The following is a 57,671-nucleotide window of genomic DNA, read 5'->3' on the forward strand; positions in this document are numbered from 1 at the left end:
AAATAATTTTTTAACATAGTTTTTTCAAAATTAAATGTGGGGAGGACAGGCTGTGGAATGGCAATAGCAAATGAAGCTTACTATGATTTGTATCATAATAAGCCCATTTTACAGCATTTTAACGTTTATTAACTCGTCTTATTCCCGACAGGTAGTCAGGAAATATCTTTACACTATACGTGGAAATTCTCTGTTACTACCTTACCATCGAAGAGGTTGATAATTCTGTGAGAGAATCCTGCATCATAAGGTGAGTGGGTAACCATGATAATAGTAGTGCCTTCATTGTTCAGCTCCTGAAGCAATTTCATTACTTCTTCGCCGTTGGTAGAGTCTAAGTTACCAGTAGGCTCATCGGCAAGAATTAATTTTGGTTTAGCTACCACCGCACGTGCAATAGCTACACGTTGTTGCTGACCACCCGATAATTGTTGCGGAAAGTGATTGCGACGGTGCATGATATTCATTCTCTCTAATACTTCTTCTACCTTTTTCTTACGTTCGGTAGCAGGTGTTTTTAAGTATAAAAGAGGAAGTTCTACGTTTTCGAAAACTGTTAATTCGTCAATCAGATTAAAGCTCTGGAAAATGAAACCAATATTCCCCTTGCGGTGTGAAGCGCGTTCTCTCTCAGTCAATTTGGCTACTTCAACGCCATAGAAATCATAGCTTCCTTCAGATGGGTTATCTAACAAGCCCATGATATTGAGCAGGGTTGATTTACCACATCCTGATGGACCCATGATGGCAACGAATTCACCATCTTTGATATTCATGTCAATACCATTCAGGGCGGTAGTTTCTACCTCTTCGGTAGTGAACACTTTTTGAAGATTAGATACTTTTATCATAATTTTTGTTTTTTATTTCTTGAATATCAAGGGTATTTGTTTATAAGTTTATACAGATTATTTTAGATCAAGAACTTCATTATCCCCAAAGTTTTCATAAGAAGAAGTGATTACTTTATCACCTACTTCAAGTCCTTCTAATACTTCAAAGTATTCAGGATTTTTGCGACCTAAGGTGATTTTGCGTTTTACTGCTTTGCCACCTGATTTATCTAATACATACACCCAGTTTCCACCTGTATCAGAGAAGAATCCACCTACTGGTAAAAGTACGGCTTTCGTAGCTTTACCCAATTCTAAACGAATAGGAGAAGATTGCCCTCTTTTAATACCCTCAGGTACAGTTTTTGAGAAAATCATATCCACCTGGAAACGACCGTTACGAATTTCAGGATAAATTTTGGTAATTTCCAGTGGATAGTCTTTTCCGCCAAATTCAAAAGTACCACTCAAGCCTGCGAAAATTCTTCCGTTGTAGTGCTCATCAATATCAACACGTAGTTTGAAACCATTCAAGTCGTCAATTTGACCAATGTTTTGTCCCTGGCTTATATTAGAACCTACCTCTACATCGATTGATGATAATAAACCTGCAACAGGTGCTTTTACCACAAGGTTTTCAAGTGTTTCACGCCATAATTGTACGTTTTTCTGTGTGCGTTCCAAAGTACCTTCCAGTTGTTTAATCTGCATGGCAGCATTTTCTTCCTGGTATCTTTGTGACTCTACATCAATTTCTTTCTGGCTTACCAACTTTTCGTAATCACGTTTCGCTTTCAGATAGTCAGCCTCGGGAATTACCTTGTCGTTATACAATTTCTTGTTTCTCTCGTATAAATCTTTAGCCTGATCTGTCAAAAAATCTAAGTCTGACATATTCTTACGAATCGTAAATTTCTCTACTTTCAAGCGTTGGCGTGTATTCTGTAAGTCGTTCACCAATCGGCTTGCTTCTGTTTCTGACTGTAAGAAATTAAGCTTTAAATTCTGATTCTCTAATTTTAATATTACCTGACCTTGTTTCACTATATTACCGCCATCTACTACTTTCTCCTTTACGTATCCTCCTACGATGGCATCCAAGCGAATAATTCTCAAAGGCAATACCACTCCCGTAACCACGATAAACTCATCGAATGTACCATTAGTTACCTGTGAAATAGTCATTTTATCTTTTTCCGCATTCAGTGTTGAGCGTCTGTCTGCAAAAAGCAAGCTATAAGCTGCAAATGAGGCAAATAATACGCCACCAAGGGTTAATAAGATTCGCTGTCTACTCCAGAATTTCTTTTTTATCTGCTTGTCCATTGTAATTTTTTAATTGCTATACAATTCGTGTTTAGGCAAATTGTTGTCTGTTACTGATTGTTAATTAAGTCTAAAAATAAGATTTAAATCTAATCATTCATAATTCACAATGTGTGCCAATTATTTTAAATGACTGATTATCAGTAGTTTAAGAAATAAATACACTTTAAAATTGTCCGATTTCGGACAATGCTTGTACGCTCACGGACGAATACCTAAAGATAGCTATTTTATATAAAAAAAATTAATCAATTTATTATCAAATAGTTATCTTCGCTTTCGGATATTTGCTTTTTGAAAGGAAGATTTTTTATCGTAAAATGCGAAAAAAACGCCTTAAAACACAATTTTACTAATCTGAACCTGAATTATGTCAAAGCTTTTAATCATAGATGATGATGTAGATGTATTAAGTGCAGCTAAATTATTTTTAAAAAGACATTTTGGACAAGTCGATATTGAAAAAAATCCTGAGCGGATTCCTTTTCTGGTTTCTAACGGAAATTATGATGTCATATTACTTGATATGAATTTCACGCGTGATGTAAATACCGGTAAGGAAGGCTTCGAATGGCTTGATCGTATACTAGATATAGACCCACAGGCTTCTGTTGTATTGTTTACAGCCTATGGCGATGTAGAAATGGCCGTGCGTGCCATTAAAGTAGGTGCATCAGACTTTGTATTGAAGCCTTGGGAGAACGAAAAACTGTTGGCTACCATGCAGTCGGCCTTAGAAATAAGGGAATTACGAACTGGCAAAACACCAACGGTAAAACGCAAAACAGAGAGTAAAGTCGAGATTATCGGCAAAAGCCCTGCCATGCAAAAAATCTTTGAGACTATCGATAGAGTAGCTGCTACCGATGCCAATATTCTGATATTAGGAGAAAACGGAACCGGAAAAGACCTGATAGCCAGAGCTATCCACGAGAAATCTGACCGCTCAGAGAAACCATTTGTACATGCAGATTTGGGTTCTATCTCTGAAACCTTATTTGAAAGTGAACTTTTCGGACACGTTAAAGGCGCCTTCACCGATGCCAGGGAAGACCGTGTCGGTCGTTTTGAAGAGGCTAATGAAGGCACTATCTTCCTGGATGAAATAGGAAATATCCCATTGCCGTTGCAAGCGAAATTGTTGACAGTATTACAGAATAGAAGTGTAACCAAGGTAGGATCAAGCAAACCTAAGAATATTGATGTTCGTCTGATTTGTGCTACTAACGAGCCAATTCATGCCCGTGTAGCGCAACGTACTTTCCGTCAGGATTTATTGTATCGTATCAATACCATCGAAGTCAAATTACCACCATTGCGTGAGCGTATTGAAGATATTGTGACGTTGGCCGAGCATTTTCTGAAGATGTATCGCAAGAAATATAATCGTCCGGTTAGTACAATCAGTGCGGCATTGATCAAGCAATTGCAACGCTACAACTGGCCTGGGAACGTGCGTGAGTTGCAACATGCCATTGAGCGCGCTGTGATTTTATGTCAGGGCAATGTGCTACAACCTGAAGACTTCTTTGAAGGACAGGCTTTTGAAAAGCAGCAGGATTCAGCCCCATCATTCGACCAGACATTCCAATTGGAAGAAATGGAAAAAATGCTGATTATCAAGACCTTAAAGAAATTTAACGGCAATATCACCGAAGCCGCTCGTGAAATGGGTCTGACAAGACAGGCATTGTATCGGAGGGTGGAGAAATATGGGATATAAAAAATGGAGGGGTTGGTCTAAGGCCAACCCCTCCATTTTTATTTACCCTTATCCAAAGCCATTTTAATGGCTAAGCCTGATAAAACACTTGCCATAAACCATTTCTGGATTCTTACCCAGAATGGATTTTTAGCAAACCACTCTGCCACTTTTGCAGCAGTAAGCACTATCAACAGATTGATTGAAAAGCTTACCAGCATTTGAGTAAAACCTAGTTCAAGGCTTTGTGTAAGCACCGACCCATTTTCGATTTTAATAAACTGTGGAAAAAATGACAGATAGAAAACGGCAATTTTAGGATTAAGTGCGCTTGTTAAAAATCCCATACTTAATAATTTGCCTGGCTTATCTGCTTTTAAATCTTCTCTTATTTCAAAAATCCCCCTGCCTCTTGGTAAAACTGATTGTACTGCTAAATACAACAGATAACATACACCCAGGCTTTTAAGGATTAAATAGGCATAAGGTATAGTAAATAAAACGGCCGTCAAGCCAAAAGAAACCAGTAAAATATGCACCAGAAATCCCACAACAACGCCTGCCAAAGAAATAAAGCCTGCCCATCGCCCTTGTGTGATTGAACACGAAATGAGGTAAATCATATTAGGGCCGGGTGTAATAACCAAGCCGAAAGCTGCCAAGGCAAAAATCAATAGCTCTTTTATAGGTATCATAATGTTTGTTGCGCTGTTTCTTTGTAATTTGTTACATATGCTGGCACTGGCGTGTCATGCAACATCTTAGGGTCGGTGATGGGTGTTTGTGGTTGCAATTTTAATGGCAATACGCCTGCCCATACGGGTAATTGATAATCTTCTTCGTCATCATTTGCATTCCCTGCTCTTACCTTTGCCGAAACTTCTTCTATTTCAAATGAAATCACCATAGTTCCTTTCATTTCTTTGGCGTTTGGTTGTCTGATTTCCTCCCAACGTCCCGGAATAATCTGGTTAGTGAAGGCTTCCAAAGCATCCCAGCGTTCCTGTTCATCGGTAACTACTGTGGCAGCACTAAAAAGCACTACTGAGCGATAATTGACTGAATGGTGAAAAGCTGAACGCGCTAATACCAAACCGTCAATAAAAGAAACTGTCAGACATACCCTTCGCCCATCCGCCAGATTTCTCATAAAATGGCTACCCACAGAGCCGTGTATATAGATCTTACTACCAACACGGCAATACCCTGTTGGTATCATCATAGGCTGACCATCCTGCACATAAGCAATATGGCAGAAAAGCCCCTCGTCTAAAATCTGATGGATAGTCTCTTCATCATAAGCCGCTCTTTTGGCGCTTCGACTTATTTTGGTGTTAGGAGTAACCGGATACATATGGCAAAAATGTTAAAAGATAAATAGCTAATACTGAAGCAAAACTATATCTTTACTGGATTACTACTCTCATCCATTTTTACTCTATCAGGTAGTCCAGATGAAAATTCCTTTTAAGAGCCTCATTGTTTTTGATAAAGAATCTTCTATTCCACTGTATATACAGATTACTAATGCTATCATTAAGCATATACAAAGTGGTATTCTGCCAACTAATACACGTTTACCCGGCACAAGGGAGCTCGCAGAATTGATTGAAGTACACCGCAAAACTGTGATAGCTGCGTATGATGAATTGCTCTCACAAAACTGGGTAGAGACTGTCCCGCAAAAGGGAACCTTTGTGGCTACAAAACTACCTACTATAAAACCCACTATTTTAGCTGAAAATAGCTCAAAAGAAGATTGGAATACTCGGGTAAAAACGCGCATCAACGATAATTCCGTAATTTACCAACCGCCACATATTCAACACAAACTGGCATTTAATGATGGTCTACCTGACGTAAGACTAGCACCACGAGAAGAATTAGCAAGACTTTATGCACACTATATTCGTTATGCTGATCCTCTTAGCCTGGGTTATACTAATCCCCAAGGCGATATCAGGTTTCGTACGCTTTTTGCCAAGTATCTTAACGAAACCAGAGGTATACAAGCTGCTACCAATCAGCTTATAACCACCAGAGGCAGTCAGATGGGTATTTATCTGGCCGGGTTAACTATTCTGCAAAAAGGTGATACGGCCATAGTAGGTGAGCTGAGTTATAGAGCAGCCAATCTTACTTTTAAGCAATTACGTGCTGATTTAGTTACTATTCCTGTGGATGAGGAGGGTTTACAAGTGGATGCCATTGAAGAGATTTGTCAACATAAAAAAGTAAAGCTCATTTATGTAACCTCACATCATTACCACCCTACAACCGTTACTTTAAAGCCGGAAAGAAGGCTTAAATTACTGGCTTTGGCCGAAAAATATCAGTTTTTTATCATTGAAGACGATTACGATTACGCTTATCATTATGCCAATACACCTATTTTACCCTTAGCAAGTGCAGACCGCTACGGTTGGGTAATTTATGTAGGGTCTTTCAGTAAACAGATTGCGCCTGCTTTCAGGGTAGGCTATGTGGTTGCTCACGAAGCAATTATTGAAGAAATGACCAAACTCCGCCGTATCATTGATCGACAGAACGATAGCATTTTAGAATATTGCCTGGCTGATATGCTGGAAAACGGAGACCTGAAACGTTACGCCACCAAAGCCATGAAAGTGTATCGGGAAAGACGGGATTTTACCAGTTCATTATTGAAAGAGGCCTTGGGCGATAAAATAGACTTTAAAGTGCCTGATGGCGGTATGGCTATCTGGGCTAAATTTGCTGCTGATATTCAGTTACTGACACTTTCTGAAAAAGTAGCAAAAAATGGCTTATATCTGGCTAATGGCCAAAATTATAAAGCAGAAAATCCCACGCTTAATGCCTGCCGCATGGGATTTGCTAGTATGAATCAACAAGAAACAGAAGATGCCGTGAGAATTCTTAAAAAAGCTATATAGGATGCTTATTGCGCATCAGGTGTAAATATGACTTTGAACTGGTCGGCTTTGAAACCAACGACCATTAATTTACCATTATCATCAACTATTGGTCGCTTAATAATGCTTGTGCTCTCCATCATCGCCTTAATAGCTGATTCTTCATCAACAATCGCGTTTTTTACTTCCTCAGGTAATTCCTTATAGGTAGTGCTGTTTTTATTAAATACTTTATCTAGGGGTGCCTGTGATATCCATTCTTTCAATTTTTCGGCACTTATGCCCTCTTTTCTATAGTCATGAAACTGATAGACTATGTTGTTGGCTTTAAACCAATCCATAGTCTTTTTTATCATATCGCAATTCGGGATTCCGTAAATAGTAATCATATGAGGCTTTTTTAAAATTATACTTCCAGACGCAAAGTTAGTTTTTTCAACAAGACAATATCTAACTAGATTCTTAAAACATAAAAAATGAGGAATGCGTACATTCCTCATTTCAAGAGACATCTTATAATATTTTACAAATTTTCTTTGATTCTATGAGACTTCTGCCCTGCGGCAAAAAGCGGATACTGGTCAAAAATATTTCGTACAATACTCTTAAAATAATTCTTCTTAGAAGAAGCCTTATTAAAAATGCCTGTGGCATAGCCTCTCCAGACCACTTCACTTGTTTCAGCTTCTATTAATGAAATCATTAGTGTTCCTTTGCCTAAATCATATTTGACAGGTCGATATTCAGTATTATCATCTTCTGTTACTAACCAGTTAGTCAACGAGGGTTGTTCGTAGCCCTTATATCTTATCTGGTCATAATAGATAGTAAAGTTAACAAATACATTAGGAGCTTGAGCATTGAACTCATACCCCCGTGCTCTCATCTGATATTGTATGGCTTGCTGCACGTCTTCACAAATGATAGTTGTGTCACGTTCACAATCTACAAAAGCGTATGAGCGATATTTACCGAGATGATTGGAGTAACGATAATCATTTTCTACAAAAACCTTGGCACAGCTTCCCAATAAGACCGTCAGGCCTAGCAGAAGCATTAACCTTTTCATGATAAAGTCGATTAATATTCGTCTATCCTACGAGGTTTCTCTCCTGCCGCAAAAAGCGGATACTGGTCGAAAATATTTCGCACGACACTGCGGTAATAATTGATAGGCTTATTCACATTTTTATTAAAAACTCCGGAAGCATATCCACGCCATATGAGTCTGCTACTTTCTGCATCTAATAATGAGACTAAAATCATTCCGCCACCAAAGTGGAAGTTCTGTGCTTTATAGGTATCGTCTTCATCAAAATGATTCACCCAACGGTCTAAAGCAGGCTGAAAATATCCTTTATAATCCACACGGTCGCGGATGATACTATAACTTACCAGCAAACCTGGTTCTTTATCAGTTACTTTGTATCCACGGGCTTTCATTTGTCGGCGAATGGCATCCTGAATCTCAGTACAAACAAACGAAGTATCAATTTCACAATTCAGAAAGTTGTAAGTTTTGTACTTGGTAAAGTCAGTTTCATAACTATAATCGTTATCTACTAACAATTTGAGACGATTACAACTAATACTAGCGAAACCTAGGGCAAGAAGAGCAGAAAATAAATACAATTTTTTCATACGGCATACAGATTATTTTTGGTTAAATACAGCTTATTCAAACTCATTTATCAACAATCTCACGTATTCATTGCACGGCGGGCGTCAAGTCAAATATAGTAAGTGTTTTCTAAAAAGTCAAGATAAGTTTATTGATTGATTTTACTTGTTTTTACTCAAATAATATACGTTTCAATTGCTCCTTTGTGCCGTATTGCCAAAAATCTGTTCCATTAGTTCACATAATACTCCAAAGCTCGTTTCATTTCTCCTTTTGATACTGCAATATCGTACAAACAACTACCTGCACCATTGATTAGCGAAAAACGTATTTCTTTTCCTTTATTCTTTTTGTCCTGTTGGGTATGTCTAATAATTGCCTCGAAATCATCGGCTGTCATGGACGCTTTTCCATATACCGAGAATATAAACTCCTCAATCTGAGCTAATGTTTGCTCATTGATGAGTTTTCTTTCAAAAGATATATACGACTCACAGAGCATTCCGGTTGCAATTGCTTCGCCATGAAGCAATCTTTTTTTTCCTTTATCTAAAAAATAGGTCTCAATGGCGTGCCCGAGGGTATGTCCGAAGTTAAGAATCTTGCGCAAACCCTTCTCTGTTGGGTCTTGCTCCACCACTTTTTTCTTAATTTCAACCGAGTGAGCAATCAAATCAGGGAAGTCTTGTTGATTTAAATCTTTTCTTCTGATTTCATCCCATTTTGCACCGTCCTGAATCAGGCAATGCTTGATAATCTCTGCAAAACCCGAGCGTTTTTCTCTTCCCGAAAGTGTTCCCAGAAAATTAGGGTCTATCAATACAGCTTTTGGTAAAGTAAAAACTCCCAGATGGTTTTTTAACCCCTGAAAATCAATACCCAGCTTCCCTCCTACGCTGGCATCTACCTGCGCCAGAAGTGTAGTCGGAATCTGAATAAAATCTATTCCTCGTTTATAAGTGGCTGCACAAAAACCGCCCATATCGCCAATTACTCCACCTCCCAGATTAATCATCAGGGCATGGCGGTCTAGTTCATCAGCAGTCATAGCCGACCAGATTTGTTCGCACGTAGTCAGGTTTTTGTACTCTTCGCCGTCTTTAACTGTTATAAGCGTGTGCTTAGGCAAAGAATCTTTGATGAAAGGATAACAGAATTTTTTGGTGTTGGTATCTGCCAGAACAACGATTTTGGAATAGTCTTTCTGACCCAGAAAATTTTGCAGACTTTCGGTAATTGGAGATATAATAACAGACATTTTACCTTTGATTGGTTAAAGAACCAAAGGTAATGAATCATTTAAAGAATTACCAATTTGCCTTCCTGTCATTTCGGTGTTAAACTGAAATGACAGGAAAACAAAAAGCCCAAAAATTAATTTTTGGGCTGGTAATTTCTTGAGAAATTTAAAATCTTGTCGATAGCCTTATCTGAAGGCGAGAGTTGAATCTGGTCTAATCCTAATTTGATATCTGCACAATCAAGGTAGAAGTCAAGTAATTCACCATCATGAAGTAAAGCTCCTTCAATCAGTTCGTTTTCTTGATTCGATGTCTCGTTATACAAATAGCGAATTACATCATCTTGCGTATTGGTAAAGGTTTGTATCATAAGCATATGCGGTTTTACTCATCATTTTTCTAAGGTTGATGAGAGCATAACGCATTCTACCTAACGCTGTGTTGATACTGACCCCAGTAGCATCTGCTATTTCCTGAAAACTCATGTCGTCGTAATGACGCATCACAAGCACTTCGCGCTGCTGGTCAGGAAGACGTTTAATCAAATCTCTTAAATGCTCGTGAGACTCTCTTTTGATCTGCATTGATTCAATCGAGTCTTCAGCAAACTCAAGTGTGTTAAACACGCTGCTTCCGTCTTCAAACACTACGCTAGGGTAGCGTTTCTCTCTACGAAAAAAGTCAATGGCTAAATTGTGAGCTATTCTTAGTACCCAAGGAAGAAACTTACCTTCTTCGTTGTATTTACCTTCACGTAAAACTTCTACAGCTTTTATAAAGGTATCTTGCAGCAAATCTTCTGCTACATATTGATCTTTCACAACAAGGTATATGGTGGTATAGACTTTCGACTTATAACGTTGTACAAGGGTGGCAAAAGCCTTTTCATTACCGCGGATATACAATGATACTAGCTCACTATCGCTAACTTGGATTTTTCCCATTTTTGTATTTCAATTTAGTTAACGTAGAGCTTTATATCATATTGTACATTTTGGTTTTAAATTTCGAAGATTTTTTTTGAATGTTTAAAGATAGTAAATAAATCCGATTCCTGTCAAGTCTTTAATACAAATATTTTAGTTAATAATTTGTTAATAAACCAAATGATATTTCGGGTTTAGCGTTATATACGAAACAAAACCAAAAATTATACCGTTATATTTTGCTCACTTTTATTACAATAAATACCTGAATATCAATACCTTATGCATGCATAATATTGCATTGCTCTTTTTCGGTATAGTTTTTGTACTCACTTCATCATATCTATCAAAAAGTATAAATACACAATGTTACGATTGACTAACAACTTTTCCTTAAAGTTTCCTGAGTTCTTAAAACCAGAAAATAAGGTTGTACAAGAGGTTATTTCCGTACAGTCAGAAGCGTTTGGTATAGGGTCTAAAAAAATCCCGTTTCTAAGCAAATTTACAATTGTACTTTTCTTAGTTTTAGCCTTTTCAACCGGCAAGTCATTCGGACAAAGAGACCAGATAACTACTCAGGCCGGAGAGAAAATCAGATGCCGGATTCTGGATGAAACGCCTACACGCTTTATTTACGCTTATGTAGCCCCAAACGGAAAGGTATTAAGAAATGAAATTTTTAAGAACTTAGTCACCGATTTTAAATATAATGTTTATGAAGAAGATCTTGTAACTAAAGGGAATAAAGTTGTAACGAAACCAAGCCCTGTCAAGGAGTCTGCTGCTAATACTAATTCACCTAAAACTACTGATACTCAAAAGACTACTACTGAAAAAGCCAACAGTACTATAACAAAAAAACCGGATGAAAAAGTTGCAGAAAGTAAGCAAAATTCGCAGAAAGAGGCAGTAGAGAATAAAGAAAAAGAACAGGCGAAGACCGAAAGTACAATACCAAAAAGTAGTCCTAAAAAGGAAGAGAAAAAAGAAGTAGTCAAAAAAGAAGAAAAAACTGAAACGCCGATGGCTACCAAAAAAGCCAAAAGTGAATATGACGATTATCTGAAATTCAGGGTTGGTGTAAGAGGCGGTTTTGGAAATATGCTGTCGAAACTCAATACAGAAGATCAATTTGGACTATATCAAGAAAAATTACTACGTGGCTGGACATGGGGTGCCGACTTTGCCTACTTTCCAAAAGATAATTTTGGTTTTGGTATTATGTTCAATAATTTTCAGAGTAAAAACAGCGCCGATAATATGATATTCAAGTACATAGAAGATGGCCAGTTGAAAGCAGATACAGGCAGTATTGCCAATAAGCGTTCAACCAAATTTGTTGGACCTGTGTTGTATTTCCGTAAAAATATTGACTTCAAGACTATGGTTATTCTAGGCCTAGCACCCGGTGCCTATTTTTACAACGATAAAGGTACATATAATGGCGTCACAATTCCTTACAAAGGTTGGGATTTTGGCGGTGCTGCTACGCTGGGAATAGATTTCCTGCTGGGAAATGATATTACAGGTAGAGACATTATTTTAAGTCTGGAAGCAGGCTATAATTATGGTAAAATCAAATCAATGAATTTTAGTGATGGCAAAGGTGTCGTGAGTCTGGCGAATCCGATAGATTTGAGTAGAGTTGATTTTACAGTAGGTTTACGCTTTACCCGTTATCCGAGGTATTTCCGTAACTAAATGAGATATAATATAGCTTAACAAAAAATGCCTGACTCACATCAGGCTTTTTTGCTTTATCATAGAATTTCTTTCAATTCAATTAGTTTCTTAATCTCAAAAGTAGGTTTCTGAGTAGCTTCAAAATTATCAGGATTGTAAAAAACCGAATCCATCTGTGCATTGATAGCTCCCAGAATATCTGCCTCAAAATTATCACCAATCATAATACTTTCAGAAAGTTTTGCATTGGTAACCTGAATGGCATAATCAAAAATCTTTTTATCTGGCTTGCGTGCCTCTGCCCTCTCGATGGTAATCACTTCTTTGAAGTAATGTGCTATATTAGAGCTACTTATTTTTCTTGCCTGCACGTGTTGCCAACCATTGCTGAGAATATGCAACTCATAATTAGGCGCAAAAAAATCTAAGATCTCAATGGCACCCTCTATCAGATGTGATTTTTGCGGAAGTAACTCCAAAAAGGCTTCATTTAATTGCAACCCGAAGGTTTCATCGGCATCTACTCCTAAATTAACAAGCGTATCTCTGAATCGTCGGCGGCGCAATTCTTCATGTGTAATCTCATTTCTCTCAAGCAAAGACCAGTAACGTTTGTTGACAACTGAAAATTCTTGCTGAAATGCACTCAATTCAGATATATTTGATGTGTGAAGGCTGAAAGCCTGATACAAATCTGCCAAAGATTCTCTGGCGTTTTTCTCAAAATCCCAAAGCGTATGGTCAAGGTCAAAAAAGAGGTGCTTATACATACTGAAAATTCTCCCTCTATTAGGCTCTAGCCGGGAATTCAAGTTTTAATCTATCAACAGGTTGGTCATTCACTAAGTGGCTTTCTACAATTTCTTCAACATCTGATACCTGCACTTTGCCATACCAGACTCCCTCAGGGTATACCACTACCGATGGGCCAAACGCACAAGTATCCAAACAGCCTGATTTCTGTGCTCTGATGTCAAATTGTAATCCGCGTTCTTTAATAGATGCTTTGAACGCCTCTACCAATTCCATACCGTGTACGCTACCACAAGATTTCTTTGGCGCTTCTTTATCGTTTGTACAAATAAATACGTGTTTCTTAAACTTCATAATCTGTCGTTAAAAATAATAAACGCCATAAAGGTACGAAAACTTTGTGGCGTCTACTGCATTATGTATATGTTCTTTCTGTTATCAGAACCAACCGAATGGATTCCATAGACCTCCTACACTCCAAAGTATAGTAGCAATGATACAACCCCAAAGGGCTTGGCGCACCTGATCTTTGTCATTGTCGGTAATGAAATATACTAAGCCTAAACCTACAATACCTAAACAACAACCCCACCAGAAACCACCTACGATGGGCATTTCTTTGGTTGGAGAAAAATTCGTTTCAGTTGTTTCAATCAAGTCAAATCCCTTTAATAATTCGGGATTCGTTTTCTTTACGGTCTCTAATGTAGCTTCTGGATGTGCTGCCAGATATTGCTCGAGCTTCTCAACCTTGGCAAATTTATCATCAATCGTTTGCTCCTTATACTCTAAATCAGCCGAGGCAGCAGTAGAGGCAAAACCTGAAACGGTAATACCTAAAAGAAAGATTAACAGGAGGTTTAGCTTTGTTTTCATTACAGAGGAAGGCTAATATCAATAAACTAATTTACTATAAGATGCTCATCCCCACCAAAAGGTTGCTTACAAATTCCAGATTTCCCAGGCTTTTTCGGCTTGCAGGTGTAGCATTTTCAAGCCATTATGTGTTTTGGCACCTTGTACTTCTCCTTTTTGTAAAAAGAGCGTCTGAACAGGATTATACACTAAATCGTATAGATAATGATTAGATGTCAGTTGCTCATACGGAATATCAGGACAAATATCTGCTTTAGGGTAAGTGCCTACAGGCGAAGAATTAATAATCAACTGATAATTACCGATTTCAGTAGTTAAATCTTCATAACCAAGAGCATCGGCAGATTTAGTACGCGAAACTATTTTGTAGGGAATTGATAAATCGCTAAGTGCGGCTATAACCGCTTTAGCAGCCCCGCCATTTCCCAGTATAAGAGCTTTTAGTGCAGCATCGGCAGGAATAAACTCTTCTAATGAAGTCTTGAAGCCATAATAATCAGAATTATAACCAATCAGTTTGCCTCCCTCTCCTATCTTAATCACATTTACAGCCCCTACTTTTTCAGCAGAAGCATCCAAACCATCCAGAAAAGGCATCACTGCCTGTTTGTGTGGGATAGTCACATTTAAGCCTTTTAGGTTAGGCCGGCTTTCAATTAATTGCGGAAAAGCCTGAATATCAGGCAACTCAAATAACTCATAGGCATTGTTATCAGCAATGCCCATCTGCGCGAATTTTTCCGTAAAATATTTTTTTGAAAACGAATGACCCAGAGGATAGCCAATCAGTCCGTAGATATTCATTTATTTAGTCAAAAATTTAGCTTTAATAACTGCCCATATCATCGGAGCAATCGAAATAAAGACTATACCCAAAACTACTTTTTCGAAGTTCTGTTTTACCCATTGGTTGGAACCTAAGAAATAGCCCAGAAGCGTAATACTTGTTACCCAAAGAATAGCACCTAAGATGCAGAACATAATATATTTAGGGTATTTCATGCTACCTGCACCCGCTACAAATGGAGCAATGGTACGAACAATAGGCATAAAACGGGCTAAAATGACAGTTTTACCACCATTTTTTTCATAAAACTCTTCTGTTTGGGTAATATAAGAACGCTTCAGGAAAAGTATTTTGTCTCTTGATTTGATGTAGTTACTAAAATTCTTCCCGATAAAATAATTCACGTTATCGCCTAATAAAGCAGCCAGAATCAACAAAGGAATTATTAAAGTAATGTCTAGTTTCCCGGTAGAAGAAGCTAATAAACCAGTAGCAAAAAGTAGTGAATCGCCGGGCAATAAGGGCATAACAATCAATCCTGTTTCAACAAAGATTATCAGGAATAATATGCCGTAAGTCAATGTATCGTATTTATCAAGAAAGCCCTGTAGTGTTAGCAAAGGGTCTTTGAGTAAGTCTATGAGAAAATGTATGATTTCCATAAAAGTTTGTTTCCTTAGCGGATTGTATGAAGAGTATAGTGTCAGTTTGAGATTTAAAAAGCTTTATTCGTCCTGAGTAATTCTTCTATCGTTGCTATACTTACCCAATTTGAAGCGTTTTTTTGTTTTTTCTGTCAGGAAAGTACCAAAAGTATCTCCTCTTAGCCCCAGACGAATAGTTTCTAATGGAATTACCTCGTTGGGGGCTATATTCCCTACATTCACATTCGGGCCTACCAGTTTTACGAAATATACCTGTTGTGATTTTTGAGGTGCTTCCCAGATAATTTTCTCAGCCGGAATGGCATGGATAATCTCATCTACCAATCCTTGTCGTACCTCTCCACTACTACGGAATAGCCCAACATTACCACCCTCACGTGCTTCACCGATTACTTTCCACGCACCAGCGTCCAGTTCGGCCTGCATCATTTCAATCCATTTATAAGGAGCAAAAATCTTTTCTGCGTCTTTTGAACCTACTTCCGAAAGTACCTTTGCACGGGTAGCTAAACGAGTAATATAACCACATTTTTCATCATGTGGAATCTCAATAGAACCATCTGATACCTCGCAATGCTCTAAGTCAAACTGGTCTAAAACCCGCAGATAATCTTCAAACTGGTCTCTCGCTACAAAAGCTTCAAAGAGGGTACCACCGAAATAAACAGGAATACCGGCATCTTTATAAACTTTCAGCTTATCTTTCAGATTTGGAGTTACGAAGGAAGTTGCCCAGCCCAGTTTTACGATGTCGATGTGTGGCGCAGCAATAGATAACATATCTTCTACCTCTCTGATACTCAGCCCTTTATCCATTACCATCGTTAGACCTGACTCTCTGGGTTTACCTGTACGTTTAGGGACTTGACTTAGGTTATAATTCATTCTTTGCAAATACTTTTTTGCAAATGTAATAATTTTTAGATAATCGTTGTCATTAATCTACTAAACTGGTATTAAATAAAAAGTGCCATAACAGGTTGTTATGGCACTTATCTGAAAGCTATTAAATCATGTATTTTAATCTGATTACCTCTTTCTCTGTCAGGAATCTCCACTTACCACGTGGCAGGTCTTTTTTGTTCAAGCCTGCATAGGTAGTGCGGTCAAGTTTCATGACTTCATAGCCGAAATGCTCGAAAATACGACGTACAATACGGTTTTTACCGCTATGAATCTCAATGCCTACTACTTCAGCATCAGGAGTTACCAGTCCTAAATCATCGGCTTTAATCAAACCATCTTCTAACTCAACTCCAGCTTTAATAGCTTCAAAATGTTCGGTCGTGATAGGCTTATCTAATTCTACCTGATAAATCTTTCTTATTTCGTTTGATGGGTGAGATAGTTTTTCAGCCAGTTCACCATCATTGGTTAATAGTAATAAACCAGTAGTGTTTCTATCCAGACGTCCAACCGGATATACTCTTTCTTCGCAGGCATTAGCTACCAGATCCATCACAGTTTTGCGCTCGTTCGGGTCTTCAGTAGTTGTGATGAAATCTTTTGGTTTATTAAGCAGAAGATATACCAGTTTCTCACGATTCAATATCTTTTTACCATATTTTACTACATCACCCTGCTTTACTTTATAACCCATTTCGGTTATTTCTTTCCCATTCACTGTAATCTGACCTGAAGCAATTAGCTCATCAGCATCACGACGGGAAGCAATACCGGCATTAGAAATATATCGGTTTAGTCTTATCAACCCATCAGAATCCTTATCCCTTTCCTCTCTTTCTACCTTTTTTTGTATTCTTGGCGGCAGCGAACTTTTCATTTTATCTAAATTATAGTTCGGTGCTGATACCTGAGAAGAATTAGCCTGATTTTCTCTCTTTTCTACTTTTGCGTTTCTACCAAAACCTCTTTCTTCACGTTTATCATCTCTTCTATCAAAACGAGGTTTGTCTTTTCCATAAGGACGTTTTTCTTCAAAACCATCATTGTCTCTTTTCTCAAATGAGTGTTCTGATCTGCCAGCTGAGAAAGTTTTTTTATTACCGTAAGGACGTTTTTCAAAATTATCTCCGTCTCTTTTTTGAAATGGACGTTCCGGACGGTCACCTGAAAAAGGTTTTTTATCACCGTAAGGACGTTTTTCAAAATTATCTCCATCTCTCTTTTGGAACGGACGAGCAGGGCGGTCGCCAGAGAATGGTTTTTTGTCACCATAAGGGCGTTTTTCAAAACTATCTCCGTCTCTCTTTTGAAATGGGCGTTCCGGGCGATCGCCAGAGAATGGTTTCTTGTCACCATAAGGGCGTTTTTCAAAACTATCTCCGTCTCTCTTTTGGAATGGGCGTTCCGGGCGATTGCTAAAGAATGATTTCTTGTCTCCATAAGGACGCTTTTTGTCAAAGCCGCCCTCCTCTTTTTTACCATACGGACGTGCTGGACGGTCGCTTGAAAACGATTTCTTTTCGCCGTAAGGACGTTTACTATCTGAGCCTTTATCTGCTCTCTTTTCGAATGGGCGTTCTGATGGTTCGTTAGTAAATGGTTTTTTATCTCCAAACGGGCGTCTTTCACCGAAACGAGGTTCGCTGAAGCTTCTTTCAAAACCATCTTTTTTAGGAAAATTACCTTTCGGTCTGGCTACTGAAGAGGATTTTTTTTCGCCGTAAGGACGTTTATCGTCCGAAAAACTTTTTTTGTCTGAGCGCTTGTCGGCTCCTGAAGTGAAAGATTTATCTTTCGTGTCTTTCCTCGGTCTTTGAGGTCTGTCTGTATTTTTCATTGAGTTTGCAGCATCACTGCTGTAATTAATTGATAATCAAGGCGCAAAAGTACGATAATAAAATGATATTTCTATCACTTACCTGCTAATTGCACGAATAAGATAACATAAGATAATACTTTTATCGTTCCATCTATATACAAAAAGAGGCATAACTCTTTTAAAGTTATACCTCTTCGGTTTGATAAATTCTAATACTTATATCGGTTTAAAAATCAAATCGCGGTAATCCATCATTGATTTTCTGATTACTTCGTGTGCACCTTCTCTGCCATATACATTCGAGATTTCGATGGCATTCTTCTCATCCGGCAAACTCTTATAAGTCAGGAAATAGTGTTTTAATCTCGCCAGAATAGCCTCAGGCAATTCGCTGATATCATGATATTTCTGATAAATCGGGTCAGCTACTAATACGGCAATGATTTTGTCATCGGCCTCACCTTTATCTAATAAACATAAACCACCAATCGGAATAGCCTGTAAAAGAATATCACCATGTGGAATATGGTGGCTTGATAGTACACAAATATCCAATGGGTCACCATCGCCTTCTGTTACTTTTTCTGAGCCACGTTCGCGGGCCAGTTTGGCTACTTCTTCGCCACAATACGTTTGTGGAATAAAACCATACAAAGAAGGAATAATATTAGAATACTTTTGTGGACGATCTATCTTCAAATAACCAGATTCTTTGTCTATTTCATATTTAATAGTATCCGATGGTACAATTTCAATAAATGTTGTGACTGTTTCAGGGGCTTTTTCTCCAATCGGAATACCATGCCAAGGGTGTGCTTTGTAAACTGGCTTCATAAAAATGTTTTTTTGGCAAAATAAACACAATTCTGGCAGAATTGCACATTGATTTTTACACAATCCTAATTTACCATAGGCTTTATTTCAACAAGCTGGTCGTTATTTCCACCATTGCTGGTGCATATATATACCTTACCATCAGGCGATATAGCAATGTCTCGCAAACGCCCGAACTGACCATTATAATACAAGGTTGGTTGTCCGACAATACTGTTTCCATCATTGCTTAATTGAAAACTATAAAAGGTCTGGTTTTTCAGAGAGACCATCAGCAGATTATTTTGCCATGCCGGATAAGCACTATGATTATAGTAATCTAAGCCGCAGAAAGCCCATGTTACCCCACCAGAAGAGAAAATTGGAAGAATGACATTATTATTATTACAGAATGTTATTTCCGCAGGAGTATCACAAGGACCCTCTACATTAACCCAGCCATAATTACCTCTTTTCTGAATCAGATTTATCTCATCTTCTCTTGATGCTCCATGCGAGCTTACATACAATTTACTATTTGCATATACCATTCCTTGTGGATTACGGTGCCCGATACTCCACACCGGACTACCCGCATAAGGATTATCCGCCGGAATAGTCCCGTCAAGGTTTATTCTTAGAATTTTCCCGTTTATGGAAGTAGTATCCTGTGGCAGGCTTGTATTTTCAGCATCCCCAGTAGTAATAAATAATTTCAAATCAGGCGTAATGACGAGGCGGCTGCCATTATGATTACGGCTTCCGAGTATATTGTCTAATATAATCAGCGGGCTTATTAATGTGGCACCATTATAAGTATATCTGACCACTTTCTCTTCTGGTGCTGAGGTCGTACCGTAGTTATATACTATATATACATAAGGATTGTTGCTGAAATCAGGGTGAAGTACCATGCCTAATAAGCCACCCTCACCATAAACCAGCACATCCGGAATTGTGAGCAAAGAGGTTATCTGTCCGGTTTGTGGATTAACGCGACTAACTTTCCCTCCTCTTTCTGTCATCCAGATAAAGTTATCAGGCCCCCATAAAATCTCCCAGGGGAAATTAAGTTTATTAGCTACCCGACGGGTAGCTAAATATGAAGTATCATTACAAGGTTCAATCGTTGCCTTAAAAATACTACCCGGTTTTGCTTCAAAACCTGTGTTCAAGGCTACCCCTTTGCCTGCCTTAAAATGTACATTTGTATTGGCATTAATAAAGCTGGTTCCTGTTACACTATTCTTAGCTTCGAAAACGTGTGTACCTCCTGAAAGCCCACTGTTTACCGTAATATTCTCCGGAGTGCTTCCCGAACAATACCTTACTTCTACAATTACTTCATTATTTGACTGACCTACACCACTTGTGCTACAGTTAGCCGAAATCTTGGTTGTAACCGTTGGAAAAACTGTAATGCTTGTACCTATCTGGCCTGTTGACCAGCTAACACTACCAGCGCATCCGGTAGCTGCCAGGTTAACACTTTGCCCGGGATTAATAACAGGATTGGACGGAGATAAGTAAAAAGTGTTGTACTGACCAAACGCAAAAGTCGTACTTAAAAAAAGTAGAATGGAGAGGTTTTTCATGGTCGTTTTTGTTAGAAAATACGAAACTATAACTACTAAACTTTTGTTTTTGTTTGATAGGCTTATTACAAAGACTCTTACCATATGCAATACAAACTCACTTCGAATTATAAACCTACTGGCGACCAACCGCAAGCTATTGAAAAACTGGTACAGGGAATTAAAAATGGAGATGAAACCCAGGTTTTACTGGGTGTTACAGGTTCGGGTAAAACCTTTACGGTTGCCAATGTAATTGCTCAATTGGATCGGCCCGTTCTGATACTAAGCCACAACAAAACTTTAGCTGCCCAATTATATGGAGAATTCAAGCAGTTCTTTCCTGAAAATGCGGTGGAATATTTTATCAGTTATTACGATTACTATCAGCCGGAAGCATACATCGCTACCACTAATACTTATATTGAAAAAGACCTTTTGATTAATGAGGAGATTGATAAGCTTAGACTTTCAACCGTTTCTTCTTTGTTATCAGGTCGTCGGGATGTAATTGTGGTGGCTTCGGTTTCCTGTATTTATGGTGCGGGAAATCCGCATGAAATGCAGCAAAGCATTATTCAGGTGAAAGTGGGGCAGAATTTTAGCCGAAATCAGTTCCTTTATAAACTGGTTGAGATTTTATATTCACGTACCGAAGCTGAATTTACCCGTGGTAATTTCAGAGTGAAAGGCGATACGGTTGATTTATATCCAAGCTATGCCGACTTTGCCTATCGCTTTATCTTCTTCGGTGATGAAATAGAAGAGATTCAACGGATTGACCCGAACAACGGAAAGAAATTATCGTCTGAAAAGCAGATTGCTATTTTCCCCGCCAACTTATTTGTAACGGGTCGGGATGTAATGCATAATGCCATTCATGAAATACAGGACGAACTGGTGAAACAGATTAAATATTTTGAGTCTGATGGCCGCGTGATGGAAGCGCAACGTATACAGGAACGTACGGAGTTTGATCTGGAAATGATGCGCGAGTTAGGCTATTGCTCAGGCATTGAGAACTATTCAAGATATTTTGACAGACGATTACCCGGCCAACGTCCATTCTGTTTATTAGATTATTTTCCACAGGATTTTCTGTTGGTGGTTGATGAAAGCCATGCTTCTATGCCTCAGATTCGGGCCATGTGGGGCGGTGACCGATCTCGTAAAGAATCATTAGTGGAGTATGGTTTCCGATTACCATCAGCGATGGATAACCGCCCATTGAAATTTCAGGAGTTTGAAGAATTGGTGGGCCAAACTATTTTTGTAAGTGCCACCCCTGCCGACTACGAAATCAGAAGAACAGAAGGTGTAGTAGTGGAACAGATTATCCGCCCGACGGGATTACTTGACCCTGAAATTGAGGTAAGACCAAGTATCAATCAGATTGATGATTTATTGGAGGAAATTCATATTCGGGTAGAGCGTAAGGAACGTGTACTGGTCACAACCCTTACGAAGAGAATGGCGGAGGAACTTAGCAAATTTTTAGATAAAGTCGGTATCAAAGGTCGTTATATACATTCAGAAGTAAAAACCTTTGAACGTGTCGAAATTCTGCGGGAGTTAAGGCTTGGGGTATTTGATGTATTAGTAGGTGTTAACTTATTAAGAGAGGGGCTCGACTTGCCTGAGGTATCATTAGTGGCCATTATGGATGCCGATAAAGAAGGTTTCTTGCGTGATATTCGTTCTTTGATTCAAACCATTGGTCGTGCGGCTCGGAATGAAAATGGTAAGGTTTTGATGTATGCGGATACGATTACGGGCTCGATGGTTAAAGCAATTGAAGAAACGAATCGCCGTCGTGGAATACAAATGGCTTATAACGAAGCCAACGGAATTACACCTAAGACTGTATTCAAAAGCAAAGAGGCTATTATGGAACAAACTTCTATTGCGGATAGTAAGCCAAGTACTAAAACCTATTATCTGGAACCACAGGAAGTTAATATTGCTGCAGATCCGGTAGTTGGTTATATGAACAAAGGGCAATTGGAAAAACTAATGGAAGAAACTCAGAGAAAAATGGAACGCGCCGCCAAAGAGCTTGATTTCTTAGAGGCTGCCAGATTCAGAGACGAGATGATGCAATTGAAAGAGAAGATTGAGCGGGTATAAATGTTGTATAAAAAGTGTAGGGGTTCAGAATTCTGAACCCCTACACTTTTTAATATATCAAATCTATCAAAAAGGCAAATCATCGCCACTGTTTCCGGCCATTTCAATGGGCGGAGGGGTTGGAACCGGTGCTGATTTTGGTGCGTAGCCACCCCCGCTGCTATTGTTACCATAAGATGAAACCGATTCGTTTTCTTCTACTGCATTACTTCTACCTCCTACTAATTGCAAAGCAGTACCTCTGATTTTTTGCGTATATCGCTCCTGACCGTTCTGGTCTGTCCATTTTTCTGTACGAATTCTGCCCTCAACATAAGCCATGTCACCTTTTTTCAAATATTGCTCAGCAACATTTGCCAGGGTTTCCCATAACTCAATGCGATGCCATTCTGTTTGCTCTACTTTCTCTCCGTTTCTGTTTGTATAGTTTTCTGAAGTAGCAATGCTAAAGTTTACCACTTTACCACCGCTCGGAAGTGTGCGGACTTCAGGGTCTGACCCTAATCTTCCTAATATAATCGCTTTGTTTACACCAGCCATTTTTATAAAATGTTTGAAATATTGACGTTTTGATAATAAACAAATATACAAAGAATTTATTGGATTTTTATTAAAACTTTTAAATTTTTCGCGGATTTCTGGGGCTTTTTATCGTGCTTTTTTCAGGTGTCCTGATGGTTTCTCTATTTTTAATAAAATAGAGAAAAAGGCTACTTCTTAATAGGCTACAATTAATGACTTTTATAAAATTTTATCTATCGCTCTTACTAATTATCTTATTAATCCTTTGGCAATTTGTCCAAGTATTTTTAATGAATGAGCAGTCTGGTCGTTCCAGTTAAGCCCAAAATTCAGTCTTATACAATTATTGAACTGATTTCGTAAAGTAAACATCTTACCCGGAGCGATACTTATTTTCTGTTTAATAGCTTGCTCATAGAGTATAACAGTATCAATGCTTTTATCCAGTTCCAACCAAAGCACAAACCCACCCCTTGGGCGGCTTGCCTTAGTGCCCTCGGGGAAAAATTCATTAACGGCCTTAATGTATTGCAGGTAATTCAAATAAGTAGTGTTTCTCAGTTTTCGTAAATGTGTTTCGTATCTGCCATTTTCTAAAAATATGGCAATAGCTTCTTCTGTTATGCTTGTTGAGGTAATAGCATGACAGAGTTTTTTCTTTAGTACCTGCGCTTTAAACCGACCCGGTTCAACCCAACCTACCCGATAGCCCGGAGCAAGGCTCTTTGAAACTGAACCACACCAGAGTACCAATCCTGTTTTATCAAATGTTTTACATGATTTCGGACGTTGATTCCCGAAATATACATCCGCATTGATATCGTTTTCAATCAAGGGCACATTGTATCTTTCAAGCAGTTCTACCAGGGACTTCTTATTTTCATCAGGCATGCAACTTCCCAGAGGATTACTAAAATTTGTAATCATTAAGATGAGTTTAATGGGTGTTTTACGTAAGTTATCCTCCAGAACATTCAGGTCAATTCCAGTTTCGGCATGGCATGGGAGTTCTACTATATTCAACCTTAAACTTTGTGCTACCTGTATCATACCGAAAGAGATAGGGCTTTCAAGTATTATTGTATCTCCCGGTTCTGTAAGCGCCATCATACAATAAGAAATAGCATTCAGGCAGCCGCTTGTAATAATAATATTATCAGGATTCAGATTTGCTTCCATAGCAAAAGCCCACCGCGCAATTTGCTTGCGTAGTTTTTCACTACCCTGTGGATGCGCCAAAGGTATACCACTCCCTTCCATCTGCCTCATGGCTTGCATAAGGCTTTTGTTTAATTTAGCAATGGGTAACCATTCATTAGCAGGTAATCCCAGCGAAAGTGGGATATGCTTTTCATTATCCCCTAAATTATCATAAACCCTTGATACGAGGCTATCAATTGTTCCCTCAAGGAGATGTTCCGATGGATTGCTCACAACAGGAACACCCAATATTTTTCCGGGAGATTTACATACAAAATATCCTGATTGTGGTCTGGCTTCAATAAGAGCTTTACTTTCCAAGAAATAATAGGCCTGCAAAGCAGTACTCTGACTGACACCATATTCCCGACAAATAGTGCGCAAAGAAGGTATCTTCTCCCCGACTTTAAGGATACCTTTTAAAATCTGCTGCTCAATTACAATGGCAATCCGCTCATACAAAAACTCTTCGCTACTCCTTTTATTTGTCATAACTGCTATGGTCGAAAATAACAAAACTGCATCTGTTATGATAAAGTTCTAATGCAGAATTTTGCCCAGCCAATAAAATTATAAGATGGCATCATAGGTAAATGGAGAATCAAGCGAATATTTATATAGTAGGTGCAGGTGCTATTGGGAAAGCATTGGCTATTACGCTAAAATCTGCTAATAGGCATGTAGTACTATTGAGAGCTACAGTACAGAAATCGGAAGAACATGAAGAAAATCTAAGTCTCCTATTAAATAATGCTGACGAAGTTTCAGCAACAATAAAAATTTCTTCTCTCAATCATTTCGAAAAACTGGATGGGCTTATTATTCTGACGAATAAATCTTACGGTAATAAGCAGATATCGGACTTATTGAAAGGGAAGACAGGAAACTCTCCGATAGTCATCTTACAAAATGGGTTGGGTGTAGAAGATATTTTTATTGAAAACCAATTTCCCAAAATTTATAGATGTGTACTCTTTATCACCAGTCAGGTATTTGATGAAAATAAGGTTAGTTTCAAACCTGTTTCACCCTCCGCTGTAGGAGCCATTAAAGGTGATAAAAGCGAATTACTTAATATCGTAAAATGCCTGAATACTGACCTTTTCCCATTCAAAGCAGATGAAAATATTCAAAAAATCATCTGGAAAAAAGCTATTATTAATTGTGTCTTTAACTCTGTTTGTCCATTAATTGAAGTAGACAATGGTGTATTTCACCGGGATTCTGATGTACTCGCCATTGCTAAAAGAATTATCGAAGAATGCATTCAGATAGCTAATGGTTATAGCATTGAATTGTCTTCGCAGGAAGTATTAGAAAATCTTCTCATAATCAGCAAGTTTTCTGATGGACAACTTATCTCTTCTTATCAGGACATTCTTAACAAAAGGGCCACTGAGATAGAGACACTCAATTTTGCTGTGGTAAAAATGGCAGAAGCCATTGGCAAAGCGCATCTCGTAAAAGAAACCCGATTGCTTGGTGAGTTAACCAAACTAAAATCTGATATATGCAGAAATAAATTGCATGAGTAAATATTTCCTAAGCTTCAAACCATAATCCTAACAATACTTCTATTTTATGTCTTTCGAAAAATATTTCAGAAAAAAGCCATTAAGTGCTTATAAAAATGACCTGAACAATAGCGAATTAAAACGAGTACTTGGGAAATGGGAATTGACCGCCATTGGTGTAGGTGCTGTTATTGGCGGAGGTATTTTTGTACTGACAGGCGTAGCGGCCAATTTGTACGCAGGCCCTGCCTTAACCATCTCATTCATACTGGCAGGTATTGGCTGTCTGTTTGCCGGTTTATGTTATGCCGAATTTGCCAGTATATTACCTGTTTCGGGTTCTGCCTATGCTTATTCTTATGGTACTATCGGAGAGTTTTTTGCCTGGTTTATTGGCTGGAATCTTATATTGGAATACCTGATGGGTGCTACAACTGTGGCGGTTAGCTGGTCTAAATATTTTGTAAAATTGCTAAACCTATTCAATATTGATGGTATACCCGCCTGGCTACTCAACGACCCTATCAGTGCCAGAGAAGAAGCTATCTTAAATGGCATAGCAGCTCCAGCTTTTTCAATCAATCTTCCGGCTATGCTGATAACCTGGGTGGTAACTTACATCTTAGTGAAAGGTATTAAAGAGTCGGCCAAGACCAATAATCTGATTGTTACTATCAAAGTTCTTGCAGTTTTGTTTGTCATTGTTGTGGGTGCTTTTTATATAAAAGAAACGAATTGGCAGCCATATATTCCTGAAAAAGTAGTTGATGCGAATGGTGAATCTCACTATGGCATTTCGGGAGTATTAACTGCCGCAGGTATTGTCTTTTTTGCCTTTATAGGCTTTGATGCCGTATCCACTCAATCGCAGGAAGCTATCAATCCCACCAAAGATATTCCTTTTGCTATTATTGTTTCTTTAATCTGTTGCACACTCTTATATGTGCTTGTTTCGCTGGTTTTAACGGGTATGGTCAACTATAAAAATCTTGATTTGGGTGCTCCTGTGGCTTCTGCTTTTAGTGAAGTAGGGCTTCATTGGGCATCGGGTCTGATTATCATTGCGGCAGTAATCGGATTAATATCAGTGATGTTAGTGATGTTACTCTCACAAACCAGAATCTTTCTGAATATGGCTAAAGATGGGCTATTACCACCCAAATACTTTGCTGCCATTCATCCAATCTATAAAACGCCCTGGAAAAGTACGATACTGGTTGGCGGAGTTGCTTCTGTGGTAGCGGCGCTTACACCTATCGAAAAAGCTTCCAAAATGACAAGCATCGGTACATTATTTGCCTTTGCCATGATTTGTGCTGCGGTCTTGGTTCTAAGAAAAAGGCAGCCTGATTTGCATAGGCCATTTAAGCTAAAGTATTTAACATTAATAGCCTCTTTTGGGATTATTTTCAATGTAATGCTGATGTTTAGTCTGGATAAAGCTACCTGGCTAAGGTTATTGGTGTGGAGCGTAATTGGTATAATTATTTATTTGGCTTATAGCGCTAAGCATAGTCATTTGAATCGAGGTAAGTAAACGAGCATTTTCGAAAAAGGTTTTACCACGGAGTTGCCCTGAGCGACCGGAAATCGGTTTTGCACAGATTTTCATAGAGGTAGTTATATTTACCTTGGGCAACTCCCTGATAAAAAGATATTTACTCTGAGGCTAAGACTGAAACTCGATATAATGCTTCTTAAGATATTTCTCAATCAGAATAGGTTTGGGTAAATCTTCCACTTCTGTCCATGTATAAAAGTCGTAATCTAATGGTATTTGTATGCCTTTATCTTCATTGATTACTATATGCCAGAATCTTACTTCTATGGTTTGATGCGTCAATACGTGCTTGTAAATTTCTGATGTATTTTTAATGGTAGAGACAGGCAAAATATCCAGCAGAAAATCATTATCTGTTGCTTCTATCTCTAGTAAACTGTCTTGACTTTCTACCAGATAAAAGTCATAGAGACCCTCCCATATATCCTTAGCTCCTCGCTTAGCCATCATCAGTTTTCCTGATTGCTCAATCACGAAATAATCGAAATAGCGTTTCCTCACCTTTACTTTTTTCGATTTTACAGGCAAAACGGCTTGTTTACCTTTAGCATTTGCTTCGCAATCGTAATGAAAGATACAGAACATACAGCCGGGATTAGCCGGAGTACAATAAGTTGCGCCAAATTCCATCATGGCCTGGTTATGTGTACCCGGAGTCTTATATGAAATTAATTCATTGGCTAAATCATTGAATACTTTTTTGGCTTCGTGGCTTGATATATCTGTTTCTATGTCGAATAATCTTGCTAATACTCTGTATACATTCCCATCCACTACGGCTACTTTTTCATCAAAGGCGAAAGAAGCAATTGCTGCAGCTGTATAAGGGCCTATTCCTTTCAGTTTTACTAATCCGACATAAGTATTTGGAAACGTTCCATGTAGCTCATTGGCAATGATTTTAGCGGTCTGGTGCATATTTCTTGCCCTCGAATAGTAGCCCAAGCCCTGCCATAGGCGCAATACATCGTTATCGTCAGCATTAGCTAAATCTATGATTGTGGGGTATTTTTCAACAAATTTATTGTAGTAAGGCATACCCTGCACCACACGGGTTTGTTGTAGGATTACTTCCGATAACCAAATCTTATAAGGGTCTTTGGTATTTCTCCAGGGTAAATCTCTTTTGTTCCGATGATACCAGTTTTGAAGTACTTCGGAAAACGTTTGTCTTTCCAATTTTTATCGAAGTTTTCTTAATAATCTCTTATTTTTTCTTCTCTCAAAACATTAAATTGCCATTAAAAAATACATAACTCATTAATTATTAAGTGATTATGCAAAAAAATATTAAAATCTTTTTGGCAATGTATTCTTAAAACTCATATCTTTGCAAACCCAAAATAAAACCAAAGAGTTTGGGTATGTTGAATTAATAAAACTTGAGAGCTTCTAAATTAGTTTTTTACGTCCTTTCAATTCAATAGTAGTTTTGGTAAAAAATCATATTATCACTCTTAAAAAAACGTTACGATCGTGACTAAAGCAGAAGTAATTTCAGCTATTGCCGACAAGACTGGCGTGGACAAAGCAAGTGTATCATCTACACTTGAGGCATTTTTTGACACAGTAAAAGACACATTAGCACAAGGCGATGCTGTCTATGTTAGAGGTTTCGGAAGTTTTGTAAACAAAAGAAGAGCTGCTAAAAAAGCTCGTAACATTTCTGCTAAAACTACGGTTACCGTTCCTGCTCACTCTGTTCCGGGCTTTAAACCAGCCAAAGAATTTACGGAACAAGTAAAAACGAACGTGAAATAATCTCATTGCCCGATCATGGATAGCCCAGTGCTATCCATGATTAAAAATCTCACTATGAAACGACACTCATTGATATTAATTATAGTAGCGATAGCCCTGACGGGCTTTCTTTATTATCGACCAAAAGTAGTTGTAAAAAATGAATCTAAGGCCAATCGTGACCAAGTGGCTGACACTAAGGCTGCTGCATCAAATAACGCTAAAGGAGATATCACTACACAGGCACCGAAACTTTCACCTGAGGAAGAGAAACAAATTGGTGCACTAAAGCAAAAATTAGCGACTGCCTCTGATAAAATACCTGTTTATAACGAAATAGCAGAAGCATTTGCTAAAGCAAATCGTTTTGACAGCGCAGCCGTGTACGTAGAAAAAATTGCTTTAGCACAACCTACTACTGAGCACTGGCTAAGAGCCGGAGATGCTTATTACCAGGCTTTTACTTTGGCTTTAAAACCTGAAAATGTTGAACATCTGGCAGGAAAAACCCGTGCAGCCTATAATAAAGTATTGGAGAAGAGCCCAAGACAATTGCAGGCTAAGACAAATTTAGCCATGACTTATGTACAGACTGACTCCCCGATGCAGGCCATTGCAATGTTGAGAGAGGTATTGGCAGAAGAACCAAATTTTGAACCTGCTTTGATGAATATGGGGGTATTGTCGATGCAATCGAACCAATATACCAAGGCGGCAGACCGTTTCAGACAAGTGCTGAGAATCAACCCGAACAATGTCAATGCACAGTTTGGATTAGGCTATAGTTTGCTGGAATTAGGCGAAAAAGAGCAGGCAAAAAAAATATTGCTTGATTTGAAACAAAAAGTAAAAGAACCGACTTTATTAGAAGAACTCAACAAGACTTTGGAGAGTATAAAATAATTCATTAACTTTGCGGTTCGATAAAAAGACCGGGCGACGGTCGCCCAATCTGTAAAGGATAGGGAAAATATACGGAAATAATTTTTATTAAATGCCTCTTATGGATTAGGGGTTTATAATCAATTACAATTATGCCTTGCGGAAAGAAAAGAAAAAGACACAAGATGTCGACTCACAAAAGAAAGAAACGTCTTAGAAAAAATCGTCATAAGAAAAAATAATCTTTCTTACATATGATAGCCATAAGTTCTAATCTGTTGCACTTATGGCTATTAATATACCATCAATTTAGCCAAAACAATATCTAACAACCTCTTGATTCTACCTCAATTTTGAGCAACGAATTATATATCAGTACCACACAGAAAGGTGATAGAATAGCCCTCGTACAAGACAAAAGGCTGCTTGAGTATCACTTTGATGAGACGGAGCACCAGTTTTCCGTCGGAGATATCTATTTGGGTGTAGTTAAGAAAGTCGTACAGGGCAACAACGCTGCCTTTGTAGACGTTGGCTACGACAAAGACGGATTTCTGCACTACAACGAAATCATTTCTTACAATTCTCTTAGCAAGTTTGTTAAAGACGTTATTGCTAAACGTCCGGTCAATCTTCGTTTAAAAGGTTTTCAGTTAGAAAAAGATATAGACAAATTAGGTAAGATAAACGATGTTGTTACTAAGAATACCCCTATTCTTGTACAAGTTGTTAAGGAGCCTATCTCTACCAAAGGTCCGCGTTTGTCTTGCGATATATCTATTGCAGGGCGTAATATCGTATTGGTACCTTTCGGCACCTCTGTGAATATCTCTAAGAAAATTACCAATAAACAAGAGCGTCAGCGTTTACACAAGTTAGTGTCTTCTATCAAACCTGAAAACTTTGGGGTGATTGTAAGGACTGTGGCAGAAGGGAAAGATTTAGATGAGTTGAAAAGAGATATTGATTTTTGTGTAGATAAATGGGAGTCGGGTATGAAAACCCTGCGTGATGCTAAGCCCCGCGACCGCATCATCAGCGAAATGGACAGAGCTTCTTCGATTCTAAGAGATATGTTGAATGATGATTTCGACAATATTTATGTAGATTCTAAAGAAAATTTTGATGGAGTCAAGAGCTTTTTACATACCATTGCCCCTGATAAAGAAAAGATTCTCAAGCTTCATACTGGCAAAAACAAGCTTTTTGAACAGTATGGTATAGAAAAACAAATCAAATCGCTATTTGGCCGTTCGGTTAGTTTGTCTGGTGGCGGTTACCTGATTATTGAGCATACCGAAGCACTCCACGTGATTGATGTCAATAGTGGTAATAAATCTACGCAGGAGAGTGATCAAGAATCGACAGCGCTGACAGTTAACCTAGAAGCAGCTAAAGAGATTGCCCGTCAGTTGCGCATGCGTGATATGGGCGGTATCATAGTAATCGATTTCATTGATATGAAGAAAAACGAGAATCGTCGTTTGATTCAGGAAGCAATGAAAGAAGAAATGAAGGGCGACCGGTCGAAATACACCATTCTGCCTATTTCTAAATTTGGATTACTACAGATTACCCGCCAGCGTGTTCGCCCAGAAATGAATATTGTCACCCGTGAAACCTGCCCTACCTGTGGTGGTACCGGAACGATTCAGGCAAGTATCGTCATTACCGATTTGATTGAAAATAACCTTGACTATATCCTCTCAAAACAGAATGAGAGTGGTATCAGTATTATTCTTCACCCATTTGTATATGCTTATTATCGCGAAGGGCTTATCTCTAAACAAATGAGGTGGTTCTTTAAGTACCGTACCTGGGTAACACTTACTAAAGACTCTTCTATTGGTATTACTGAATTCCATTTCCTGAATAAACATGGAGATGAAATTGAGATAACCTCATAGTTTCTTTCACCTAATTTCCCGGTTTTTATGTAACATGATTGCTCGCAAGTAGTTTTAGACCTAAATTCACGGGAAATTATGTCTTAACCATGAACCGAAGAGATTTTATTCAGAAAAATACATTGGCAGGGCTTGCTGTTATTACAGCACCTGCGAATGTTAATGCCACCACAACCCCTGCACCAGACGATACCCGGCTCTATTGGGCAAAACTCCTCTACAAAATTGCAGAGCCTGTCTTAAAAAATCTAAGCGAAAGTACCTTACAAAAGAACTGGCCGGTAGAATACAGTCCTATTTGGGATAATAGAAATGCCAAAGTAGCCTATCTGGAAGGATTCGCCCGCACAATGGTGGGTGTTGCTCCTTGGTTGGCTTTACCTGATGATGAGTCAGAGGAAGGCAAGCTACGCAAACAGTTAAGGAACTATGCGCTCAAAAGTATTCAGAATAGCGTTGACCCTGCTAATCCGGATTATATGTTGTGGAGAAAAGAGGGACAAACTTTGGTTGATGCAGCCTTTTTAGCCCAAAGTTTCCTAAAAGCGCCTGATATGCTTTGGAAACCTTTGGATGAAACTACTAAAAAGCGGGTAATAGAAGAATTCAGGTTATTGAGAAGGGTTGTGCCACCTAACAATAACTGGCTGTTATTTGCGGCAATTGTAGAGGCATTTTTATTATCTATCGGAGAAGATGCCGACCGTTTCAGGATTGAATTTGGGTTAAGAAAAATTGAGGATTGGTATATAGGTGACGGCTGGTTTAAAGACGGAGAGGTTTTTCATATGGATTATTATAATTCATTTGTTATTCACCCTATGATTGTAGATGTTTTGGATACGATGCTGAAAGTACATCAAAAACAATCCCCAGACAAGAAAAATCAGAATCTGGAAGACCAGTATATAAAAGCCGTGAAAAGAATGCAGCGACAGGCTGATTTTCTGGAGCGATTGATTTCTCCGGAGGGCAGTTTCCCTCCTTTTGGACGAAGTATTACTTATCGTTTAGGCGCTTTTCAGGCATTGACTCATACGGCACTATTGCATCAATTGCCAAAGGGTGTCATGCCTGCACAGGTAAGAAGTGCCTTAACAGCTGTTATGAAACGAATGTTTGGGCAGGAGGGCGTTTTTGATAAAGCAGGTTGGTTAAGCTTAGGTTTTGCAGGGCATCAACCGGGTATTGCTGACTCTTATTCTAATGCGGGGAGCATGTATCTGACAACACTTGGATTTTTGCCTTTAGGTTTACCTGCAACAGACCCATTCTGGGCAGATGCTGATGCCGAATGGACACAACAAAAAGCCTGGTCAGGCAAGCCATTTAAGAAAGATAAAGCGGTGGGTTATTAAGAAGATAATTAGTTTTTTCGAACCCTAATGGCAAATGCATCAGCCGGATTATGTACTAAAATCTGTTCAAAATCGGCGTCCGTAAATCCTTTTTGTTTGAGCAATGGCATCAGCTCTTTGAAGATATTAGTATAGCCTTTAAAATCACCTCCATTTGGTTCATCAGGTTTATACCATCCGGCATCATGCGAAATCAGTAGACGATTCAAAACCCCGTTTGATTTCATTAAATCAATCGAATCGGTATAGGTTTGAAAATCTCCCCAGCCTATTCCATCTAAACTTACCCATGTACCCATTCGGGCAGCTTTGGTATGTTCCGCTTTGTTATTTTCTGATTGTGCATGTACCCATACAAAAGCAGAAGGGCTTACGCCTATATTTTTTAATATTTCTATTTCTTCAAAGGCGATATGGGCAGGTCCTGTATGAGAACAAATGGTGAGTCCTGTCGCTAAATGCGTAAGTCCGGCGGCTTTTACTAACTTTTGGTGTATTTCACTCAGGGTTGAACCACTATCTATCCCTATTTTGATGAATCCCGGCTTTACATTAGTTCCTTCAATTCCATCTTTGAATTCTTTAATCCATCGCTCAGCTAATTGTTCAGCCGTTTCTGTAAACGCCCATTTTGGTAGGTATTTATTGTTGACAGCTCCGTAATAGCCTGTATTGGTCAATATCTGTAAACCGCTTCTTTTGGCTAATAATTTTAATAGCTCAACGTCTCTACCCAGAAAATCAGGGGTACAATCAAAAATAGTTTTTATACCTAGTGCTTTTACTTCTAACAAATAAGGCAATACTTTGGTAATCACTTTCTCCTTATCCCAACGATTTACGCTTGTTTTATCTGCCCCTATAAAATCGACCAGAAAATGTTCATGTATCAGGGTTTTGCCCATTTGGGAGGCATCTATCCAACCGTTGATGGTCATTACCTCCGGCTTTTTCATTGTGAAAGCCAATGAGCCAATGCCAGTGAGTAGGAATGAACGTCTGGAGATTTGCATGGGAATTGAGGAGTTTAAGTAGAGACGTATTGCAATACGTCTCAAGGGTCTATCCTATCTAATAAACATATTCTTGCACAAAGTCTAATTATAATGGTTAATTATTTCTGCGTTCACAAGCCAATGGAGACGTATTGCAATACGTCTCTACAAAAATTCACAATCACTCATTTAATTAAAAAGTATCTCATCAACAAAGAACCAACCCGGTTTGCCTTTGTCTGAATGCCATTTTGGTAGTTTTGGTAGAGGCTTTACTATTACTTTCAAGACTTTATATGAATCAGCTTTAATAGGTATATTAATTCCCAGATTAGCTTTATCTTCCATTTTTGCAGGTTGTACCGGAATTACTCTCTGCAATTTTTTCAGATCTGCTTCAGTATTGCCACCCCATACTTCAACTGAGGCAGGTGGCATAATGTGGGAGCCTATTCTTTGTAGGTAGGCAATGGTTACAGTAGTAATTGGCGTAGGTTTCTTAAATGCAATTAAGCTAACAAAATCTTTTTCCTGATAACCTAACCAGGCGGCATCACCGTGATTATCATTTGGTCCCTTCTTTAAATCTATCAAGCTTTTGGCTCCTTTACCTCTGTATTGAGGTTTTGGCTCGGACAATAGAATAGCTGTATCTGCCACAAAGCCTGATTTGAAGAAGGTATAATCTACTTTACCGCTTGCTCGCCAACCATCTTTGGTTACCATTGCTTTGATGCGGGTATAATTATCGACTGTTAAAGGCTTGGTATAAATGGTTTGTGTAGTTGAATCAGGGTCTTTGCCATCTAAAGTATAATGAATCTGCACGTTTTTGAGGGTATGCTTCAATTCAATAGGGGCATTCTTTTTCAGAATAAATTCTTCGTTTACCAGAATCGGCGGATTCAGTTTCAGAATTTCATTTGGGTTGGATTTGTATCCTGCATCAATTACTACTTTTGGATATTTTTTAGAAAGTTCCTGTATAGCTATTGAATCTAAGGCAGTGTTCCATACAAAAACCTCTGATAAAGCAGGATGTGCCATCAGTTTCTGCAATTTCTCTTTGTTTATTTTAGTGCCTGATAGTGCCACTGAGCTTAAATGCTTGCATTGAGCCAGTTGGTCTAAGGTAGCGCCAGTAATATCAGTCTGATTCAGATTCAGTTTTTCAAGATTCGGGAATTTGGCAATTAAAGCTATGTCAGCATCCTGCACAGGCATTTTTGCCAGGCTCAATTCTACCAATTGGTCTTTTACCTTTGCCAGATTCTCTAATGATTTACGGTCGAATTTCTTACTCACAAAAAATTCTGCTTCCAAAGCCGGTGAGCCATTAGCCAGAGGATTTACGACACAAAAAGGCGTGTTTACTTCCGCCAAAACACTTTCAGATGCTTCCGGGAACTCATACACTCTTTCTGTTCCCTGGCTTCCCGATACTTTAAATGCCAATGCTTTCGCTTTGGAAAGAGGTACATAATTTTTAACCGCTTTCTTCATATCTGCCCCCTCTTTAATCCAGGCTGTTAGTAAAGCAATTTCTTCAATGGTCAATTGCTCTTTGCCTTTTGGTGGCATATGTTCCTTTTTCTCTTCTGGTAAATAGACACGTTGTAATAGAAGACTTGTGGTGTCACCTGCTTTCCATAAAGCCCCATGCTTGCCGCCTTTCAGAATTTTGGCAATACTACTCATATTGAGCTCTCCTTTTACCTTCTGGTCATTGTGGCAACTCATACATTTCTTCTCCAGTATAGGCATGATAGCTGCCTGATATAGACTGCTATCCTGTGAAAAGCTTGCTACTTTTTCTTTTGTTTCCAGGGCTTCAAAAACATAGTTTTCGCCGTGGGTGATGGCAGCTCCAAAATGTCCGGCTAAAATAAAGAGTATTAATCCTCCGGCAGAAAGCAACTGCATGGTTCTGGCTTTCTGCGATAGTTCTTCATAAAACCAGGTAAGCGCATAAGTAAATATGCTGACACCTACCCCAGTCCATTTATGCCATTGTAACAATCTGGCATCGTATCCGCCTTCTTTTGATAAAAAGAAACCCATCAGAGCCGTGAGGCATGAGGTGAGAGCGGTAATAATCAGAAGCAATTTTACAAAGAAGGTGTAGCTTTTAGGCTCAAATTCTTTTTTAAAGAATAAGAATATAACCAGAATGACTGAAAATCCAATTGGAAGATGTAAAAGGGCAGGATGCAATCGACCGAACGGACTAATCCAGACAGGTATTCTGACCCGCTCTTCAAACAAGAGTAAAAATAATAAGAGAATATTGCCCACCAGTAAAAGATACGAGCAAACTTTGAAAAAACGATTCATTGATGTGTTTAGGGTGCAATAGGTGGTTTGAGACTGCGTTCAAGGCTAAGCCGCTACGCTATAATGCCGGGTACTAATTTACCTGCTACGTCAGTCAGTCTGTATCTTCTACCTAAGTGTTTATAAGTTAGTTGCTCATGATTTAAGCCCATCAGGTGCATGACAGTCGCATGAAAGTCATTGATATGCACAGGATCTTTGATTACGTTATAGCCAAATTCATCGGTTTCTCCATATACAATCCCTGGTTTTACACCGCCACCGGCCATCCAGATGGTATAGGCTCTTGGGTGATGGTCTCTTCCGTAATTATCTTTGGTAAAAGTACCCTGACAATAGTTAGTTCTGCCAAATTCTCCACCCCATATTACTAAGGTTTCGTCTAATAAACCTCTTTGTTTCAAATCTATAATCAAAGCGGCAGATGAGCGGTCTACGTCTTCGGCCTGCAATGGCATTTCGTTAGGGAGATTGCCGTGCTGATCCCATCCCTGGTGATATAGTTGTACAAAACGCACGCCTGACTCAGATAGTTTTCTTGCCAACAATACATTGGCTTGATAAGTACCCGGCACCAGACATTCAGGGCCATACATTTTTACGATATGGTCAGGTTCTTTCGAAAGATCTGTCAGTTCGGGTACAGCCGTTTGCATGCGGTATGCCATTTCATATTGTTGAACTTTGGCCTGCACTTCTGGGTCGCCACTTGTTTCAAAACCTAAATGGTTGAGTTCTGATAGCTTATCTAACATTCTGCGGCGCGAATCTTTATCAATGCCATCAATATCTTTCAGGTAGAGAATCGGGTCTTCTCCACTACTGAACACTACACCCTGATGCGTTGAGTCTAAGAAGCCGTTAGTCCAGAGTTTAGAATAAACTCCCTGACCATTCCCACGACCACGGGAGAGCAATACACAGAAAGCAGGTAGGTTTTTGTTTTCGCTTCCTAATCCATAACTCATCCATGCACCCATACTTGGACGATTACCAATCTGTGCTCCGGTTTGAATAAAGGTTAGTGCAGGGTCATGGTTGATGGCTTCTGTATTCATGGTTTTAATGATACAAAGGTCATCAACAATCTTGGCCATATTTGGTAGCATATCACTTACCCATGCACCTGATTGACCATATTGCTTAAAACCAAAGTAAGAGCCTATCAAAGGAAATTTAGTCTGATTGGCAGTCATACCCGTCAATCTTTGTGTCCCTCTGATTGATTCCGGCAGGTCTTCTCCTGCCATTTTATTCAATAACGGTTTATAGTCGAAAGTCTCTAATTGAGAAGGAGCTCCATTCTGAAACAGATAAATAATGCGTTTGGCTTTAGGTGCAAAATGTGGCAAACCCAAAGGCAATTGCGCCAGGTTTTCTTCTCCACCTGAAAATAAATTGGGCATCAATAATGATCCTAATGCCATACTACCTAAACCTACCGCCGACTTGCTTAGAAAGTGTCTGCGGGTGATATTTAATCTGTTTTTGAAAAACTCGTTTTCCATCGGAAAAAATTATGATAAAGGAAGAGACTTCGGAGCGTTAGACTCTCATAATGGCTTCTTCCATGTTATACAATAGCTGAATTGTTTGCATTAATGCTGCCGCCGAAGCTTTATCTTTCACGGTTTCGTGTTTATATTCGCCTAAATTCAAAAGCCTTTCAGCTCTTTTAGGATCCTTTTTCAATAGGTTGGCTTCATTTTCAAAATACTGCTTAATAACAGCCATTTCTTTATCTTTAGGCATACGACAAAGCACCTTTCTGAAAGCCTTTTCCAGTTTCTCTTCTATAGAGCCTTTTTCGAGCGTCAGATTCTCGGCCAATACCCGTGAGCCTTCAATCATTTGCGGGTCATTCATCATGACCAATGCCTGCAAAGGCGTATTGGTGCGCACACGCTGTACCTCGCATTGGTCGCGGTTACTGGCATCAAAAATAAGCATGGTTGGTGGTGGTACGGTACGCTTAATAAACACATACATTCCCCGACGATATAAGTCAGACTCATGGTCTTGTACATATCTGGATAAGCTTCCTCTACCGGAAGTAGCTACTTCCCACAAACCTTTAGGTTGATAAGGCTTGATACTTGGCCCACCTATTTCATCATTCAGAATACCGCTGCTTGATAGCACATAATCACGAACATTTTCCGCAGGAAGACGAATACGGGATGCACGAGCCAGGAAGATATTATCAGGGTCGGTTTTCAGATGTCTATCGGTAATGACAGACGATTGTCTGTAAGTAGCTGACATCACTATCTGTTTGACCAATCGTTTTACATTCCAGCCTTTTTCTCTGAAATCTACTGCTAACCAGTCCAGTAATTCAGGGTGAGACGGTAGTTCTCCCTGCATACCAAAATCACCTAAAGTTTTTACAATACCTCTGCCAAAGAACTGTGTCCAAAGACGATTGACATACACTCTTGACGTAAGCGGATTTTTATTATCTAATAACCATTTCACCAAACCTAAACGACCTTTGCCATATCTGGTAGTGTCAAACTTCAATATACTTTTAGGCAGCCCATAAGTTACAGAATCGCCATGTGCATCGTAATTGCCTCTGTTTAATACATATGTAGTACGGACTTTTGAGGTATCTTTCATCACCATTACCATTACTTTTGCTGTGTCTTTCTTATTGATAAACTTCAATAAAGATTTCACGTCGGCATCAGTAATTGCCATATTCGGCGGATCGGCATAAGAAGCATCAATGGTTCCGAATAGTCCTTTTTCGGGTACCTGATTGAAGAAAGCGAAAGTGCTATAATAATCTTTTTGGGAAATCGGGTCATACTTATGGTCGTGGCATTTGGCGCATTCGAATGTCAGCGACAGGAAAGATTTTCCAAAGGTATTGGTGCGGTCAGTTACATATTCCACCCGATATTCTTCATCGATTACCCCGCCCTCTTGCGTGATTTTATGGTTCCGGTTAAAACCAGTAGCCAATAGCATTTCCTTCGATGGTTTCCCACTTCCATCAGGATTAGGCAATAAATCTCCAGCCAATTGCCAGCTTAAAAACTTGCTGTAAGGATAGTTATCATTATAAGCATGAATTACCCAATCTCGCCAAGGCCACATAGTGCGTAAACCATCATCCTGATAGCCATGTGAATCGGCATAGCGGGCAACGTCAAGCCAATAAGTAGCCATCTTTTCTCCATAATGCTTATTTTTCAACAACTCATCTACTACCTTTTCGTAAGCGTTAGGAGAAGTATCTTTCAGGAAGCGCTCCTGCATTTCCAATGTTGGTGGCAATCCGGTCAGGTCAAGGCTTACTCTTTTTAATAATTGTTCTTTATCTGCCTCGTCGTTTGGTTTTAATCCTTTATCACGCATTTTGGCATACACAAAATTATCTATTTCGTTTACTACCCAATCTTCATCTGCTTTCGGAACATTCGTCTTTTTTGGTTCAATAAATGCCCAGTGCGCTTTGTATTTGGCGCCTTGTTTTATCCACTTTTCAATCAGGTCTATCTCATGTTGGGTCAGCTTTAAGTTAGACTCAACCGGAGGCATAAGTTGTGTAGAGTCTTTAGACGTAATTCTTAAAAACACCTCAGACATATCAGGGTTACCAGCCACAATGGCGTGGGCCTTCGGATTATCTTTCAGTGCGGCAAAAGCACCTTCGGGCGTATCCAGGCGTAGATTGGCTTCTCTCTTGTTGGCATCAGGACCGTGACATTTGAAACAACGGTCGGATAGAATAGGTCGGATATGAAAATTATAGTCTACTTCGTCAGGCATGGCCGAGGTTTCGGCAGAAGCACTCGTACAGTTCCAGACAATAGAAGCGATGCCTACCGTAATGAGGCAAAGGAGAAAAAAGTATTTAATTTTTACGGTTAAAGTTTTCATTCAGGGTGTTAAATAGAGATTATCCAGAAAACAAAAGTAGTACTTTTTTTAGAAAAAATAAAACTTTTTCTTATATTATTAAAATTTTTTAATAATTAATTTTCTAGGCACTTGTCTAGACGAGTTTCTGACAAATTTATATAAAATTTTCAGATTTTGCTTAAAGCCTAAAAGGTTTATATTAAACGATTAATTGTACAAAATATTAGACTTCTCTTAAATACGATCCCTTGTTAATTAGTACTATCTGATTTTCAGAATAATTCATAATGTTACTTCTAAACCTTAAAATTTCTATTTAATTTTAATAATTCTCTCATTAACAGACAAACCTATGAACCACCTACAACGCAGGAATTTTCTGAAGCTGTCATCTGCGCTTTCGTTAGCTCCTGCCTTATCAGCTCAGGCTTTTTCGTCTAAAGAAAAACCTAAAGATTCGGCTGAAAGCCTTGTCAATTTCACTTCTGATGGACTGAACCTTTCTCCGTTGGCTTATAGTCAGTTATTAACTGAACTCACCAAAAGAGATGATTTTGGAGTAGATAATTACTCGTTGAATGGTTGTGTAGAAGAGTTAGAGACTCAAATGGCAAAGATACTGGGTAAGGAAGCGGCTGTCTTCATGCCCACAGGTACGTTGGCCAATCATTTAGCCATCAGAACCCTAGCAGGCAAAAACAATCGGGTGATTCTGCAACATGAAAGCCATGTATATAATGATACAGGAGATTGTGCACAGACATTAAGCAATCTCAATCTTATTCCGTTGGGATTTGATAAAGCTACTTTTACGGTTGATGAAGTAAATGAAGTATTAAAACGCACGGCCGGAGGTAGAGTGGCTTCTAAAGTAGGCGTTATCTCTATCGAATCGCCAGTGCGTAGAAAAACAGGAGAGCTATTTGATTATGAGCAAATGAAGCAGATTTCAGCTTTGGCCAAATCTAATGATATTAAAATGCACCTGGATGGAGCAAGGCTTTTTCTGGCCTCCGGCTATACAGGTATTAGTCCGGCTACCTATGCTTCTTTGTTTGATACGGTTTATATCTCGCTCTACAAATATTTCAATGCCGCTTCGGGTGCGATACTGGCAGGGCCTAAAGAATTGATTGCCTCCATGTATCATGCCCGACGAATGTTCGGTGGGGGTCTCCATCAGGTATGGCCGTACGCAGCAGTAGCTCTGCATTATTTAGAAGATTTTTCTGACAGATACAGTAAAGCAGTAAGTATGGGAGAAGAATTGATAAAGAAATTAGATAATCACGATAGTTTTGAGATACAACGTATCACTAAAGGAACGAATATTTTTAAAATGACAGTACAGGGTATTGCACCGAAAGCATTTGCTGAAAACCTGAACAAAAAAGGCATTATTGCCCGCCCAAATGAAACTAATGGATTTAATTTATTAGTGAATGAATCATTGTTGAAAAGTAGTGTTCCGACACTAGTTAATGGGTTTGTAAATAGTCTGAAATAGGTTTCCAAAAGGTTACCTTTATGGTGGGAACCTTTAACCATCGACACAACTCTTATTAACCTATTCATTGAATTATTAAACTGTATGAATAAAATCATCATCCTCCTTATGCTGTGCCTTTCTTTTGGTGGTACGGCACAACAAAGAAATCCAGCCAATAAAGCCATTTATTTAGAAGATATTAGCTGGACAGAAGCGCAAAAGATCTTGCACAGTGAAACAGTAGTAGTAATACCATTAGGAGCTGCTGCCAAAGAACATGGCCCTCATCTACCCCTTGCAACAGATTTTCTCCAGGCAGAGGGTTTGGCAAAAAGAGTGGCCTTAGAGAAAAAGGTAGTTATTACGCCAGTTGTTAGCTATGGTTTTTATCCTGCTTTTTTAAAATATCCTGGCTCTACCAGTACTACTTTTGCTACGGCTACCAATATGGTGGTTGAAATTGTGAGAAGTCTGGCTGGTTATGGTCCCAGAAGATTTTATATCATCAATGTGGGTGTCAGCACTACTCCTACCCTTGAAACGGCTGCAAAGACATTGGCAGAAGAAGGAATTTTATTGTACTACAGTCGCTATGACCGCCCTGCATTTGATAAAGCTGAGGCACGTATCAGAACCAAAGCTTATAGCGGCCATGCTGACGAATTGGAGACCTCGAATGTACTAAGCCTTCGTCCTGATCTGGTAGATATGCGCAAGGCTGTGAATGACTCAAGCATGAAAGGGAAAAGCGGAAATATGACTCCGGTAATGATTGAGACAGGGAATCTGAATACCAGTGGTATTAATGGATATGCGGCATTGGGCACTAAAGAAAAAGGGCAGAAAAATATGGATTCATTTGCGCATGAGTTGATGAAAGAGATAGATAGTGTGGCAACTTGTGCCTTACCACTCATGAAAGACCGAAGCGCAGAATATGCCTCCTATGAAGGCACTTATGAAGATGCTACAGGTAAGAAACTAGAAATAAGTCAGAAAGATAATACGTTGCACTTTATCTGGAATGGCCGTGACACCCGAAATTTCTTTCATTTGTACCAAGATGCCCCAGACTATTTCTCATCGATGAATATGAATATTCTCTTCGTGAAAAACGAGTCAGGGGCAGTAAATAAGGCCTGGTGTCAGTTCAGAGGAGAACGTTTTTGGGTTACAAAAGCTCAGAAATGATTTCTGTTGTTCTCCTATTTAGCGAACGCCTGAACAATCTTTGAGACCAGATTTATTTTCTTGATAGTACGGGTAGTTTCTGAGTGATTGTCGTCAAGAACTACTTTTCCGTTTTCATCGGTCAGGTATTCATACGCTGTACCTTCATGCGCATGTACTTTAAATCTGCTTAAAAATATCAGACAGCCCAACCCTATTAAAAACAAAAGACCCGGGAAGATAAGAATATAGTTAAAGTCATGTAATGAGCGATCAAAGGTTGTTTTTAGCTGAACTGTTCCTTTTGCCGCATCGTATACAATAAGTACTTTTTGCCCAATGGGAACAGCTGCATATTCTTCTTTTGAGGTCATTTCACGAGCCTCAGCATTTATAGTTTCACCTTTATTGTCAGTAAAATTAAGTACAACCACATTATCAGGCACACTGCTCTCTTTAGTGTGTTCTACATATTTTTTAGTTACCAAACCTTCTATAAAAACGCCATTTTTCTTTAGGCTCTCCAACTCCTGATAGTCTTGATACCACCAATAAACTACAGCAATAGCTACAAAACTAAATAATGAAAACATACGGAACCCCAAGGAATTGTATTTTCTGAGAACGAAATAGTAATAGGCAAGCAAGCCTATAAATAGGATGATTTCTACTGTCAATGTCATGGCTTTGAAGCATAAGGTTGAATATTGACCAAGAATTTTTTACTTAACCATATATCGCTATCATCCGCTTTTATATGCAAAAACAAACCATCCGTTGAAACAATTTTAATAGCGCTCCAAGGAATGAGCATCGGCGGGTGACCAATTCTGAAAAATGGATTGTTGGCAAAAAAAATACCTGATTTGGAGAATCCGACTGTCAAAGTAAACTTATACCTTGATACCCCGAACTTGCCGTATTCACTTGTAAACTTCTGGTCTACAACTGTATCTTTGGGCGTTTCGTATTTGCTGGCTAAATTCTGCCAGCCACCTAAGGCACCAATCAGGTAGCAGACGCCACTCCAAATCCCTCCAAAAAAGATAGGGAAGACTACTATAATAGCAAGGGTTAATAAAATCTGTGAGCGATTCATAATATTGATATTTTACTTAACAAGGCTAAATTTATAGATTAGACTATTAGCTACTATATAGGCATTTCCGCTTGCCGATTCCAGAAAATAGTCGTTAGAGACCATTATAGGTAAATCCCTTTTAAAGGATGTTTTTTCTTTTCCTATCATCAAGTCATAATAAAACAGATACTTATTCGGTCCTTTCAATTTATATTCATTGTATTCAGTTGTAATCCTTTCTGTGATTTGGATACTACTTTTTTTATCAGTGATATTCTTATTGGGATAATTGTAAAAAATAGTAAATAAGTCACTTTTCTTACGATGCTCATTGATATTTAAATGTGCAAAAGCGTATTTGCTTTTATCAATACTGCTATCTAATAAAAATGCCACTACCTTTCCTCTGGCAATCTTTGTGAATAAATACTCTGCCTCGCCATCAGGGTCTTTATACCCTAAAAACCACGTTCCTGTTTTGATTTCTTTATTAGCATATTGCTGATAATATTTTAATCTGAGCTTATTCTCTAAACTATCTGATTCATTTTTCGCTGCCCTGAATTCCGTCCAATAAGCATCCGCATTCTTTTTATCACCCTCAACGATTTCGAGACTTACCGAATCAATTTTCTGGATATTATACTTTTCCGCTATTTTCACCCGCTTGGCTTCAAACTGCTTTTCAACCTGTTCCTTAATCAATTTCTCATCTTCCTTTACTTGTGGGTAATCATATTGATAATAAGTCTTTATTACATCTATTACTTTAAAATTCGGTAGATTGATGATGTAAAATACATTCGAATAATCCCATATAAGGGTATTGGCATCTAGCATAGATAATGTGGTTGGTGTTCTTCCAATATCTCCGATAAATAGGTCCCGAAGTTTTTTACCTTCCTCATCAAATTCGACTAAAAAATAGTTGTAAGTTCCTCCGGTAGATGCTTCTGCTACAATAGCATACAGTTTTGTTTTATCGGCCGAGAAAATGAATCTATCCACCCCTTCAATAGAAAAAGAGTCAACTTTTATATGAGCATTGCTTGACCCAGGCAGGAAAGGCATATCAGGATGGCGGTCTTTGTCTGCAAAGCAACTTGCTAAAAAAGAAAATAGGCTCATTAACAAAAGGTAATTTATTAGTTTCATGGTTTATATTTTGAAAAGCAGGAACTATTGGTTCAAGCCCCCTTTCGATGAACGCATCTGGCTATATTTATAATCGTCTACTTCATAAATTGAATATTTGTTATTAGCATAGTCTTCAAGGTCATGAAACAGATAAAATGTTTCTGTCAGACTCGCGGCAGAAGCAGTCGCATAATAATTTTCAGGTCTCACATGAATCAAAGGTGGAAAAGGAGAATCAGGATTTTTAGCCATATATGTCACCAAAAAGCTTTTCTCCAAATCTCCAAAATAAGTTGAATACCATACCCTGAAAGTAATTTTATTCGGATAACCATCATTGTATTTCAAAATCTGCCTGACTATTTCTTTAGAAAGCCAACGATTATTATCATCCATTACCCCGGTATTTTTGGTTCTGATAATTCCATGCCTTACCGAAACCTGTAATCTTGTAGGCAATGCCCCCAGGTCAACAATTTTGGTATAATAATCACCATATCTGTCAGTACTGACAATCGGATTATCATAGCGTTTCTGAATCAGCTTTTCAAGTCTCTCTAATCCCTGTTGTTCTTTTATTTTAGTACTATACCTATACATCACCTGTCTGGCAATCTCTTCTACACCTCCTGAATTTTTAGGGAGTTTACCATCATTGTCTGAGATGAGTACTTCTTCGATAATCGGGTCTACAAAATCGTCATCCTTTATCATGTATTCTGCCTGATTGGCAAACCAGAGATATTTGTAGGCATAGAGCCATTCTTTGATAGCTTTCAGTGGGTATTCAACCGGAGTTCCGTTGTCTGATACCATTCTAAGCGGGAAAACATATGCTGCTGTATCTGCTTTAAAACCATACATCGGGCTATCAGTATTATTTGTTTGGGTTTCAGGTGAATTACGAAGTATCTGAATGATGAATAAGCCAACAAAACCTAGGATAGCATACAACGTAGTCTTTTTCATAGCTTAATTGTCTTTCAAATCAGGATTCCCGCTAAAACTCTTTTCCTTTAGTTTTGGCATTTGTTCAATACCCTCTAATGTTTTCAGCTGGTTGTTATCAATAAAAAGCCATTCTACATTAGGTAGACCCGAAAAACTCGTGAGATCAGTAAAATCATTCTGTTGTAATTCTAGTCTATTTAACTTTGGTGATTGTAAATCGCTTAAGTCTTTCAGATGTGTGCCTTTTAAATATAATCCACTTAATTCTGGCAAGGCTGATAAAACCGATACATCGGTTATAGCTTTGTCATTTACATTTACCCCTATTACATGTCCTTTCTGAATACATATTGCCATTGGGAATTCTCTTAATTTCCAGTATTCAGTTGCATGGATTTCATTCTCTGGTACGCCTATCTGTTTAGCCAACGAACGGACAGCAGCTTGCTCCTTTGCAGGAATTTTGGATAAATCATAATCAAACTGTCCTTTATATGGCTTCCCTTTGCCTAACTGCATAGAGATAACTACCGCATAACATGCTAACCCAAAACCACTCATGCCTAACGACATCAGGCTTAAAAGTTTATGTTGGGGAAAACCTCTTAAGCCCCACCAGAAAGCTAATATATAGAGCATTCCCCCTCCTATCAGGATTGTAAAACCTCCCCAGTCAGGAATCTTCTGTAAAAAAGAGTCTTTTGTAGTAAGCCCTATTGTAAAAGAATAGCCGAAAAAAATAGTCAGTATCAGACTTATGAAGAAGCTCTTGATTGCCATGATGGTATATAGGTTGCTGTACGTTGATTATTTTTGGGGGCAGTTTCAATATTAGCTTTCATCCACGCCAGATTTTTGGCATATACTTTTGCGTCTCTGAAAGTATCAAAGGCTATAATAAAAGCGCCGTCCTCTGCGGTTTGCACTAAGAAAGGCTTTTCGGTATCAAGGGTAAAAAAGTACTTCCACTTTTCTTTAAAAGTGTAGTGAGACTTTTCCATCAAGGCTTCGGCCTTTTTCTTGAAATTCTCGCTTACTGTATTGGGCTCAAAGATAAAAGCCAGATAATATCTATAATTGGTTGTAGAGTGCTTTCCATTGTAAATACTTGAAGTAGTGTGCCCTTGCCAGAATAAATAATTAACATATTCGTTAGAACGGATAAATAGCTTGCTTTCAGCCAATAACCATTTTCTGTCGCCTAGGACATCCAAGACCGCCTTTGGCATTTTTTCTGACTTATAGATTTTGTTTTCGTTGAAGAATATCTGCAGGCTATTATCAGGCGGTGGTTTAAGCATAAATAGTAAAAAAAGCACAGTAAGAAGAGCGAAACAACTCATGGCTGCTCCGCTTACAAAATAAGTAGCAACAGTAAAAAATAACCATAAGCCAGCACATAATACCGGAGCTAATAAAGGAGAACCTTTTCTGCCATAGAAATACATACCTATAAAACAAACGGCATAAAATGCAGAAAAGAAACCCATTCTAAATAATATATTTTCGCTCATGGCCAGTTGAATTAATTGGTGAAACAAATATCAGATACCTAGCCTTTTGATAGAAGTAAGAATTTGTAGACGGACAGCGAAACTTTGTAATTGGTAGCTTTTTGTATTTTATTGGATATTAACTGATTGTGTATCCATGCAATACTATTTTATCAGATTTTACGTGTTTTTATTGTAATATTTATATATTTGTTTTAAAATTCATTGCTTTCCTATAAAATTATAAGATGTCCAGTAATACATTTCGCAAAAAGCAGCCGCCGAAGAATACGCCCCGTACTCCTTCGAAAGGCCCGAGTAGCAGCGGAACTCAGGTACCTATTGAGTTCAATGTGAGTACAGACAGCTACCTGTTAGCGTTTGGTATCTTTCTCCTGATTCTGTCAGTCATTCTTCTTGTTTCTTTTGTTTCGCATCTGCTGGTGGGAGATGCAGACCAGGATATTGTTCAACGTACGTTTAGCTCAGCTTTAGAGCAAGTAGACCGTAAGCCACGCAATATGATGGGCTTAATGGGAGCCTATATCTCACATTATTTCATTTTTCAATGGTTTGGTATAGCTGCCTTCGGTTGGTTGCCTGTTGTTTTCTGGGCAGGTTATAGATTGGTTTTTAAAAGAGATTTATTACCTCAGAGTCTGAACCGTTTTACGCTCGCAAGTATTTTCTATATTTTCTGGACCAGTATCTGTGTAGGTTATTTTGTTTTACTATTTGAGCTTCCGGCAGGTACTTTCTGTGGCGGGCTTGGGTATTCGGTTAATAAATTCTTGTATCATGCCATTGGTTCAGGGGGTATCCTGGTTATCTTATTGGCATTGGCGGCATGGGTTATTTTCTTTCATGGATATACCGATATCGACGACTGGTTTCTGGCCAAATATTTCAATCGCCCACCGAAAGAAGATCTATCTACTGAGCGTATCCGCAATGCCGTGCAATATGATGTAGCTGATAACGAATCTCCGTTCAGAGAGCCTGTAAAACGTCCGGAACCAGTGCCTATACCTGTAACCGTGAATGATATGTACAAGGCGCCACGATACGAAGAAGAGATTGAAATACCGAAACCTTTCGAAGAAAAGCCATTTTTTGAGAAACCGATTCCAACTCCGGTGCCTGATAAAGAAGTTAGCTTCGAGAAACCAGTTCCCATTAAGAATGAGCCTATTAAGGCGGAACCGACTTTTATTATAGAAGACACTAGAGGAACTGATACATCAGACGATGATTTAGATGGTGACCTGGATGACGATGATGTAAACGAAAAAGTGCTGAAAGACTTTGGTTTATATGACCCCACGCTCGAATTAGACAATTATCAGTATCCACCGATTACTTTATTAAGTGAATACAGCAATGCCGGAGGTAAAGTAACAGAAGAAGAGCTGGAAGCTAATAAAAACAAGATTGTAGAAACAATGCGCAACTTCCAGATTGGTATTGCAAGCATTAAAGCTACGATTGGACCTACAGTAACGCTTTATGAGATTGTACCTGATGCAGGTATCAGAATCTCGAAAATCAAAAATCTGGAAGATGATATTGCGCTGAATCTAGCGGCTTTGGGTATCCGTATCATTGCACCAATGCCGGGTAAAGGTACGGTAGGTATTGAGGTGCCGAATAAAAACCGAGAAATGGTAACCATGAAATCGGTGATTGCCAATGAGAAGTTTCAGAAGAGTAACTTTGAATTACCAATCATTTTAGGGAAGACTATCTCTAACGAAGCCTTTATTACAGACCTGGCAAAAATGCCTCACTTACTGATGGCAGGTGCTACCGGACAAGGTAAATCAGTTGGATTAAATGTAATTTTGACCTCCTTATTATATAAAAAACACCCTTCACAAATAAAATTTGTACTGGTTGACCCTAAGAAAGTGGAGTTAACGCTCTATAATAAAATTGAGCGACACTTCCTTGCCATGTTGCCTAATTCAGAAGAAGCCATTATTACTGATACGAAGAAAGTAATTTATACCCTGAATTCACTTTGTATCGAAATGGATAGCCGCTATAACTTGTTGAAAGATGCAGGTGTAAGAAATATTAAAGAGTACAATGCTAAGTTCATTCAGCGCCGTCTGAATCCTGAAAAAGGACATAAATATTTACCGTATATCGTATTGGTAATTGATGAGTTGGCAGACTTAATGATGACCGCAGGGAAAGAGGTTGAACAGCCGATTGCCCGTCTGGCGCAGCTGGCCCGTGCTATTGGTATCCACTTGATTGTTGCTACCCAACGTCCTTCGGTGAACGTAATCACGGGTCTTATCAAGGCTAACTTCCCGGCTCGTTTATCTTTCAAAGTGACTTCTAAAATTGACTCACGCACTATCTTAGACACGGGTGGCTCGGAGCAATTGGTTGGTAATGGGGATATGCTGCTCTCGATGGGTTCTGATATGGTTCGTTTGCAATGTCCGTTTGTGGATACGCCTGAGGTGGAAGAAATCTGTGAGTTTATCGGCAGCCAGAGAGCCTACGATTCTGCTTATATGTTGCCTGAATTCTATGGAGAAGATGAGGGTGAAACTTTAGATTTTGACCCGTCTGAATTAGACCCTATGTTTGAAGAAGCCGCCCGTTTATTGGTAACACACCAGCAAGGGAGTACGTCTCTGATACAAAGAAAAATGAAGCTAGGCTATAATAGAGCAGGAAGAATCATAGATCAATTAGAAGGCGCGGGCATTGTGGGACCATTTGAAGGCAGCAAAGCCCGAGAGGTTTTAGTGAAAGATATTACCCATTTAGAAGAAATTTTACGAAATTTGCGAAAGAATTAATCCTTGGAACATTTTTTTAGTCTAAGAATTAACAAGTATCCCAAATTAACCCCTTTCTAAATAGATGAAGAAATTACTTTTAATAGTTACTAATCTGTTGATAATTAGCAGTTTAGTATACGCCCAGAAAGACCAGAAGGCTACAGCCATCTTAGACGAGATGAGTAAGAAGTATCAGAATATGAAATCTTTCAATGCTTCATTTACTTACGGCACAGAGGGTAATAATGCTAAAATGACCGAAAGTTATAAAGGCGATGTAACGGTAAAAGGCGCGAAATTCCGTTTGAAAATGGCGGGTCAGGAAGTATTTGCCAATGGTAAAGACCTGTATATTTATGTAAAAGAAACGAATGAAGTAAACATTACTGAGTTTGACCCAGCTATGCAGGAAGAACTCTCTCCTACCAAGATTTATACTATTTACAAAAAAGGCTATAAATATGTATTTCTGGAAGAAGTAAAAGAGGGCAGCCAGTTTTATGAAGTAGTAGAGCTTTCGCCGGAAAATAAATCGAGCAAAATTGCGAAAGTACAAATCAAAGTAAATAAGAATGATAAGTCTGTAAAATCCTGGAAAGTATGGGATAAAAATGGCAAACGTACGGTTTTCCGTGTCGACAAATTTATGCCAAATGCCCCTGCAGACGATAAAATCTTCACATTCGATAAAAAACTATATCCGGGTGTAGAAGTGGTTGATTTAAGGTAATCTTATCATTACAATATATTAAAAATCCCTGATGCTTAAAGTATCAGGGATTTTTGTTTTATCACTCCTGTATTAAAACTTCATTTCTCTTTACACTCTCTCAAAAATAGTAGCAATACCCATGCCTCCACCTATACAAAGGCTCACCAAACCAACGCCTTTACCTGTACGTTCCATCTCATCAATTAGGGCAGACGATAAAATAGCACCGGTAGCACCTAGTGGATGACCTAAGGCAATAGCTCCTCCATTTACATTTACTTTGCTATGATCAGCACCTAGTTGATCCATAAATAGCATTGGTATGGCCGCAAAGGCTTCGTTGATTTCAAAAATATCTATATCGCTCATGGTCATTCCGGCTTTCTTCAAAACTTTCTGCGTAGCAGGTACAGGGCCCGTGAGCATAATAGTAGAGTCTGAACCTATTATAGCAAAAGATTTGATTTTAGCTCGAGCCTTTAGACCTAATTTCTGCCCTATCTCTTTATTTCCTATCAGCAAGGCCCCTGCCCCATCACTGATTTGAGAAGAATTTCCGGCATGGTGCACGTGGTTAATACTAGTCAGGTTGTTATATTTCAATAAGGCTAAGGCATCAAGTCCCATACCTCCCAACATTTCAAAAGCAGGTTTGAGTTTGCTTAAAGACTCAACAGTTGTCTCAGGTCTGATGCCCTCATCTCTATCCAGAACGGTTATCCCTAGTTCGTCTTTCACAGAGACCATTGACTTGTAGTAACCATTCTTTTGTGCTTCTACTGCTCTACGCACTGATTCGGCAGCAAAGGTATCTACATTAGTTCTTGAATAACCATATTTGGTTGCTATTAGGTCGGCTGAAATACCTTGAGGCACAATTTTATGCTGTGCTATCAGTTGCGGATTCATCATCAATGCTCCTCCATCAGAGCCCATTGGTACACGAGACATAGATTCTACGCCACCTGCCACCAGTAAATCTACCTGACCGGACATCACATAGGCTGACGCCATATTGATAGCCTCTAAACCTGATGAACAGAAACGATTGACTTGTACCCCTGCCACAGTTTGCGCATAACCTGCATCTAATACAGCCGCACGGGCAATATCACCACCCTGCTCGCCAATCGGAGATACACAACCAACAATTACATCATCTATAAAACTGGTATCTAAATCGTTGCGATCTTTTAGGGATTTTAAAACAGTAGAGAGTAATTGAATTGGCTGAACATCGTAAAGAGAACCATCTGCTTTGCCACGACCCCGGGGAGTACGGATGGCATCGTATATATATGCTTCCATGAGTTGAATAGTATTTTTTAGAGATGAATTGGTATGCTTGCATACCTCCTTTGACAAAACTAGTAAATACTTTCGTTTGATGCAAGTAGAGAAAATACTACCTTTGTCAGAGTCCTATTATCTTCTTTTATCCTCACATGGTTTCCTTATTTCGTAATGCTTTCGGTGGACTTTCCCGGCAAGTGTGGTTATTGGCAATTGTGATGTTCGTCAACCGGAGTGGTACGATGGTCATTGCCTTTCTGACGGTTTATCTGACTCAAAAACTGCATTTCAGTGTGCAAGAAGCAGGTATAGTTATGACTATGTTTGGTGTTGGTTCTATTTTTGGAACCTGGATGGGCGGAAAGCTGACTGATAAAATAGGTTATTACCCCGTGCAATTCTGGAGCTTATTTCTCGGCGGAATCATGTTTATCGTGATGGTACATACCCAGCATTTTTATCTCCTTTGTATTTATGCTTTTTTGTTAAGTACCTTTGGTGAAGCCTATCGCCCGGCCAACTCTGCTTCCATTGCCGATTTTAGTACGCCTGAAACCTTTACGCGCTCGGTTTCATTGATACGCTTAGCCATTAATTTAGGCTGGTCTATCGGTCCTGCTATTGGCGGTTTTCTGGCAGCAAGAGACTATGATTTACTTTTCTGGGCAGATGGTTTGACGAACATTGGTGCAGGAATATTCGTTTGGGCCTTTTTGAGAAGTACCCGAAAGAAAAAAGAAGCGGAAGCCACCGAAACAGTGATTGACAAAAAAGATTCAGCGCTAAGAGACCGTACCTACATGATATTTATCGTACTGGCTTCCTTATACGCTATTGCTTTCTCACAACTATTTACGATTGGACCGCTTTTTTATAAACAAGCCTGTAATCTGACAGAAGTCCAGATTGGTTATTTGCTAGGGCTGAATGGCCTGATAGTAGCTCTATTTGAAATGATTTTTATCTATAAAATTGAGGGGAGATTTGAGCGCCTGGCACTAATAAGTTTCGGAGCATTTCTGGTAATACCCAACTATATTATTTTCCTGCTCACGCACAATTATATCTGGCTGATTATCGGGATTATTTTTGCCACATTCTCTGAGATGTTTGCGATGCCTTTTATGAATGCATTCAGTATAGAGCGGGCAAAGCCTCATAACAGAGGTCAATACTCAGCATTATATGCCATGAGTTGGTCTATTGCCCAGATTTCTGCGCCTTTGATAGGTACACAAACGATAGCTTTGTTCGGATTTGATGCCCTGTGGTATATTCTGGGCTCTCTGGGGTTGGTGTCTACTTTAGGATTTGGAGCTTTACGCAAAAGGTTAGCGTAAAGCCCCGCCTCTTTAAGACTAGTATAGTATAGGGTTTAGCTTTCCATCTGCAATACTTCCTACCGGCTTGCTATCAAGCCATGTCTGCCAGTCTGCCATACGATACTCATTGGTAGGTTCAATTACTTTAATATCTTTATCCATGTAAATCATAGTCATTACTTTACGAGGCTTTCCTGACAAATTAGCGCCCGCTCTGTGGTAAGTCCAACCCGCATGATAACTCACTTCGCCTAACGCAAAAGGCGTATCATTCATGCTGAATTGTTTCAAAGTTTCTGCCAGTAATGCTTCTGATTCGTCTGATATTTCCATATCCCGGCCAATTTCTACAGTCTGACTTTTTTCGGCAAATGCCAGAGGTCCCATCTCCATCGGCGTATCCTGCAAAGGTATCCATACCGTAATAGTATTTGGATTTGACAAGGGCCAGTAGAACTGGTCGGCATGCCAGGGCGTAATACCTCCAGTTGGTTCTTTGTAAAGGGCTTGGTCATGATAGAGTCTCACACCGGAGACTCCCATCAATTCCGTAGCAATTTGCGCCAGACGTTTTGAAAAAACAAACTCTTTCACCTCTTCGTTTTCCCGCCACATATTCATGATTTGCAGGAAAGCCTTTTCGTAAGTCGTCCGCTCTTCCATCGGTTTTGTGAGCTTATTCAGTTTGAAAACCCAATCGGTAATGATTTCGCCGTAGTATGCTAATACTTCTGCTGAAAGAACATTTTTGAGTTTTACATAACCGTTTTCCCGATAAAATGCGATAGCTTCGTCTGACAATTGAAAAGGTTCGTTAAGTTGATGCAAAAGTATTGTTTTCTCTGAATGAGCAGTCATTGCTTAATCATGTTATGGTTGAATAGAGTACCACAAATTTCGATAGAATTTTTCTAAGAAAAATCTTTATTATTTTCATTTTTATATAGTATTTTAACATAAATTTGTTCGCCTAAATAATTCTTATGTTAATTAATGTATTACAATGATTGTAATATCCTTGCTATTTTACCCTGAATGAAAGCCCTGTTTGAAAAAATATTAGCCGATGAAGGTTCATCATTTCTGACCCGATATGTGGCTTTGCCTCAATTTGATGCGCCGCTTCATTATCATCCTGAATATGAATTAACATTCATCGTTAAAGGACAAGGCAAAAGGTTTGTAGGAGACCATGTAGCCAATTTTGAAGCAGGTGATTTAGTTTTGTTAGGCTCAAACCTCCCCCATTTCTGGCGAAGCGATATAAATCCTAAAAAAGATGGAGAATTACATGAAGCCGTAGTTATTCAGTTTTCTACTGCTTTTGTCAATCATATATTAAATAACCTTCCGGAGTGTAAGTCTATTATTACGCTTTTGAATACAGCTAAATCAGGTATTCAATTTCCTCAAACATTAGCGCCATTTATCTGGAAAGTATTTGAAACCGAGGGTGTAACCAGGCTATTAGCCTTAATTAGCGCTTTAGAACAATTATCTATCTGCGAAGACTACGAGCTTTTAGCAAGCGAGGGCTTTAGTATCAAGCCTGATGAGACTGAGAATGAGCGTATGCGAAAGATATTAGAGTTTACCTTAGAAAATTACAAAGAAGATATTTCACTTGACACTATTGCAGAAATTGCCAACCTGACTGTCCCTTCATTCTGTAGATATTTTAAATCACGTACCCGAAAAACCTATGTATATTTTCTGAACGAAATACGATTGAGTAATGCCCGCAAAATGCTAATGGACAATCAGTTAGATATAAGCCAGATTAGTATCGAATGTGGTTTTCAGAACCTATCGCATTTTCACAGGATTTTTAAGACCCAGACAGGTGTAACGCCTTTGGTTTATCGGAGGAGATTTGGATGATTATTTCTTGAATACCCCCTTAGGGTCTTCTTTCTTTTCTAACAATGCCAGCAGAATTTCAGGATTGGCATTTTGTGGGTCTAGCTCATAACCTTTATGGAAACTCTCCCATGCATCGTCAATCTGATTATTGGTCAATCGTGCCAACGATAATTGCATATACGCATTGGCACATTCAGGAGATTTTCTTAGTGCACTGGCTAACAAATCAAATGTTTTATCCATGTGCTCGGTCTTTTTATCAACCATAAACCATTTCAGGTATACTGTTGATAAATCAACCATCAGGGTTACATTGTCTTCATCGTCTAGTTCAAGACCATGCTCCATCAGATTGACAGCATCTTCATACTTCTCATTCTGATAGTTAATAACACCTAAACCCCAATAAACATCTACATTTTCATCATCGAGCAGATACGCCAGATTGAAACGGTAAGTAGCAGTATCTTTCTGGCCTTCACTTAAATATTCCCAAGCACGTATAGAGAAGAATTCACTTGCCTCTTTGCGGTTTTTAAAGTTCACATCGCACACTTTCAGAAATTCGGCGTCAATAGCTTTCTGGCTGTCGGTTTTATCATATCCGCCAAACAGAGGCATCAGGTGGATATTTATTCCGGCAGGAGCGAAATGTTTTTTTGCGTTCTTTTTTTCAGTTTCGGGAATAAAAGAATTTGGCTTGGTAGTGTGTGTGGTGTTTGATGAAAAAACACTCACATTTGTACTTTGTGAACGAAAAACAGGTTGTTGCGCCAGTAACTCGACTGAAACTAGTACAGATACACACGAAAACAAAATCAATCTCATCACTTATCTTGACATGAACATCGATTAAATAACGCAGGGTCTGGCAATATTATTAGAATTTTTGGAAATTTTAATAAATCTGCAAAACCTTTTGTTTTAAAGAGTCTCTGAAGAGCTTATATCTGGCTCATGTAAAGGGAAAGCAACTATAATAGTTGGAGAAGTGTTAAGCAACTACTTCACCATATAAGTCAAATTCGGTGGCATCAGTGATTCTGACATTGGCAAAATCTCCTCTGCGCACATATTGAGAAGCGGGCACTAATACTTCATTGTCTACTTCGGGAGAATCAAACTCAGTCCGGCCAATAAAGTATCCGCCTTCTTTTTTATCAAACAGTACTTTATATGTTTTACCTATTTTCTCCTGATTCATTTCCTGTGAAATTCCTTGCTGCAATTCCATAATCAAATCGTTGCGCTCCTGTTTTACTTCGGCTGGCACATCGTCAATCATTGAATAAGCATGTGTATTTTCTTCATGTGAATACTGGAAAACGCCTAAACGCTCGAATCTGGTGTCTTCTACAAAACGGTACATTTCTTCAAAATGCTCTTCTGTTTCGCCCGGGTGTCCGGTAATCAAAGTCGTACGCAAGGCAATATCAGGTACAGTATCACGAATAGTTTTAATCAGGTCTTCCGTTTTCTCTCTGGTGATACCTCTGCGCATCATTTTCAACATTTCGGTTGAACCATGTTGCAAAGGCATATCGAGATACTTACAGATATTTGAACGATTCTTCATTACATCAAGAATTTCTAAAGGAAAACCTGATGGGTAGGCATATTGCAGACGAATCCACTCAATTCCTTCTACATCTGACAATTGGTCGAGTAAATTAGCTAATTCGCGTTTCTTATACAAGTCCAATCCATAATAAGTTAAATCCTGTGCTAACAGAATTAACTCTTTTGTGCCTTTTCTAGCGAGGTTTTTTGCTTCCAGCACCAATTGATCAATCGGTTTTGAAAGGTGTTTGCCTCTCATTAATGGAATAGCACAAAAACTACAAGGACGATCACAACCTTCCGAAATTTTCATGTAGGCATAGTGCGCCGGAGTAGTTAACAAACGCTCCCCTACCAGTTCCTG

Annotated in this window: 53 protein-coding genes (2 of these 53 running past the window's edge); 16 read left to right on the forward strand and 37 right to left on the reverse strand. The window is 38.8% G+C overall.

All coding sequences use genetic code 11. From position 1 onward, the window contains the following. The 3 genes from D0T08_RS11475 to D0T08_RS11485 all read right to left on the reverse strand — a co-directional run. Positions 1-17 carry the 5' end (the start) of an ABC transporter permease gene (locus D0T08_RS11475; RefSeq protein ID WP_116982775.1) on the reverse strand. Its footprint begins 2,407 nt before the window's first position, so the window shows 17 of its 2,424 coding nt (coding positions 1-17); the start codon lies at positions 15-17; its stop codon lies off the left edge, out of view. Positions 18-173: 156 nt separating this feature from the next. Further along, positions 174-851 (reverse strand): ABC transporter ATP-binding protein, encoded by a 678-nt coding sequence (locus D0T08_RS11480; RefSeq protein WP_116982776.1) that lies wholly within the window; start codon positions 849-851, stop codon positions 174-176. Positions 852-908: 57 nt separating this feature from the next. After that, positions 909-2,159: an efflux RND transporter periplasmic adaptor subunit gene (locus tag D0T08_RS11485; RefSeq protein WP_116982777.1), complete on the reverse strand. Its 1,251-nt coding sequence runs from the start codon at positions 2,157-2,159 to the stop codon at positions 909-911. Positions 2,160-2,529: 370 nt separating this feature from the next. Between D0T08_RS11485 and D0T08_RS11490 the strand changes: the two genes are divergently transcribed. After that, the gene (locus D0T08_RS11490) at positions 2,530-3,882 is read left to right on the forward strand and encodes a sigma-54 dependent transcriptional regulator (protein WP_116982778.1); all 1,353 of its coding nucleotides are present in this window, start codon (positions 2,530-2,532) and stop codon (positions 3,880-3,882) included. Positions 3,883-3,920: 38 nt separating this feature from the next. Here the strand turns inward: D0T08_RS11490 and D0T08_RS11495 are convergent, their stop codons facing one another. Then, a complete protein-coding gene (locus D0T08_RS11495; RefSeq protein ID WP_116982779.1) occupies positions 3,921-4,556 on the reverse strand; it encodes a LysE family translocator in 636 nt (211 codons plus the stop codon). After that, positions 4,553-5,215, reverse strand: a complete 663-nt coding sequence (locus tag D0T08_RS11500) for a pyridoxamine 5'-phosphate oxidase family protein (protein WP_116982780.1) — start codon at positions 5,213-5,215, stop codon at positions 4,553-4,555. Before D0T08_RS11500 ends, D0T08_RS11495 begins: the two co-directional genes overlap by 4 nt. A 100-nt stretch (positions 5,216-5,315) precedes the next feature. Here D0T08_RS11500 and D0T08_RS11505 point away from each other — a divergent pair, with 100 nt between their 5' ends. Then, positions 5,316-6,776 (forward strand): PLP-dependent aminotransferase family protein, encoded by a 1,461-nt coding sequence (locus D0T08_RS11505; protein WP_116982781.1) that lies wholly within the window; start codon positions 5,316-5,318, stop codon positions 6,774-6,776. Between the two features lie 5 nt (positions 6,777-6,781). On the opposite strand, the gene D0T08_RS11510 is transcribed toward D0T08_RS11505, so the two are convergent. From D0T08_RS11510 to D0T08_RS11535, 6 genes are all read right to left on the reverse strand, one after another. Continuing rightward, complete coding sequence (locus D0T08_RS11510) at positions 6,782-7,144, reverse strand: Spx/MgsR family RNA polymerase-binding regulatory protein (RefSeq protein ID WP_116983026.1); 363 nt, start codon at positions 7,142-7,144, stop codon at positions 6,782-6,784. A gap of 134 nt (positions 7,145-7,278) precedes the next feature. Next, complete coding sequence (locus D0T08_RS11515; protein ID WP_116982782.1) at positions 7,279-7,824, reverse strand: DUF4136 domain-containing protein; 546 nt, start codon at positions 7,822-7,824, stop codon at positions 7,279-7,281. Positions 7,825-7,835: 11 nt separating this feature from the next. Then, positions 7,836-8,396: a DUF4136 domain-containing protein gene (locus D0T08_RS11520; RefSeq protein WP_116982783.1), complete on the reverse strand. Its 561-nt coding sequence runs from the start codon at positions 8,394-8,396 to the stop codon at positions 7,836-7,838. Between the two features lie 212 nt (positions 8,397-8,608). Next, complete coding sequence (aroB, locus tag D0T08_RS11525) at positions 8,609-9,634, reverse strand: 3-dehydroquinate synthase (RefSeq protein WP_116982784.1); 1,026 nt, start codon at positions 9,632-9,634, stop codon at positions 8,609-8,611. Between the two features lie 116 nt (positions 9,635-9,750). Further along, entirely contained in the window at positions 9,751-9,987 is a 237-nt protein-coding gene (locus D0T08_RS11530; RefSeq protein WP_229238947.1) for a hypothetical protein, read from the reverse strand. After that, the gene (locus tag D0T08_RS11535) at positions 9,956-10,561 is read right to left on the reverse strand and encodes an RNA polymerase sigma factor (RefSeq protein ID WP_116982786.1); all 606 of its coding nucleotides are present in this window, start codon (positions 10,559-10,561) and stop codon (positions 9,956-9,958) included. Before D0T08_RS11535 ends, D0T08_RS11530 begins: the two co-directional genes overlap by 32 nt. Positions 10,562-10,909: 348 nt before the next feature. On the opposite strand from D0T08_RS11535, the gene D0T08_RS11540 reads away from it, so the two are divergent. Continuing rightward, a complete protein-coding gene (locus D0T08_RS11540) occupies positions 10,910-12,247 on the forward strand; it encodes an autotransporter outer membrane beta-barrel domain-containing protein (protein ID WP_116982787.1) in 1,338 nt (445 codons plus the stop codon). 59 nt (positions 12,248-12,306) lie between these two features. Here D0T08_RS11540 and D0T08_RS11545 read toward each other — a convergent pair whose 3' ends face one another. The 9 genes from D0T08_RS11545 to D0T08_RS11585 form a co-directional block, all read right to left on the reverse strand. Further along, on the reverse strand, positions 12,307-13,041 hold the full coding sequence (locus D0T08_RS11545) for a YjjG family noncanonical pyrimidine nucleotidase (RefSeq protein WP_229238948.1): 735 nt from the start codon (positions 13,039-13,041) through the stop codon (positions 12,307-12,309). Then, complete coding sequence (locus D0T08_RS11550) at positions 13,019-13,336, reverse strand: ferredoxin (protein WP_116982789.1); 318 nt, start codon at positions 13,334-13,336, stop codon at positions 13,019-13,021. Before D0T08_RS11550 ends, D0T08_RS11545 begins: the two co-directional genes overlap by 23 nt. An 84-nt stretch (positions 13,337-13,420) precedes the next feature. Next, on the reverse strand, positions 13,421-13,858 hold the full coding sequence (locus D0T08_RS11555; RefSeq protein ID WP_116982790.1) for a hypothetical protein: 438 nt from the start codon (positions 13,856-13,858) through the stop codon (positions 13,421-13,423). Between the two features lie 66 nt (positions 13,859-13,924). Further along, entirely contained in the window at positions 13,925-14,662 is a 738-nt protein-coding gene (locus D0T08_RS11560) for a shikimate dehydrogenase (RefSeq protein ID WP_116982791.1), read from the reverse strand. Beyond that, complete coding sequence (locus D0T08_RS11565) at positions 14,663-15,307, reverse strand: VTT domain-containing protein (RefSeq protein ID WP_116982792.1); 645 nt, start codon at positions 15,305-15,307, stop codon at positions 14,663-14,665. Positions 15,308-15,370: 63 nt separating this feature from the next. Continuing rightward, on the reverse strand, positions 15,371-16,195 hold the full coding sequence (locus tag D0T08_RS11570; RefSeq protein ID WP_116982793.1) for a phosphosulfolactate synthase: 825 nt from the start codon (positions 16,193-16,195) through the stop codon (positions 15,371-15,373). Positions 16,196-16,316: 121 nt separating this feature from the next. Then, positions 16,317-18,053 (reverse strand): pseudouridine synthase, encoded by a 1,737-nt coding sequence (locus tag D0T08_RS11575; protein ID WP_116982794.1) that lies wholly within the window; start codon positions 18,051-18,053, stop codon positions 16,317-16,319. A gap of 198 nt (positions 18,054-18,251) precedes the next feature. Beyond that, positions 18,252-18,869 carry an inorganic pyrophosphatase gene (locus tag D0T08_RS11580; RefSeq protein ID WP_116982795.1) on the reverse strand — a complete coding sequence of 206 codons (618 nt, stop codon included), beginning with the start codon at positions 18,867-18,869 and terminating at the stop codon, positions 18,252-18,254. A 65-nt stretch (positions 18,870-18,934) separates the two neighbouring features. After that, positions 18,935-20,443, reverse strand: a complete 1,509-nt coding sequence (locus D0T08_RS11585; protein WP_158561246.1) for a sorbosone dehydrogenase family protein — start codon at positions 20,441-20,443, stop codon at positions 18,935-18,937. A gap of 84 nt (positions 20,444-20,527) precedes the next feature. Between D0T08_RS11585 and uvrB the strand changes: the two genes are divergently transcribed. Further along, a complete protein-coding gene (gene uvrB, locus D0T08_RS11590) occupies positions 20,528-22,549 on the forward strand; it encodes an excinuclease ABC subunit UvrB (protein ID WP_116982797.1) in 2,022 nt (673 codons plus the stop codon). A gap of 66 nt (positions 22,550-22,615) precedes the next feature. On the opposite strand, the gene ssb is transcribed toward uvrB, so the two are convergent. Then, entirely contained in the window at positions 22,616-23,089 is a 474-nt protein-coding gene (gene ssb / locus D0T08_RS11595; protein WP_116982798.1) for a single-stranded DNA-binding protein, read from the reverse strand. Between the two features lie 231 nt (positions 23,090-23,320). After that, on the reverse strand, positions 23,321-24,763 hold the full coding sequence (locus D0T08_RS11600) for a PLP-dependent aminotransferase family protein (RefSeq protein ID WP_116982799.1): 1,443 nt from the start codon (positions 24,761-24,763) through the stop codon (positions 23,321-23,323). Between the two features lie 101 nt (positions 24,764-24,864). On the opposite strand from D0T08_RS11600, the gene D0T08_RS11605 reads away from it, so the two are divergent. After that, positions 24,865-25,806, forward strand: coding sequence for a ketopantoate reductase family protein (locus D0T08_RS11605; protein WP_116982800.1), 942 nt, complete (start codon positions 24,865-24,867; stop codon positions 25,804-25,806). 46 nt (positions 25,807-25,852) lie between these two features. After that, positions 25,853-27,322, forward strand: a complete 1,470-nt coding sequence (locus D0T08_RS11610; protein WP_116982801.1) for an APC family permease — start codon at positions 25,853-25,855, stop codon at positions 27,320-27,322. 132 nt (positions 27,323-27,454) lie between these two features. Here the strand turns inward: D0T08_RS11610 and mutY are convergent, their stop codons facing one another. Beyond that, positions 27,455-28,525 (reverse strand): A/G-specific adenine glycosylase, encoded by a 1,071-nt coding sequence (gene mutY / locus D0T08_RS11615; RefSeq protein WP_116982802.1) that lies wholly within the window; start codon positions 28,523-28,525, stop codon positions 27,455-27,457. A 297-nt stretch (positions 28,526-28,822) separates the two neighbouring features. Between mutY and D0T08_RS11620 the strand changes: the two genes are divergently transcribed. The 4 genes from D0T08_RS11620 to D0T08_RS11635 all read left to right on the forward strand — a co-directional run bounded on the left by D0T08_RS11620 (position 28,823) and on the right by D0T08_RS11635 (position 33,233). Beyond that, complete coding sequence (locus D0T08_RS11620; RefSeq protein ID WP_116982803.1) at positions 28,823-29,107, forward strand: HU family DNA-binding protein; 285 nt, start codon at positions 28,823-28,825, stop codon at positions 29,105-29,107. Between the two features lie 54 nt (positions 29,108-29,161). Continuing rightward, positions 29,162-29,989, forward strand: a complete 828-nt coding sequence (locus D0T08_RS11625; protein WP_158561247.1) for a lipopolysaccharide assembly protein LapB — start codon at positions 29,162-29,164, stop codon at positions 29,987-29,989. 332 nt (positions 29,990-30,321) lie between these two features. Further along, entirely contained in the window at positions 30,322-31,875 is a 1,554-nt protein-coding gene (locus D0T08_RS11630) for an Rne/Rng family ribonuclease (RefSeq protein ID WP_116982805.1), read from the forward strand. Positions 31,876-31,964: 89 nt separating this feature from the next. Then, entirely contained in the window at positions 31,965-33,233 is a 1,269-nt protein-coding gene (locus D0T08_RS11635) for a DUF2264 domain-containing protein (RefSeq protein WP_116982806.1), read from the forward strand. Positions 33,234-33,241: 8 nt separating this feature from the next. On the opposite strand, the gene D0T08_RS11640 is transcribed toward D0T08_RS11635, so the two are convergent. The 4 genes from D0T08_RS11640 to D0T08_RS11655 form a co-directional block, all read right to left on the reverse strand. Continuing rightward, positions 33,242-34,246: a phosphotriesterase gene (locus tag D0T08_RS11640; protein WP_116982807.1), complete on the reverse strand. Its 1,005-nt coding sequence runs from the start codon at positions 34,244-34,246 to the stop codon at positions 33,242-33,244. Between the two features lie 171 nt (positions 34,247-34,417). Further along, on the reverse strand, positions 34,418-36,562 hold the full coding sequence (locus D0T08_RS11645; RefSeq protein ID WP_116982808.1) for an FN3 associated domain-containing protein: 2,145 nt from the start codon (positions 36,560-36,562) through the stop codon (positions 34,418-34,420). Between the two features lie 53 nt (positions 36,563-36,615). Next, positions 36,616-38,070, reverse strand: coding sequence for a DUF1501 domain-containing protein (locus D0T08_RS11650; protein WP_116982809.1), 1,455 nt, complete (start codon positions 38,068-38,070; stop codon positions 36,616-36,618). A 37-nt stretch (positions 38,071-38,107) separates the two neighbouring features. Continuing rightward, positions 38,108-40,453 (reverse strand): PSD1 and planctomycete cytochrome C domain-containing protein, encoded by a 2,346-nt coding sequence (locus D0T08_RS11655; protein WP_116982810.1) that lies wholly within the window; start codon positions 40,451-40,453, stop codon positions 38,108-38,110. A 334-nt stretch (positions 40,454-40,787) separates the two neighbouring features. Here D0T08_RS11655 and D0T08_RS11660 point away from each other — a divergent pair, with 334 nt between their 5' ends. Together D0T08_RS11660 and D0T08_RS11665 are read left to right on the forward strand one after the other, a co-directional pair. After that, positions 40,788-41,942, forward strand: coding sequence for a low specificity L-threonine aldolase (locus tag D0T08_RS11660; protein WP_116982811.1), 1,155 nt, complete (start codon positions 40,788-40,790; stop codon positions 41,940-41,942). 84 nt (positions 41,943-42,026) lie between these two features. Continuing rightward, a complete protein-coding gene (locus tag D0T08_RS11665; RefSeq protein WP_116982812.1) occupies positions 42,027-43,115 on the forward strand; it encodes a creatininase family protein in 1,089 nt (362 codons plus the stop codon). A gap of 14 nt (positions 43,116-43,129) precedes the next feature. On the opposite strand, the gene D0T08_RS11670 is transcribed toward D0T08_RS11665, so the two are convergent. From D0T08_RS11670 to D0T08_RS11695, 6 genes are read right to left on the reverse strand one after another with little or no spacing between them, the layout of a single operon-like run. Further along, entirely contained in the window at positions 43,130-43,777 is a 648-nt protein-coding gene (locus D0T08_RS11670; protein ID WP_116982813.1) for a hypothetical protein, read from the reverse strand. After that, a complete protein-coding gene (locus D0T08_RS11675; RefSeq protein WP_116982814.1) occupies positions 43,774-44,193 on the reverse strand; it encodes a hypothetical protein in 420 nt (139 codons plus the stop codon). Before D0T08_RS11675 ends, D0T08_RS11670 begins: the two co-directional genes overlap by 4 nt. 12 nt (positions 44,194-44,205) lie before the next feature. Continuing rightward, positions 44,206-45,330 carry a hypothetical protein gene (locus D0T08_RS11680; RefSeq protein ID WP_147322763.1) on the reverse strand — a complete coding sequence of 375 codons (1,125 nt, stop codon included), beginning with the start codon at positions 45,328-45,330 and terminating at the stop codon, positions 44,206-44,208. A 24-nt stretch (positions 45,331-45,354) separates the two neighbouring features. Beyond that, positions 45,355-46,281 (reverse strand): hypothetical protein, encoded by a 927-nt coding sequence (locus D0T08_RS11685; protein ID WP_116982816.1) that lies wholly within the window; start codon positions 46,279-46,281, stop codon positions 45,355-45,357. Between the two features lie 3 nt (positions 46,282-46,284). Beyond that, the gene (locus tag D0T08_RS11690; RefSeq protein ID WP_116982817.1) at positions 46,285-47,043 is read right to left on the reverse strand and encodes a leucine-rich repeat domain-containing protein; all 759 of its coding nucleotides are present in this window, start codon (positions 47,041-47,043) and stop codon (positions 46,285-46,287) included. Then, entirely contained in the window at positions 47,019-47,777 is a 759-nt protein-coding gene (locus tag D0T08_RS11695; RefSeq protein ID WP_116982818.1) for a hypothetical protein, read from the reverse strand. Before D0T08_RS11695 ends, D0T08_RS11690 begins: the two co-directional genes overlap by 25 nt. 227 nt (positions 47,778-48,004) lie before the next feature. On the opposite strand from D0T08_RS11695, the gene D0T08_RS11700 reads away from it, so the two are divergent. Next, complete coding sequence (locus D0T08_RS11700; protein WP_116982819.1) at positions 48,005-50,575, forward strand: DNA translocase FtsK; 2,571 nt, start codon at positions 48,005-48,007, stop codon at positions 50,573-50,575. A 64-nt stretch (positions 50,576-50,639) separates the two neighbouring features. Further along, positions 50,640-51,287, forward strand: a complete 648-nt coding sequence (locus tag D0T08_RS11705) for an outer membrane lipoprotein carrier protein LolA (RefSeq protein WP_116982820.1) — start codon at positions 50,640-50,642, stop codon at positions 51,285-51,287. Positions 51,288-51,377: 90 nt separating this feature from the next. Here the strand turns inward: D0T08_RS11705 and D0T08_RS11710 are convergent, their stop codons facing one another. Continuing rightward, complete coding sequence (locus D0T08_RS11710) at positions 51,378-52,577, reverse strand: acetyl-CoA C-acetyltransferase (protein ID WP_116982821.1); 1,200 nt, start codon at positions 52,575-52,577, stop codon at positions 51,378-51,380. 137 nt (positions 52,578-52,714) lie between these two features. Here D0T08_RS11710 and D0T08_RS11715 point away from each other — a divergent pair, with 137 nt between their 5' ends. Then, on the forward strand, positions 52,715-53,902 hold the full coding sequence (locus D0T08_RS11715; RefSeq protein ID WP_116982822.1) for an MFS transporter: 1,188 nt from the start codon (positions 52,715-52,717) through the stop codon (positions 53,900-53,902). 18 nt (positions 53,903-53,920) lie between these two features. Here D0T08_RS11715 and D0T08_RS11720 read toward each other — a convergent pair whose 3' ends face one another. Beyond that, the gene (locus tag D0T08_RS11720) at positions 53,921-54,742 is read right to left on the reverse strand and encodes a phytanoyl-CoA dioxygenase family protein (RefSeq protein ID WP_116982823.1); all 822 of its coding nucleotides are present in this window, start codon (positions 54,740-54,742) and stop codon (positions 53,921-53,923) included. A gap of 177 nt (positions 54,743-54,919) precedes the next feature. Here D0T08_RS11720 and D0T08_RS11725 point away from each other — a divergent pair, with 177 nt between their 5' ends. After that, positions 54,920-55,765 (forward strand): AraC family transcriptional regulator, encoded by an 846-nt coding sequence (locus D0T08_RS11725; RefSeq protein WP_116982824.1) that lies wholly within the window; start codon positions 54,920-54,922, stop codon positions 55,763-55,765. Here the strand turns inward: D0T08_RS11725 and D0T08_RS11730 are convergent, their stop codons facing one another. Together D0T08_RS11730 and rimO are read right to left on the reverse strand one after the other, a co-directional pair. Beyond that, positions 55,766-56,575 carry a M48 family metallopeptidase gene (locus D0T08_RS11730; protein ID WP_116982825.1) on the reverse strand — a complete coding sequence of 270 codons (810 nt, stop codon included), beginning with the start codon at positions 56,573-56,575 and terminating at the stop codon, positions 55,766-55,768. A gap of 166 nt (positions 56,576-56,741) precedes the next feature. Then, a protein-coding gene (gene rimO / locus D0T08_RS11735) for a 30S ribosomal protein S12 methylthiotransferase RimO (protein WP_116982826.1) crosses the window boundary here: on the reverse strand, positions 56,742-57,671 show its 3' portion. It continues 381 nt past the right edge of the window; the window shows 930 of its 1,311 coding nt (coding positions 382-1,311); the start codon falls outside the window, past its right edge; it ends in the stop codon at positions 56,742-56,744.

Origin of the sequence: Emticicia sp. C21 (assembly GCF_003418935.1) — a bacterium.
Taxonomy (GTDB): domain Bacteria; phylum Bacteroidota; class Bacteroidia; order Cytophagales; family Spirosomataceae; genus Emticicia.

Excerpts from the sequence above, each read along its gene's own strand:
- D0T08_RS11480 (WP_116982776.1), bottom strand. The coding sequence starts at position 851 with ATGATAAAAGTATCTAATCTTCAAAAAGTGTTCACTACCGAAGAGGTA.
- D0T08_RS11485 (WP_116982777.1), bottom strand. The coding sequence starts at position 2,159 with ATGGACAAGCAGATAAAAAAGAAATTCTGGAGTAGACAGCGAATCTTA.
- D0T08_RS11490 (WP_116982778.1), top strand. The coding sequence starts at position 2,530 with ATGTCAAAGCTTTTAATCATAGATGATGATGTAGATGTATTAAGTGCA.
- D0T08_RS11495 (WP_116982779.1), bottom strand. The coding sequence starts at position 4,556 with ATGATACCTATAAAAGAGCTATTGATTTTTGCCTTGGCAGCTTTCGGC.
- D0T08_RS11500 (WP_116982780.1), bottom strand. The coding sequence starts at position 5,215 with ATGTATCCGGTTACTCCTAACACCAAAATAAGTCGAAGCGCCAAAAGA.
- D0T08_RS11505 (WP_116982781.1), top strand. The coding sequence starts at position 5,316 with ATGAAAATTCCTTTTAAGAGCCTCATTGTTTTTGATAAAGAATCTTCT.
- D0T08_RS11510 (WP_116983026.1), bottom strand. The coding sequence starts at position 7,144 with ATGATTACTATTTACGGAATCCCGAATTGCGATATGATAAAAAAGACT.
- D0T08_RS11515 (WP_116982782.1), bottom strand. The coding sequence starts at position 7,824 with ATGAAAAGGTTAATGCTTCTGCTAGGCCTGACGGTCTTATTGGGAAGC.
- D0T08_RS11520 (WP_116982783.1), bottom strand. The coding sequence starts at position 8,396 with ATGAAAAAATTGTATTTATTTTCTGCTCTTCTTGCCCTAGGTTTCGCT.
- aroB (WP_116982784.1), bottom strand. The coding sequence starts at position 9,634 with ATGTCTGTTATTATATCTCCAATTACCGAAAGTCTGCAAAATTTTCTG.
- D0T08_RS11530 (WP_229238947.1), bottom strand. The coding sequence starts at position 9,987 with ATGATACAAACCTTTACCAATACGCAAGATGATGTAATTCGCTATTTG.
- D0T08_RS11535 (WP_116982786.1), bottom strand. The coding sequence starts at position 10,561 with ATGGGAAAAATCCAAGTTAGCGATAGTGAGCTAGTATCATTGTATATC.
- D0T08_RS11540 (WP_116982787.1), top strand. The coding sequence starts at position 10,910 with ATGTTACGATTGACTAACAACTTTTCCTTAAAGTTTCCTGAGTTCTTA.
- D0T08_RS11550 (WP_116982789.1), bottom strand. The coding sequence starts at position 13,336 with ATGAAGTTTAAGAAACACGTATTTATTTGTACAAACGATAAAGAAGCG.
- D0T08_RS11555 (WP_116982790.1), bottom strand. The coding sequence starts at position 13,858 with ATGAAAACAAAGCTAAACCTCCTGTTAATCTTTCTTTTAGGTATTACC.
- D0T08_RS11560 (WP_116982791.1), bottom strand. The coding sequence starts at position 14,662 with ATGAATATCTACGGACTGATTGGCTATCCTCTGGGTCATTCGTTTTCA.
- D0T08_RS11565 (WP_116982792.1), bottom strand. The coding sequence starts at position 15,307 with ATGGAAATCATACATTTTCTCATAGACTTACTCAAAGACCCTTTGCTA.
- D0T08_RS11570 (WP_116982793.1), bottom strand. The coding sequence starts at position 16,195 with ATGAATTATAACCTAAGTCAAGTCCCTAAACGTACAGGTAAACCCAGA.
- D0T08_RS11575 (WP_116982794.1), bottom strand. The coding sequence starts at position 18,053 with ATGAAAAATACAGACAGACCTCAAAGACCGAGGAAAGACACGAAAGAT.
- D0T08_RS11580 (WP_116982795.1), bottom strand. The coding sequence starts at position 18,869 with ATGAAGCCAGTTTACAAAGCACACCCTTGGCATGGTATTCCGATTGGA.
- D0T08_RS11585 (WP_158561246.1), bottom strand. The coding sequence starts at position 20,443 with ATGAAAAACCTCTCCATTCTACTTTTTTTAAGTACGACTTTTGCGTTT.
- uvrB (WP_116982797.1), top strand. The coding sequence starts at position 20,528 with ATGCAATACAAACTCACTTCGAATTATAAACCTACTGGCGACCAACCG.
- ssb (WP_116982798.1), bottom strand. The coding sequence starts at position 23,089 with ATGGCTGGTGTAAACAAAGCGATTATATTAGGAAGATTAGGGTCAGAC.
- D0T08_RS11600 (WP_116982799.1), bottom strand. The coding sequence starts at position 24,763 with ATGACAAATAAAAGGAGTAGCGAAGAGTTTTTGTATGAGCGGATTGCC.
- D0T08_RS11605 (WP_116982800.1), top strand. The coding sequence starts at position 24,865 with ATGGAGAATCAAGCGAATATTTATATAGTAGGTGCAGGTGCTATTGGG.
- D0T08_RS11610 (WP_116982801.1), top strand. The coding sequence starts at position 25,853 with ATGTCTTTCGAAAAATATTTCAGAAAAAAGCCATTAAGTGCTTATAAA.
- D0T08_RS11625 (WP_158561247.1), top strand. The coding sequence starts at position 29,162 with ATGAAACGACACTCATTGATATTAATTATAGTAGCGATAGCCCTGACG.
- D0T08_RS11635 (WP_116982806.1), top strand. The coding sequence starts at position 31,965 with ATGAACCGAAGAGATTTTATTCAGAAAAATACATTGGCAGGGCTTGCT.
- D0T08_RS11640 (WP_116982807.1), bottom strand. The coding sequence starts at position 34,246 with ATGCAAATCTCCAGACGTTCATTCCTACTCACTGGCATTGGCTCATTG.
- D0T08_RS11645 (WP_116982808.1), bottom strand. The coding sequence starts at position 36,562 with ATGAATCGTTTTTTCAAAGTTTGCTCGTATCTTTTACTGGTGGGCAAT.
- D0T08_RS11650 (WP_116982809.1), bottom strand. The coding sequence starts at position 38,070 with ATGGAAAACGAGTTTTTCAAAAACAGATTAAATATCACCCGCAGACAC.
- D0T08_RS11655 (WP_116982810.1), bottom strand. The coding sequence starts at position 40,453 with ATGAAAACTTTAACCGTAAAAATTAAATACTTTTTTCTCCTTTGCCTC.
- D0T08_RS11660 (WP_116982811.1), top strand. The coding sequence starts at position 40,788 with ATGAACCACCTACAACGCAGGAATTTTCTGAAGCTGTCATCTGCGCTT.
- D0T08_RS11665 (WP_116982812.1), top strand. The coding sequence starts at position 42,027 with ATGAATAAAATCATCATCCTCCTTATGCTGTGCCTTTCTTTTGGTGGT.
- D0T08_RS11670 (WP_116982813.1), bottom strand. The coding sequence starts at position 43,777 with ATGACATTGACAGTAGAAATCATCCTATTTATAGGCTTGCTTGCCTAT.
- D0T08_RS11675 (WP_116982814.1), bottom strand. The coding sequence starts at position 44,193 with ATGAATCGCTCACAGATTTTATTAACCCTTGCTATTATAGTAGTCTTC.
- D0T08_RS11680 (WP_147322763.1), bottom strand. The coding sequence starts at position 45,330 with ATGAAACTAATAAATTACCTTTTGTTAATGAGCCTATTTTCTTTTTTA.
- D0T08_RS11685 (WP_116982816.1), bottom strand. The coding sequence starts at position 46,281 with ATGAAAAAGACTACGTTGTATGCTATCCTAGGTTTTGTTGGCTTATTC.
- D0T08_RS11690 (WP_116982817.1), bottom strand. The coding sequence starts at position 47,043 with ATGGCAATCAAGAGCTTCTTCATAAGTCTGATACTGACTATTTTTTTC.
- D0T08_RS11695 (WP_116982818.1), bottom strand. The coding sequence starts at position 47,777 with ATGAGCGAAAATATATTATTTAGAATGGGTTTCTTTTCTGCATTTTAT.
- D0T08_RS11700 (WP_116982819.1), top strand. The coding sequence starts at position 48,005 with ATGTCCAGTAATACATTTCGCAAAAAGCAGCCGCCGAAGAATACGCCC.
- D0T08_RS11705 (WP_116982820.1), top strand. The coding sequence starts at position 50,640 with ATGAAGAAATTACTTTTAATAGTTACTAATCTGTTGATAATTAGCAGT.
- D0T08_RS11710 (WP_116982821.1), bottom strand. The coding sequence starts at position 52,577 with ATGGAAGCATATATATACGATGCCATCCGTACTCCCCGGGGTCGTGGC.
- D0T08_RS11715 (WP_116982822.1), top strand. The coding sequence starts at position 52,715 with ATGGTTTCCTTATTTCGTAATGCTTTCGGTGGACTTTCCCGGCAAGTG.
- D0T08_RS11720 (WP_116982823.1), bottom strand. The coding sequence starts at position 54,742 with ATGACTGCTCATTCAGAGAAAACAATACTTTTGCATCAACTTAACGAA.
- D0T08_RS11725 (WP_116982824.1), top strand. The coding sequence starts at position 54,920 with ATGAAAGCCCTGTTTGAAAAAATATTAGCCGATGAAGGTTCATCATTT.
- D0T08_RS11730 (WP_116982825.1), bottom strand. The coding sequence starts at position 56,575 with ATGAGATTGATTTTGTTTTCGTGTGTATCTGTACTAGTTTCAGTCGAG.